This window comes from Lacinutrix sp. MEBiC02404 (genome assembly GCF_053601575.1).
The window spans coordinates 115343-173013 of sequence record NZ_JBSHNV010000220.1 but is presented as its reverse complement, the minus strand read 5'-3'; the positions used below and the strand labels follow the sequence as shown (position 1 = coordinate 173013).

Here is a 57671-nt window from a genome sequence, read left to right as displayed (position 1 = left end):
AAATGCTAAAGTTAGAAGGAAAACTATAGCAAGAAACTTCTTGATGTGCATAATAATTAATTTTTAATGTGAATGACTATTAAAAGGGTGTAATACAATTCCTGTTAATATAGATACTCTTTAAATAAACACTTTGGATTTTGGTTGTTGTTAAATTGTTCATAAAGTTAAGCAAAGAAGCAATTTTTGATACTTTTTAAAACGAATATTTTTAAGATTTATTTCTGAATAGCAACGGTTAAATAATTAGTATCTTTGCAGGAAATTAAATAATTCATAAAAAACAAACATATATGGGAGCTATTTCTACAGATTTCGGAATGGATAAAGCATTAAAAGCATTAGGTGTTGAAGCTGTTAATAATGGAACTTCAACCGGTTCTAATAATTTTTCTAATGGCGATGTTATTGAATCCTATTCTCCAGTAGATGGAAAACTAATAGGTAAAGTAAAAACGACAACAAAAGAAGATTATGAAAAAGTGATGGATGCTGCTACAAAAGCATTTTTATCTTTTAGAAATATACCTGCTCCGCAACGTGGAGAAATTGTTCGTCAGTTTGGAAATAAATTAAGAGAATTAAAAGAACCTTTAGGAAAGTTAGTTTCTTACGAAATGGGAAAATCTTTGCAAGAAGGTTATGGAGAGGTTCAAGAAATGATTGATATCTGTGATTTTGCAGTTGGTTTATCTAGACAATTAAACGGGCAAACGATTCCTTCAGAAAGACCAGGACACGTAATGAGAGAACAATGGCATCCAATAGGTGTTGTTGGTATTATCTCTGCATTTAATTTCCCTGTTGCAGTTTGGGCTTGGAATACAGCTTTAGCTTGGATTTGTGGGGATGTTTGTGTTTGGAAAGGTTCTGAAAAAGCACCTTTATGTACCGTTGCGTGTCAAAATATTATAGCAGGAATTTTAAAAGAAAATAATTTACCAGAAGGTATTTCTAGTATTATAAATGGAGATTACAAAGTAGGTGAAATGATGACAAAGGATTCAAGAATTCCATTGGTGTCTGCTACAGGATCTACAAGAATGGGAAGAATAGTTGGTGCAACTGTTGCAGAACGTTTTGGGAAATCTTTATTAGAATTAGGAGGAAACAACGCGATTATTATTACACCAACTGCAGATTTAAAAGTGGTAGTTCCTGGTGCTGTATTTGGTGCTGTTGGAACTTGCGGACAACGTTGTACTTCTACAAGAAGATTAATTATTCACGAATCGGTTTACGATAAAGTAAGAGATGCTATTGTTGGTGCTTATGGGCAATTAACTATTGGAAATCCTTTAGATGAAAAGAATCATATTGGACCATTAATCGATCACGATTCTGTAAATACGTATTTGGCTGCTATTGAAAAAGCAAAAGCGGAAGGCGGAAATGTATTAGTTGACGGTGGTGTTTTAGAAGGCGAAGGATATGAATCTGGTTGCTATGTAAAACCAGCAATTATTGAAGCGGAAAACCATTTTGAAATTGTACAACACGAAACATTTGCTCCAATTTTATATTTAATGAAATATTCTGGAGAAGTAGAAAATGCTATTGCAAAACAGAATGGTGTTGTTCAAGGATTATCTTCAGCAATCATGACCAATGAATTGAAAGAAGCAGAGAAATTTTTATCTTATGCGGGTTCAGATTGTGGTATCGCAAATGTAAACATCGGAACTTCTGGTGCGGAGATTGGTGGTGCTTTTGGTGGTGAAAAGGAAACAGGTGGTGGACGTGAGTCTGGATCTGATGCTTGGAAAGTATACATGAGAAGACAAACAAATACCGTAAACTATTCCGACGAATTACCTTTAGCACAAGGAATTAAATTTGATTTATAGTAGCTATTAAATCTAAATACATATATATAAAGGCCACATCATTCGATGTGGCTTTTTTTTGTTTAAGACTAAAATGACAACTACCAAAGGTATTTAATATGGTAACATTAATTTAGAAAGAGATAGTATTCTTTATCTAGTGAATACGAATTCGCCCGCTTCTGCACCATCGGCATCAAGGGATCCTAATAGTAAATCTGTAGTTGAAATTTCTTTTATTTTGAATACTACTAAAGCAGAGCTAGATATGGTTAGATGAATGGTTTCATTATCTGCTAACAAAATATAGGTTCCTTCTAATAATCCCCCAGAAAGACAGTCGCCACTACCACTATGTACATAAAAGGTTTCTGAAGCAAAGTTGGCATCTGTTTTAAAATCAAAATAAGAAGTTGCCTTACATGGCGTAGCTCCTTCTATCACCATAAGCCATTTCTGCGCTAATAGATCTTGTGTTGTAGCTGCTGGTTCGTTTCCGTTATCATCATTGCTTTCACAGCTAAAAAAGGTTATAGAAAGTAATATACTTAATGTAATGTGTTTTAAAGTTTTTATAGTATTGGGTTTCTAAGTTTCCTTTTAATAATTGAAGTTTTCGAAGGTTAACATTATTTAATCCTTAATTAAATAAGATGCGATTCCCTAAAAAGGAATGTATTCTGAAAATAGAAATTTAAAAATCAGCCAAAAAAAAACCTTGAATCCATTTTTAAATAAATAAAAAAGGAACAAGGTTTAAAGTACTCTGTTGATTAATAGCGGAGTAAATATATGGCAGTCAGTTTGATAATTATAAGCTAAATATATGTTTGGTAGTGAAAACTATATAATTGGTATTGTTTTTTGTATAGTTGGTATTTAGCTATATTTCACTTTTCGTAAAATGCGTAGCGATTCTTTAAAAAAGAGGTAAGCCTCTTCGCTATATGTTTTTAAAAAAGGTTTGGCTTCTGTAAGTTTATCTATAGCTTCTTGAAAATCATTTAAATAACAGATTAAATAGGTTTCTGGAAGATTCATTAAATCGGCCTCTTCGTTTTTATTGAGTTTTTGTCCTTTTTTTAGTTTTTCTAATAAAGTATTGTTAGCATTATAGATATGATGCAATACTTTTTTATCTAATTGAGGCGCTTCAAAAAGCAGGTTAGTTTCAATAGTATAGCTTGCGTTGTTTTCAAAATGGATTAAAGTTTCTTCTAGAGGATAGTGTTTAGAGGTGTTTTGTAGGCTAAGGTTTACATATTCAATAATTTTAAAACTATCTTCGTTATAGCTTATTGCTACTTCATCTAAAGTGGAAAAAAACAAACGTACTTGCTCGTTTACCATTTCAATATCTACTCTAGAATAAAATGTTTCTTTGTTTACCATTTTCTTTTGTCCGGACCAGCAAAGCACAAAATATTCTTTAAACACTTTGTATTTCGGGTTATAATCTTTCCGCTTATTTAAAAAAGTGAAAACACCATCAAGCGTGTGTTGTATATTGTTTTGAGAATGATTTTCAATAGCGGCAACAATTTTAGAATTTACATCTATAATATCACTTTTAAAAACCTTTGGCATGCTTATGCTTCCATCTCTAAAAAAGACCGTTCCTCCATAATATTTCCAAATGTTTTTGCGAAGTGATGTTAAGCCATCAATCGCTCGAATGGTAACCAAGCCTACTACTTTATTACCTGACAAATGCGGAAAAGGAATATTCTCATACTGTACTATTGGCGGATTGGTTAAGTATGCATTTATTAAATTCTGAATTTTAGAATCATCAAAAAAGTCGACTCCAACAATAGTATTGTCTTCATCTTCTACGCCAATTACTATATACGAGTTGTTTTTCGGATTGCTATTAGAAAGTGCACAAACGTGTTTTAAAAATTTCGCTTTTCCTTCTTTTTGATCAATATTTATTTTTCGCTTTTTATCATAAAAACTGTTCTCATCGTTGTGAGCAAGTAGGTTTTTAATAAGCAAGCGTTTGTTGATCATGGTAACTTTCCACAAAAGTGGGAATCTCTTATTAATTAAATATTTTTCTTTACAATAGTGCTACTAGCCTGAGCGGTACAAAACACCAACACATCTGCAATATTTACATGTGCAGGACGTGTGATTGCAAAATAAATAATATCTGCAATATCTTCTGGTTGCAATGCTTTGTAGCCTTTGTATACGTTATCTGCAATAGCATCTCCTTTAAAACGGACTTGCGAAAATTCGGTTTCTACTAATCCGGGATTAATAGCACCAACTTTTATTCCGTATTGGTTGAGATCCATTCGCATACCTTCCGTAATGGCTAGAACAGCGTGTTTACTACCGCAATACACGTTTCCTTTTGGATACACTTCTTTTCCAGCAGAAGAACCAATATTTATAATATGACCAGAATTTCTTTCTGTCATTATAGGAATTACCGCTTTACTCACATACAGTAATCCTTTTACATTAATATCTAGCATCGCATCCCAATCGTCTAGATTTCCAGTTTCAATGGGATCTAAACCATGTGCATTTCCTGCATTATTTATTAAAATATCTATTTGTTTAAAATCTTCAGGAAGCGAATCAATAGCGCTAAAAACAGCATCTTTATCGCGTACATCAAAATTTAAAGTATACACGTTGGTTTGTGTATTTAGCTTTTCTTGTATCGTGTCTAAACGATCTTGTCTTCTTCCGCAAAGGATAAGGTTAATACCGTGTTTTGCTAACTCATGCGCTGTTGCTCTACCAATGCCACTGGTTGCTCCTGTTATTAATGCTGTTTTTTTCATTTAAAAATTTATTTTTCATTTCCACGAAAGTGGTACTGTTTTACTTTTTTATATTAAAACCGAGTAAGCAACTGCCTACTGCGACCAAACACTACTAACCTTTTTAAGGTGGTTATTAATCTTTTGCAAAGCAAGAATATAGTTTCAATTTATGAGATTCCTGCCTTCGCAGGAATGTATTATGGTACCTTATGTCCTTGGCAAGCCTCTAAAATTTTAAACCAATCTTCTAATTCTAATTTTATGTTAGTTGCTTTTACTGCATTTTCTATTCGCTTAGCGTTGGTGGTTCCTATTACAGGACGAATACCGGCTGGATGTTTTAAAGTCCAAGCGAGTAAAAGCTGATCTTCGGTAGCATTATACTTTTCTAATAAGTCACCAAGTTGTTTGTGTATGCGTCTGGTTTGTTCGGTATCTTCTCTAAAAACGACACCTAAAGGAGACCAAGCCATTGGTACGATATTGTTTAGCATCATTTGATCTAAAATACCATCATGCATCGCTTCGTGTTCTGTTAAGGAAAACGCTATTTGATTTACCGAAACTTCTGTGTATTTCGAAATTAAATCTACTTGTGATGTGGTAAAGTTAGAAACACCAAAATCTTTTATTTTTCCTTGCGCTTTTAAAATAGAAACCGCTTCTGCAATTTCATCTGGTTGCATTAAAGGACTAGGTCTGTGTAATAAAAAGAGATCTAAATAGTCTGTTTTTAGGTTTTTTAGCGATTCTTCCGCTGACCAAATGATATAGTTTTTACTAAAATTGTAGTGTTTTACTTCATTTTTACGATTTTCACTGACTAATTGAATACCACATTTGCTAATTAATTGCATTTTTTCTCGTGCGATGCCGCTTTCCGAGAAAGCGTTACCAAAAGCAGTTTCTGTAGTATAACTCCCATAAATATCGGCATGGTCAAAACTACTGATGCCTTGTGAGACACAATGATTTAGGGTTGTAATCATCTCTTTTTTAGAGAGTTGCTTGCCCCAATCTCCCCAAGTCATGGTTCCTGCAATAATTTTTGAAAATGATTTCATTGTAAATTTTTTGTTTTGAACATTAAAAATAGAAAAGTAAAACTCTTAAACATATATTAAACACTACAACTTTTAACCAATTATTAACAGCAACGCATTAAAAATTTTAACAAATTTACAGCTCCAAATTATGAATGATAAATTCAAGCCTTTAAAAATTAAAAAATGATGGAAGATACAAGTACAGTTGATATTAAGTCTATTAACGAGAAAATAGAGAAGGAGAGTGCTTTTGTGGATTTACTAACATTAGAAATGAATAAAGTAATTGTTGGTCAAAAAGATATGATCGAGCGTTTACTTATAGGATTATTAGGTCAAGGACATATCTTATTAGAAGGTGTTCCTGGTCTTGCAAAAACGTTAGCGATTAATACGCTATCTCAAGCGGTTTCTGGAAGTTTTAGTAGAATACAGTTTACACCAGATTTATTACCTGCGGATGTTACTGGAACTCTGATTTATAACATGAAGGAAAATGAATTCAAAATTAAGAAAGGTCCAATATTTGCAAATTTTGTATTAGCAGATGAGATTAACAGAGCTCCTGCAAAAGTGCAATCTGCTTTATTAGAGGCAATGCAAGAAAAACAAGTTACTATTGGTGATGAAACTTTTAAGTTAGACAAACCATTTTTAGTAATGGCAACGATGAATCCTGTGGAGCAAGAAGGGACGTATCCTTTACCAGAAGCGCAAGTGGATCGATTTATGCTAAAAACCGTTATTGATTATCCAAAGCAAGCAGAAGAACAATTAATTATGCGAGCGAATTTAAAAGGCGCATGGGAAAAAGTAAATCCTGTAGTTTCTGTAGCGCAAATACTTAGAGCGCAAGAAGCGGTTCGTGAAGTATATATGGATGAGAAAATTGAAAAATATATTCTAGATATTATCTTTGCAACACGTTATCCAGAAAAATATAAATTAGAAGATTTAAAACCATTAATCTCTTTTGGAGCTTCTCCTCGTGGGAGTATTAACCTGGCAACCGCTGCAAAATGTTATGCGTTTATTAAGCGAAGAGGTTATGTAATACCAGAAGATGTTCGTGCTGTTGTTTATGATGTATTGCGTCATAGAATTGGAATTACATACGAAGCGGAAGCAGAAAATATAACTTCAGAAGATATTATTAGCAAGATTGTTAATGAGATTGAAGTACCATAAAACAGCCTTTTGCTTTAAGCTTTTAGCGCATAGCTAATTGTGAACAGCCAAAAGCCAACAGCTTTAAAAAATGGACACAAAAGAACTTCTTAAAAAAGTACGAAAAATTGAGATTAAGACACGTCGTTTGTCTGATCATATTTTTGGAGGAGAATATCATTCTACCTTTAAGGGACGTGGTATGACTTTTTCTGAAGTAAGACAGTATCAATATGGAGATGATGTACGTAATATCGATTGGAATGTAACGGCAAGAACCAATTTGCCACATATTAAAGTTTTTGAAGAAGAACGTGAGCTTATTATGATGCTTATGGTCGATATTTCTGGATCTGAATTATTTGGAACCGAAGAGCAATTTAAAAATGAAGTAGTAACAGAAATTGCAGCAACTTTAGCATTTTCTGCAACACAGAATAATGATAAAATAGGATTGATTTTGTTTACCGACGAAGTGGAGCTTTATATTCCGCCTAAAAAAGGAAGATCCCATGTATTACGTATTATTCGTGAGTTAATTGAGTTTAAGCCAAAAAGCAAAGGTACCAATGTTGCCGAAGCTTTAAAGTTTATGCGAAACGTTATGAAAAAGAAAGCGATCGTTTTTGTGCTTTCCGATTTTATTGCTGACGATTATAAACAAACTTTAAAAATAGCAGCTGGAAAGCATGATGTAACCGGAATTAGAGTTTTTGATAAACGCGAAGCAGAAATGCCAAACATTGGTATGGTGCAAATGCAAGATGAAGAAACTGGTGAGTTGCTTTTAGTAAATACACAATCTAAAATGGTACGTAATAACTATGCTAAATTCTATAATGAAAAAGTAGCATATTATAAAGATAGTTTTGCAAAGTCTGGAGCAGGAACCATAGATTGTAGAGTAGATGAAAGCTATGTGAAAAAGCTTTTAGGTTATTTTAAAAGAAGATAATAATAAGAAAATTTCAGGTGGCGCATAGTCGAAACCTATTTTTAATATGAAAAGTAACGATTTAAGATTTAAGAATACCATTTCAAAAGCAGAAAAAAGTTTCCAACGAAACGTCCTTCTGTCTGCTGTCTTCGTGCTTCTATCCTTTTTTTCTTTTTCACAAGTAACTTCAGCTATAGATTCTACTTCTATAAAAATAGGAGAACAAATAACTTTTAGAGTGGAGGTGGAAACAGATACCACAAACCTAGTTGTTTTCCCTGAAGGACAAACATTTCTTCCTTTAGAAATGATACAGTCTTATGCCATAGATACTACAAAAGAAGACGCTAAATACAAGCTAATTAAAAAGTATGGATTAACACAATTTGATTCTGGGGCATATACAATTCCGAGACAGAAAATTGTAATTGGTACCAAAGTATTTCAGACAGATTCTTTACGTGTAGAAGTGAAAAACATTGTGGTAGATACTACCAAACAAGGTTTATATGATATTAAACCATTTATAGAAGTAGAGAAAAGCCCTAGTCAATGGTGGAAATATCTAGTATTAACTTTACTAATTTTATCTTTAGTTGGCTTCTTATTATATTGGTTTATTTGGAGAACAAAGCCACTAACAAAAGAAGAGAAAATTGCATTGCTTCCGCCTTATGATAGAGCGAAACTAGCCCTTCAAAATCTAGATGAAACAAACTATTTGCAAAATGCAGAATTAAAAGATTACTATTCTGAGTTAACGTTTATTATTAGAAAATATCTAGACGAAAAAGTATATGATCGTGCTTTAGAAAGTACTACAGACGAATTAATAACGCGATTAAATATACTTAAAGATGGTAATCAAATAGATATTACTAAAGACGATATTAGAAATATTGAAACTATTTTAAAGCGTGCAGATTTAGTGAAATTTGCAAAGTCTGCTCCAGATGTGGAGTTAGCAAAATTAGATAGAAATACTATTGATTTAGAAATAGATCAAGTAAAAGAAGCATTACCAGAACCAACCGAAGAAGAAAAATTACAAGACCAAAAATATCAAGAAATACAAGAACAAAAACAAAAACGTAGAAAAACGATAATAACAATAGCTATCGTTATTGGTTTGTGTATTGCGACCTTTGTAGGCTTTGGTTTAAAATACGGTTTTGGATATGTAAAAGATACTATTGTTGGTAATGAAAGTAAAGAATTGCTAGAAGGAAATTGGGTAACAAGTGATTATGGTTTTCCAGCAATTACTATTGCAACACCAGAGGTTTTAAAAAGAGAAAATCCGCCGATTCCTGAAGAGATAAAAGCAAAACTGCAGAGGACCGTTTTTGGTTTCGGTAATGTTTCAGAAGCCTTAAGTATTAAGCTTTCTACGTTAAAAATTAGTCAGCAAGAAGATCCAGCGAATCCAGAAGCTAAAACGGAAATTGATTTAAATGAAGTTTCCGAAAAGGCAATTCAGCAATTAGAAAAACAAGGCGTTACAAATATGCTTGTTAAAAAAGAAAAATTTGTAACCCCTAACAATGCAGAAGGATTAAAAACCTACGGAACAGCGAGTCTTCCTGTGGAAAATACAAGTAATTTTTATGATGGTGAATATATGCTTTTACATTTCACTGCAGAAAATGTAATACAAGAAATAGCTATTACCTATAGAAAAGGCGATGTCTATGCCAAAGAGATTGCAGAAAGAATTATTAATTCTGTAGAGCTTGTAAAAGAAGAAGTAGCAAAAAAAGAACAAGAAGAAAAGTAAACCATGTTGGAAGGAATAGAATTTTTAAATAAAGAATTTTTCTGGTTGTTTTTATTACTTCCATTAGCATTGCTATGGTATGTTTTTAAACACAAAAAGCAAACAGCAGAATTAAAAATATCCAGTTTAAAAGGTTTTAAAGTAACCAGTTCCTGGTTGCCAAAATTAAGACACTTACTTTTCGGATTACGTTTAGTAGCAATAGCAGCAATTATAACAGCGTTGGCTAGACCAAGAACCGTAGATGTTTCTACTAAAACCAAAACAACTCGAGGAATCGATATTGTGATGGCTATAGATGTTTCGGCAAGTATGTTGGCAAAAGATTTAAGACCTAATCGTTTAGAAGCTTTAAAAGAAGTGGCTTCCCAGTTTATTGCGGGAAGACCAAATGATAGAATCGGTTTGGTAGAATATGCAGGAGAAAGCTATACAAAAACGCCAATTACAAGTGATAAAGCTATTGTGTTGCGTTCATTAAACGAAATAAAATACAATACTATTATTGAAGGAGGAACCGCAATTGGAATGGGTTTAGCAACTTCTGTAAATCGTTTAAAAGATAGTAAAGCCAAGAGTAAAGTCATTATTTTACTAACCGATGGTGTAAATAATTCTGGTTTTATAGATCCTAAAATTGCAAGTGAATTAGCTGTAGAATATGGTATTAAAGTATATACTATTGGTTTAGGTACCAACGGAATGGCATTATCTCCATACCAAATAAACCCGAACGGCACTTTTCAATATGCAAGAGTACAAGTCGAAATTGACGAAGATTTATTGAAAGAAATTGCAGATGCAACTGGCGGAAAATATTTTAGAGCAACTAATAATAAGAAGCTTGCTGAGATTTATGACGAAATTAACAAGCTAGAAAAAACAGAAATAGAAGAATTTAAATTTTATAATTACGAAGAAAAATATCGATCCTTAGTATTATTAGCAGGATTATTTTTAGCAATAGAATTATTATTACGCTTCACTATTTTTAGAAGTTTTGTGTAATTACAATGAGATAATAAATGTCATGCTGAACTTGTTGAAGTATGGACATAAATAATAGGGTATTCGTGGTTAAGAAGTAAATAGCGCACGGAAATTTAATAAACAATTAAAAAGATTCCTGTTTTCAGAGGAAATAAATATGTATCAATTAGAAGAAAAAATATGGTTTTGGGTTTTAGTGATTATTCCAATAATAATCCTACTCTTTTTGATGCTTCAACTTTGGAAACATAAAGCACAAAAAAACTTTGCCAATAAAGCAATCTTAAAAAAATTAAGTCCGAACCAATCCCTTTTTAAAAGCATATTAAAAGTGATTATTTTGTGTTTAGTCTTTGCCAGTTTAGCAATAGCGTTGGTAAATCCAAAAGTGGGAACAAAACTAGAAACGGTAAAACGTCAAGGTGTAGATATTGTCTTTGCGGTAGATGTTTCTAAAAGTATGTTAGCAGAAGATATTGCGCCAAACAGACTAGATAAAACCAAACAATTAGTAACGCAAATTATAAATAACCTTGCAAGTGACCGCGTTGGTATTATTGCGTATGCAGCAAAAGCATTTCCGCAATTACCAATAACTACAGATTATGCAGCAGCTAAAATGTTTTTGCAAAATATGAATACAGATATGCTGTCTTCGCAAGGAACCGCAATAAATGGCGCGATAGAACTAGCAGAAACCTTTTTTGATAATGAAGAGCAAACCAATCGCGTACTAATTATTCTTTCGGATGGAGAAGATCATTTTGGGGAATCGGCAATTCGTGCAGCAGAAGAAGCAAACAAACACGGAATTAGAATTTTTACCATTGGCGTTGGCGATATTAAAGGAGGGCCAATACCAATAAAACGAAACGGAGTTGTTTTGAATTATAAAAAAGATAGACAAGGAGAAACCGTAATAACACGTTTAAACGAAGAGAATTTAAAAAGCATTGCGGCGGAAGCAAATGGCGTTTATATTAATGGTAAAAACACAAATGATGTAGTAACAACCATTCGAGACATTTTAAATAAAATGGATAAAACAGAATTTGAAGCCAAAGAGATTGCCGATTTTAAAGACCAATTTCAATGGTTTTTAGGATTAGCCTTATTATTGCTGTTTGTAGATATATTTTTATTAGAACGAAAAACAGCATGGTTGAAAAAACTAAACCTGTTTAACGAGAATTTTTAAACCGAGTAAACCTGCGAGGTTTTTAAAACCTTGTAGGTTTCTAATATAACTTTATAAAACCTTTAACTATAACCAAACCAAGAGTTTTATAATTTAGTAGAATTAAAATGAAACACATAGTAATAGTCATATTAGCCCTTTTTAGCCTTTCCTCTTTTGCACAAGACAAAGAAGAACAGGAATTACTTGCGCAAAAAAAAGCGAATGATTTGGTGTATGATGCCAATATTTTAGCCGATAATGAAGATTATGTTTCCGCAGAAATGGAATACAGAAAAGCTATTTCAGAACAGCCAAACTATCCAGTTGGTGCGTATAACTTAGGGAGTTCCTATTACAAAAAAGGAATCTTTGACGAAGCGTTATATCGTTTAAAGCAAACGGCAAAATACGCAACTACTAAAGATGAAAAGTACAGAGCATTCCATAATATTGGTAATGTTTTAATGGAAGACAAACAATGCAAAGAAGCAGCAGAAGCCTTTAAAAATGCATTACGAAACAATCCTACAGATAACGAAACTCGTTATAATTATGCTTTAGCAAAAGAATGTGCAGCCCAACAACAAGAACAGCAAGATCAGGAAGATAAACAGGACGAGAATAAAGAAGATCAAAAAGATCAGGAGCAGGATAAGGAAGACAAGAAAGATCAAGAAGATAAAAAGGATCAGGAAGACGAAAATAAAGACGAAGAGCCAAAAGACGACGGAGAAAAAGATAAAAAGGAAGGCGACGATAAAAAAGACGAAGAAGGCAATCCTAAAGATGAAAAAGAAGATCCAGGAAAAGAAGGAGAAGATCAGAAAAAAGAACAACCAAAACCACAGCCCGGACAATTATCGCCACAACAAGTGAAAAACTTGTTAGAAGCAATGAATGATCAAGAGCAAAAAGTACAAGATAAAATGAATGCTCAAAAAACAAAAGGAGCAAAAGTACAAACAGAAAAAGACTGGTAATAAGGTTAGAAGTCTAAACACTGAAACTTTAAAATTAGCATAAATTATATTAAGACAAATCCAAATCAGATGTCATGCTGAGCCTGTCGAAGCATTTTACAAAATGAAAACAATAAAACACATAACAATACTATTTATACTACTTGCAACAAGTATTGCTTCTGCTCAAGTTAAATTTGAAGCAAAAGTAAGTAAGAAGAAACTTGGTGTTAATGAGCGTTTGCGTATTGATTTTGAAATGAACGAAGATGGCGATAATTTCAATCCGCCAAGCTTTCAAGATTTTACTGTAGTAGCTGGTCCAAACCAATCGGTTAGTCATTCTTGGATGAATGGTAAAAAATCATTCAATAAAACCTATAGTTATTTTTTAGCACCAAAAAAACAAGGGAAGTTCACCATTAATCAGGCAACTATAGAAATTAAAGGAGAAATATTTAAAACTACTCCGATAACAGTTGTAATTTCTAATGCAGTAAGTAAGCCAAACGATCCTAACAATCCAGCAATAGATATCGAAGATAACATTCATCTAGTTGCAGAAGTATCTAAGACAAGTCCGTATTTAAACGAAGGAATAACGGTAGTCTACAAATTGTACGTTTCCCCAAATACCGGAGTTAGCAATTGGAGAGAAACCGATAGTCCAAGATACAATGACTTCTGGTCACAAAACATAGATATCAAAGGTCTTAAAATTTTAAAAGGAACCTACAAAGGTGAAGAGTATAGATATGTTGTTTTACGTAAAACTGTGCTTTACCCTCAAAAAACAGGAAAACTAGAAATAGAACCATTAAGCCTAGATATTACTGTAGATGTTCCTACTAATAGACGCAATATTTTTGGAGAGCGTTTAATGACGCAAGCGCATAAAACCATTTCGGCAGGAAGTAGAAACATTAACGTTAAACCGTTACCAGAAAATAATAAACCAGCAAATTTTACAGGAGCAGTTGGTGATTTTGATTTTAAGGTTGCAACGTCTAAAACCGCATTAAATGCGTCCGAATCTTTGCAAGCAACTGTAGCGGTTTCTGGTAATGGAAATTTAAAATTATTCGAATTACCGAAGCTAACCCTTCCTAGTTCTTTAGAAGTTTATGAGCCAGAGAATCAAGATAATGTAAGAACAAACATAAACGGCATGCAAGGGACACGCGGACAAAGTTATACTATTGTGCCGCAGTTTAAAGGTAAATATCCTTTGCCAAGTATTTCGTTTTCTTATTTTGATTTGAAAACAGAAAGCTATAAAACGCTTTCTTCAGGGGAATTAATTATAGATGTTTTAGAAGGTCCAACAAATAATGAAGCAACAAGTAATGGTGCAATAGCAAACGGAAACGATAAACAACCTATTTTGAGTAACGATCAATTTGCATTTATTAAAACCAATGCTAATTTAGTTAGCACAACAAAAAAGAATTTCTTTAAATCTACAGGATTTTGGACCGCCTTATTAGGACCGCTTTTAGCAATACCATTGGCAATTGTTTTTAGAAACAAACGTGAGGAACGTATGGCTGATGTTACAGGAAACAAAATTAGAAAAGCAGATAAACTAGCGAAAAAGTATTTAAGTGTAGCAAAACGTGCTTTAGGACAAAAAGAAGCCTTTTATGTAGCTCTTGAAAAGGCATTACATAATTATTTAAAAGCCAAGTTACAAATAGAAACTAGCGATTTTAGTAAAGATAAGATTACCGAAATATTAAACGAAAGAGAAGTAGAAAACACCACTGTTTTAGAATTTGTTAGCATCTTAAAAAATTGTGAATTGGCACGTTATACGCCAATTACGCAAGTCGAAATGCAACAAGATTATGAAAAAGCAGCTAGAACAATTTCTGAAATAGATAAGCAAATTAGATAAATATTGAAACTCCTTTCTTAGAATAATAAGGAGGTGGATTTAATCCGATGCATCGGAATACAGACGGAAGCGTTTAACAAAAACATAAATGAAACAATTAATTTACATATTATTCCTTTTACTATCCACATTAAGTGTAGCACAAAGTAACACGCTTTTTGAAGAAGGAAATACGTTGTATAATGAAGGGAAGTTTTCGGAAGCAATTACCAAATACGAAAGTATTTTAGATGCTAAAAAACATTCTGCTTCGTTGTATTTTAATCTAGGTAATGCCCATTATAAACTGAATAATATTGCACCAAGCATTTTCTATTTTGAAAAAGCTTTAGCCCTTTCGCCTAACGATAAAGAAATACAAAATAATATCGCTTTTGCAAGAAACATGACTGTAGATGCTATCGATGTTGTACCAGAAATTGGTGTATCTAAACTAATAAAAAACCTAACAAACGCTATGAGTTTTAATGCTTGGGCGTATGCTTCCGTTGCTGCTATGTTATTGTTTGTGTTGCTGTCTTTGTTGTATTACTTCAGCTATTCTACAAACAGAAAAAGACTAGCGTTTATTGGTAGTTCTAGCTTTTTAATTCTATCTTTTATCCTGTTGTTTTTTGCGTTTCATAAATTTGGTATCGATAAAAATAACAAACCTGCAATCGTATTTTCACAAGAAGCTTTAGTTAAAAGTGAACCTAATTTAAGAAGTGAAGAATCTTTTAGATTACATGAAGGGACAAAGGTTTTAATATTAGATACGGTAAATAATTGGAAGAAAATTAAACTTACAGATGGTAAAGTGGGTTGGATTTCTAATGATGATATCAAGGCATTAAATGAAATTTAATCTTTCCTTAACAAGTTAAAATTTTAAAAGATTATATTTGCAATTAATTTAATTAAAACGAATGTCTAAAAAAGGAGTGTCTATAATTTTTTCAGTGATCTTTTTACTGTTTATAGCTGCGCCAACTATTATTACAATAGTGGATGATACCTTAGACGTTTCTATTGTTTTCTCTATTTCAGAAGAAGAAAATCAAAACCATTTAAATGTAGAGGCTTTATTTTTAAATGAAAATACTAACGAGTTAGATTTCGCTTTGACTTCTGTTGATAATAACTTGTGTTATTTCTTTAAAAATTACGCAAAACCGCATTTAAACCTCATTTCTCCACCACCAGATTTTATTTAATTTTTTTTTCGTCCGACATTTACTGTCCTTGAAAAAATAGTAAAACTACTATGGATAAAACATTCCATAGTCTTAAAATTAATTTTAGAATGTTTAAAACATTAAAAAATGACTTGTGAGCAAGTATTGTTTTATTTTTTGTTTACATTCTATTAAGTACTAGCAAATCGAGTACTATTTTTTCAGAAATAATTTAATAGAGTCCATATATTTTATACCATTTTTTAAACGAAGAATAAAATTAGTTTAAAAAAATAATAAAAATTTTAAAAGTAATAATCATGAAAGCACATACAAAAGAGACACAAGCAACAATGACACCAGAAAAGTCATTACAATACTTAAAGGAAGGAAACCAAAGGTTTCAAAATAATTTGAAGGCTAACCGAAACCTTTTAGAACAAGTAAATGATACAAGTGATGGGCAATTTCCATTTGCTACTATTTTAAGCTGTATTGATTCTAGAGTTTCTGCGGAGTTGGTTTTTGACCAAGGATTAGGAGATATTTTTAGCGTTCGTGTAGCAGGTAATATTGTGAACGAAGACATTTTAGGGAGTATGGAATTTGCATGTAAATTGGCAGGTACAGAACTTATTGTAGTTTTAGGTCATACTAGTTGTGGTGCAGTAAAAGGAGCTTGTGATCATGCCGAAATGGGTAACCTGACCAAGTTAATTGAAAAAATTACACCAGCAGTTAATGCGGTTGCAGAGCCTAAAGACGAAAGCTTAAGGAGCTCTAAAAATTTAGATTTTGTAGATGAAGTATCCCACATGAATGTGCAATTAATGATCGATAGAATTCATGCAGAAAGCCCAATACTTACCGAAATGGAAAAAAACGGAGAGATTAAAATTATTGGAGCTATGTATAATGTGAATACAGGTGAAGTAGCATTTTACGAATAAAAATGGTTTGAAAAAGAAATACGTTTTCGTAATTTTTAGGAATTATTTTCCGTTAACCAAAAAATAAAGTAATACATATTATCTTTAAATATATAATTACATTTCTTAATTTTAAGGAATAGAAATACAAACAGTACAAGAAATAAACATAATAATGAAAAACTTTTTTTCAAATTTTAAAGGAGATGCCTTTGGAGGTATCACAGCAGGAATTGTAGCATTACCATTAGCATTAGCATTTGGAGTCTCATCAGGATTAGGACCTAGCGCAGGACTTTATGGTGCGATTTTTTTAAGTTTCTTTGCAGCCCTTTTTGGAGGTACTAATACTCAAATTTCTGGGCCAACTGCACCAATGACAGCAGTGAGTATGGTTGTTATTGCTGGGATAATAGCATTAAATGATGGCGATGTTTCTAAAGCTTTACCCGCAATTTTAACCGTATTTTTATTAGCTGGATTATTTCAGGTAGGATTGGGTGTTCTAGGTTTTGGGAAATACATAAAATACATTCCGTACCCTGTGGTTTCTGGATTTATGACAGCTATTGGTGTCATTATTTTAATTACTCAAGTTCTTCCAGCGCTAGGATACTATCCAAAAGAAGACATGGTTTTTGTAGAGCAATTTAAACCACAAGCAGAAGAGCTTATTCTTGAAAATATATTAAAAGAAGAAGCGGGAGAAGGTATTCTAGTTTTAGAAAATTTTAAAGAAACCATTGATAGAGGAAGTGAAATTACTGCAGAAGATATTTTAAAAGAATCAAAAACACTTGCTTCTAATGAAGCTTCAGGTGTTTTAGGTGCATTAAAATCATTACCAAAAGCGATTCAGCAAATTAATTGGTTAGAGCTTATTCTTGCGCTAGGAACTATATTTATTATTTACGGATTTAAACGTATTACCACCGCTATTCCAAGTACACTTGTAGCATTAGTGGTCATGTCAGGAATTGCTATTGGGTTTGGTATAGATTATAGACCTATTGAAGAAATTCCTACAGGATTACCAATTCCTAATTTAAGTATTTTCACCAATTTTAGTATAACTAGTGTAACGCCTTATATTTTTACGGCATTAACTTTAGCTTTATTAGGTGCCATAGATTCTTTGTTAACAAGTGTGGTTGCAGATAATATGACCAAAACAAAACACAAACCAAATAAAGAACTTATAGGACAAGGAATAGGAAATAGTATTGCCGCATTATTTGGTGGTTTACCTGGAGCTGGTGCAACGATTAGAACGGTTGTAAATATTAACTCTGGTGGTAAAACAAGACTTTCAGGAATGATTGCTGGTATTATGTTATTGTTTATCTTATTGGTTTTAGCGCCAATTGCATCGCAAATTCCTGCAGCTGTTTTAGCAGGTATTTTAGTAACGGTAGGTATTGGTGTTATGGATTATAAAGGCTTAAAAGCTATTCCTGCATTACCAAGAGATATGAAAATAGGACCTTTTAAAATGAGTTCTGAAGTTTTAATTATGGTTGTGGTATTATTACTTTCTACCTTTTGGAACTTAGTATATGCTGTTGGTGTTGGTTTAGTAATTGCATCTTTAATGTTTATGAAAAAAATAGGAGATCTTACTGCAGAGCGAAGTGATGTTAAAACACTAGCAAAAGAAAAAGCTTGGGCAGACGAAGCTAGTTTTCCAACAAAATTAAAAGAAGAAGTTTTTATTAAACATCTTAAAGGACCTTTATTTTTTGGTTCTACTAGTGAATTTCAAAGTTTGGCAGCACAAATTCCTACTACAGCTAAAACGGTTGTTATTCGTTTAGGCCGTATGCAGTATATGGATCAATCTGGTTTATATGCTATGGAAGACGTATTGCAAGAACTAAACAAAAATAATATAAATGTTCTCTTTGTTGGTTTGTTAAAACAGCCAAGATATATGATGGAGCGTATTGGTATTATCCCAGAATTAATAGCGAAAGAACACATTTTTACGACTTTTAATGATTGTGTACAATGGATTAAAACAAACGTGAAAGATCAAAATTAAATCGTAAAAGGATGAATCTAGATAATGTATTTGAAAATAATAAAGCATGGATAAAGTCTAAGTTAAATGAAGACGATGCGTATTTTGATAAATTAGGCGAAGGACAAAATCCGGAATTGTTATTTATTGGTTGTTCCGATAGTAGAGTTACCGCAGAAGAATTAATGGGATTAGGTCCTGGCGATGTTTTTGTACACCGTAACATTGCTAATATGGTTATTGGTACCGATTTAAACGCGATGTCTGTTGTAGAGTATGCTGTAGAACATTTAAAAGTGAATCATGTTGTGGTTTGCGGACATTATGGTTGTGGTGGTGTAAAAGCGGCTATGCAATCCGCAGATTTAGGTTTATTGAATCCGTGGTTACGTAACATTCGTGATGTATATCGTATTCACAACGAAGAGCTGAATGCCATTAACGAAGAAGAAAAAAAATACGAACGTTTAATTGAGTTAAATGTACAAGAACAATGTGTTAACCTTATTAAAACAGCTGCTATTCAAAAAGCAGTTCGTGGTAGAGGTTTAGTAGTACATGGTTGGGTTTTTGATATTCACACAGGAAAACTAATAGATTTAAAAATAGATTTTGAAAAAATTCTTAATGATATTCGAGAGATATATCATTTAGATTAGTTTTAAAACGAAAGCATAAGTAAATGCAAAAGCCACTTCAATCGAAGTGGCTTTTTTTATTTTTAATGTAACTAATTCTAAAAATAAAAGGATGCTTATTGTAGTAAACTGTAAACAAATTCTGGATGTCCACGTTCTCCAGCTGCATTAGTTAAAGCTAAAAACTGAAGTTTATACAAGTTACCATCGGTATCATTAACAATATAAAAAACATTGTCTTTTAAGGTTGGTAACGATCCTGGTCCGCCACCATATCTCCAACTGCTTCCAATAGCTCTTTGCTCATTATTATCAAAGTTGAAATCTACAACATCCGCTAGTGTGAAATCTTCATAGGTATAAGCATCAACCTCTGTATCTATACTATAGGCAGTTGCATTTGCTTTCGTGTTATTCGTTATAAAATCTGCATATCCATAAGCACCATATCCAGCAATTTCATTTGTGAAAACAGTGAAATTTAAATCCCAATCTGTTTTTATAGGTTCTACATTAACTTCCGATTCTGTGTCAAAACTAAAAAAGGTAAAGTTATAATCCGTATTTTTAGAAATGGTTACTTCCTGGTGCGTAGTAGCATCTAAATCGGCATATTGTAGAACGTAATCGCTACCATTTTGTAATACACTAATTTTTTTCCAGCCTCTAGCATCTCCTTTTACGGCTTCACTTCCTGTTGCAGGAGTTTCTGTTCCTACCGCATAACCTAAGTTTATTAAGTATACTTTATTGTCTGCATCTGTAGCCGAAATTGCAGCAATGGCGGTTCCGTTAATATTGCCTTCTGGAGAATCAATAAACCCAGCAGTTTCCTCTTGAAAAGTACCAACAGCGACTCTTGTTTGTAAATCTTGTACTTCTGCATCTGAAGAACGTACAGCATCAATATTCGCTTCGGTCAATTCGGCCACAGCCATATAAATAGAACCATTAATTGCAACTCTAAATTCAGAACCAGAATAAAATCCTAAATCCCAAGAATCACGTTGTATTAGAGTAGACGTATTTGTACTTAGGTCTATATAAACTTGGTTTTGCTCGTTTGGTCCTCCAACTTCTGGAGTAACTGCTGCTCCTTCTATTATAATTTGAATCGGTTCTGAAGAGCCATTGTCATCACTACTGCAGCTAGTAAAAGCCAAAACAGCAATGCTTAAAATAAGGGTAAAAAATTTGTTAGTCATAATGTCTAGTGTTTAAAAATTTAAATTATATAATAGTTTTAAGTAAAAAGATCTTCCATAACCTAATAAGAGATTATTGTTTCCTGCAGAATGCGTGCCTTCTGTATTCGAATTATTTACAGCAACATCTGTAACATCTAATAGGTTTCTTGTTCCTAAAGTGGTTTGGAATTTAGAATTGAAAAAGGATTTTTTTATGGATGCATCTAACAAACCATATCCTTCTGTTGTTGCTTTTGTATACATAGAATTACCATCTGCATCTGTAGAAGTGGCAAAGTAATTTTGTTGTTCGCCGTTATATTTTAACAGAACGGTTAGAGCAGTATTCCATTTTGGAATAGCGTAAGTAGCACTGGTGTTTAATTGTAATGCGTATAGAAAATCATTTTTCGCATTTGCTTCCGTATTAATAACCCTCGAAACACCTTGTAATGTGGCTCCTAAATTAAAGGTCCAATTGTCTGTTTTAATGGTGTTTTCTGAAGTGATTCCCCAAAGTTTATACGCATCAATATTGATATACTTGTATTGTAAAGGCGCTGTATTTACTACAGCTAATTCAATTTTATCGGCTAAATGTATATAGCTAACTTTTATTGCATTTAATAGGGAAACATCATGAAACCAGCTTCTTTTTTTCAGATTTAAAAAAGCGGAGTAGCCATTTTCTGGAGCTAATTTTTCGTTTCCTTGTACATCGTGATTAGAATCTACAAAATAGTAATACAGCTCTTCAAAACTTGGTGTTCTGTAAGAGCTTCCAATATTTCCTCTAAGCTCAAAACCATGCGACATTAGATAGCGAGCACTAAACGAACCTAGTACTTTTGCATTAAATTTAGAATTGTATTCATAACGCAATCCAGGTCTTACGGAAAAGGCATCTGAAAATTTGTATTCTGCAGAACCATACGCGGCAAGACTATATATAGATTGCGTTTTATCACGTTCAAATTGAAAACCACTGGCTTGCGTATCAAAACCTTCAATATATCTGGTGTCATAACCAAGTTGAAAGTTGAAATTATCGCGTTTAATTAAATTATTAACAGAACCATTAGAGAAAAACACCTTGTTAGATTGGTACGTTTCATCGGTTTCGTCGGTTTTATCTTCGCTTAAAATATAATAGTTGAAAGTGTTTAAATCTCTTTTTTGTTGCTGATAAGAAATGGATGCTTTATAGTTTATTCCACTATTAAATTTCCCGGAAAGATTTACGTTATTGACAAAGCGATTGGTTGTATACACTTTATCTGTTGCAGAAGGATTACTGGTTTGTGAATCCACATCTATATTTGCTCTCACGGAAGCATCGTAGAAATTTAAGCCTTCATTAAAATATTCAAAACGATAATTAATTTGAAGTTTTTCAGACTTGTAGTTTAATAAAGCATTCGTGCTTATTTGTGTTTTTGGAAGCCATTCATAACCACGTAAACCATCATTTTGGTAATAATCCAGGCCTTGTTTATCGTTAAAAAAACCAGCAAATTGATTGCGATTAAAACCAATTCTAGTAAATAATTTTTCGTTTATATTATGTCCAACACTTATAGATTGAATATGTCGACCTTCATCAAACCAAGCATATTCATCACTAACCGTTTCTTCTTGTATAGAAGCTCGAATTTGCCAATCGGTTTCTATCGATTTTTTAGTAATTATATTAATAACACCAGATACTGCATTGGCACCATATTCTACTCCCATTGCGCCTTCCACAATTTCTATGCGCTCTACATCATCTAGGTTTATTTGGGTTAAATCGGTGTTGTTTCCTAGGCCATTTTCACTAACTAAAGGAATGTTATCTATTAAAATATTAAAGTATTGCTCGTCTAAACCAAAGAAGGAAATATTAGACTTTCCAGTTTGTGAGTTTGCTGTAATAGTAAGATTTAAATTAAAATTAAGTAGATCTGCTAAGTTATTTGCAGCTTGGTTTTCTATCTGCTCTCTTTTAATCACAATCACATTGTGAACCGATTTTTTTATAGACTGCGGATTATATTGTCCTGTAACCACAACCTCTTCAAGTTGTTCCGCTTTTGTAGAATCTATTGCTACTTGTGCGAAAGAGGAACCACTTAAAAAAAGTAAAAAATAAAGTGTAATATAATTTTTATTTAGACTCATTCTATTTTATATTTGCTGCAAATATAGAATCTTATTTTAATTCAATCTAAATAAGGATAAGTAATTTTAATTTTTTTTAAATACCAAAACCAAACGCTTTAAAAATGAAACAATTAGTTGTATTAGTAGTCTTAATTTTTGCAATTCCGTTCTCAGCAAATGCACAAAACAAGAAAAAACAAGATCAAAAATCCATAAAAGATATGTGTGGTTGCTATGAAGTGAGTTTTAATTTTGCAGAAACTTTTCAGTATTCAGAAGACGCTACATATGTACCTTCTAAAACAAAACATGATAAAGGTTTAGAATGGGTGCAATTGGTAGAAGAGGATAAAGACAAAATAGCGATGCAACATTTATTAATTGTTGGTTCTAAAGAGCAACCATATATAGTAAAGCATTGGAGACAAGATTGGGAATTTGAAAACACCAGTTTATACGAGTTTGATCACGATAATAAATGGACGTTTGTCAGTCTTCCAAAAGACGAAGTAAAAGGACAATGGACACAAAAAGTATTTCAAGTAGATGATAGTCCGCGTTACGAAGGTACTGCAACTTGGGTACATGTAGATGGAAAAAGTTATTGGGAAAGCACAACAGCAGCGCCTTTGCCAAGACGTGAGTATACCAAGCGTAGCGATTACAATGTAACGGTTAGAACCAATAGACATGAAATTGTAAAAAATGGCTGGATTCACGATCAAGATAACAACAAAGTTATTCGGGAAGACGCTAAAGAAGATGTGGTTTTAGCCCAAGAAAAAGGACACAATACGTATGTAAAAGTAGCAGATAGTAAATGTATAGCAGCACAAGAATACTGGGCAAAAGAAAAAGATAAATGGGCCTTAGTTCGAGCAAAATGGGACGCTGTTTTTGCAAGAAATAAAGATTTAGTATTAAAAGAAAAAGTAGATAATAAAGTATTGTTTAAGTATTTATTTGATGAAGAAAAATACCAAACAGCAGAAGAAATTAATCCATTAATTGAATCCTTTGTAAAAGAATAATATGAAATATTTAAAAAACATAATAACCGTTGTCACACTATTTCTAAGCACGCTAGGTTTTGCGCAGGAAAATATATTTTTAAATCGTGATTTTTGGAAATCAAACCCAACTATTGAAACTGTAGAAGCTAAAATTAAAGATGGAAATAATATAGCCGAAGCAAATAAAAGCAATTTTGATGCTGTTGTTTACGCTATTTTGCAAGATGCACCAACCGAAACGATTAAACACATTCAGGCGAAAAAAGGAAATGATGCTAATAAATTAACACACGATGGAAGAACTTATATTTTCTGGGCTGCCTATAAAGGTAATATCGAAATAATGGAATATCTGCTTAGCAAAGGTGCTAAAACAGATATCACAGACGATAAAGGGAATACCATCTTAAATTTTGCAGCTGGATCCGGACAACCAAATACAAAGGTGTATGATCTTTGTATCGCTAATGGCGCAAGCGTAGAAAAGGATCTAACGCCAAAAGGTGCCAATGCTTTATTACTAGCTGCACCTTATGATAAAGACTTTACATTAATCAACTATTTCACTTCTAAAGGAGCTGCTTTAAATAGCGTGGATGCCGAAGGGAATGGTATATTTAATTATGTTGCAAAAACAGGAAATGTGGACCTATTAAATCAATTACTTGAAAAAGGTGTTAAAGGAAACGATAACGCTTTTGTGTTCGCAGCTGCTGGTACTAGAGGAAATACAAATACCTTCGATTTTTACAAATACTTAGAAAGTGTTGGTTTAAATCCGGAAAAAGCTTCCATTAAAAACGAAACACCTTTACATATTTTAGCCGCAAGAAGTAAAGATCTAGAATTGATTACCTATTTCATGGAAAAAGGCAATGTAAATGCAATCGATGCAAACGGAAACACAGCTTTTTTAAACGCAGCAAATAGAAATAATCTAGAAGCAATTACTCTATTGTTTAAACAGGTTAAAGACATAAACCAAGTAAATAAAAAAGGAGAATCGGCTTTAGCTTTGGCTGTTGCAAATAATTCACCAGAAGTGGTAAGCTTTCTTATTCACAACAAAGCAAATGTTGGGATTTTAGATGCGAATAAAAACAATCTAACGCCGTATGTAATAGAATCCTTTTCGACTGAAAAATTAGATGTTTTTGAGCAAAAGTTGGCTGTTTTAACTAAAAACGGACTAGATTTTACGAAAACACAAGAAAATGGAAATACTTTATATCATTTAGCATTAGCAAAAAATGATATCTATGTTTTAAAGTTTATTGAACAATTTAAAATAGATGTGAATGCGAAGAATAACGAAGGGAATACAGCCTTACATCTTGCAGCTTTACAAGCAAAAGATACAGAGATCTTAAAGTATTTATTATCTATTGGAGCAAAAAAAGATGCAACTACAGATTTTGAGGAAACTCCTTTTGATTTAGCATCCGAAAACGAAATTTTAAAAGCACAGAAAATCAACTTAGATTTTTTAAAACTATAGATAATTTAAGAGTTTGTCATCAGGAATTGTCACACTGAGCGCAGTCGAAGTGTCTTTTCAGGATCTCATAAAAATATAATCTCATAAAATATAATTACAGATGAAACTTAAATCCATATTAACGATTTGTTTTTTAGCGATAACGATGCTATCCTTTACAACAAAAACAGCAGCTACTTCTTATAAATGTATGATTCAAATGATTAATTACACTGGGGAAAATGCATATGTAGTTATTTCCCTTATCAACCCAGAAGGTGCATACGAAAAAACCTTATACGTGCAAGGAGATGATGATGAGTGGTATCACGATATCTCCGAATGGTGGAATTTCTACGGAAAGAAACGATCCAATATTGATGCCGTTACTGGAGCAACCATTGCTGGAGGCGCAAGAACGATTAGCGTTTTAGAAATTGAAGATTCTAAAATAGATACAGGTTATAGTATTCGTTTTGAAACTGCTGTGGAAGATCAAGAATATTACACGAAAGATGTAGAATTTGAATTAACATCTGAAACAGTGAAAAGTAAAAAAGAAGGCACAGGATTTATTCGTTATGTGCGCATGATACCAAACTAAAATAGAAGATATTAAAACAGCATTTAATGGCACTTCGAGCGCAGTCGAGAAGTCTTAACAAGAAAATAGTATGACCATTTCCATTTGGAGATACAGCCACCTTACACTAGCTGTATCTTCTTTTGTTTTTATTTTTTTAGCATCTGTAACTGGAATTATTTTGGCATTCCAACCAATTTCAGAACAGCTAGAACCGTATAAAGTTTCTAATTTTGAAAGCATAACGGTTGCCGAAACGATTACTAATTTAAAGGAGAAATATCCAGAAGTTATCGATGTGCAAGTAGATGCAAACCATTTTGTTTTAGCTTCTGTGATTACTAGCGATGGCGAAAGTTTAAATGGGTATATAAACCCCAAAATAGGCGCTTTTATTGGAGATAAAATAGAAGTATCCAAATTTTTTAAATGGGTTACTAATTTTCATAGATCTCTATTTTTAAAAGGTATCGGACGCTTTTTTGTGGGATTGTGCTCCTTTTTATTATTGTTAATTGCAGTTTCAGGAACCGTTTTAATACTCAAAAGACAAGGTGGTTTTAAAAAGTTTTTCTCCAAAATAGTGAACGAAAACTTTAGCCAATATTGGCATGTAGTTTTAGGAAGACTATCGTTAATTCCTATTATCATTATAACCATTACAGGTGTTTATTTATCAGCGGAAAAGTTCGATTTACTTCCTAAGAGTAGCATTAATCATCAAATAGATTTTGAATCTCTTTCGGAAATACCAAAACAAAGTCTTTCAGATTTTCCTGTTTTCAAGAACACAAAGCTTTCCGAGGTAAAAACTATTGAATTCCCTTTTTCGGAAGATGTAGAAGATTATTTTACGCTTTCCCTTAAAGATAAAGAAGTTGTTGTAAACCAATTCACAGGCGAAATTTTAAGCGAAATTAAAACACCTTTAGTTAGCGTGTTTTCTAATTTAAGTCTGAATCTACACACCGGAAAAGGCAGTATTTTATGGTCTCTTATTTTAGCCATTGCTACCTTAAATATTCTATTCTTTATCTATTCGGGCTTCGCAATGACTTTAAAACGAAGAAAATCGAAACTAAAAAATAAGTACAAAAAAGACGCAAGTAAATATGTGATTTTAGTAGGTTCAGAAAACGGGAATACCTTGCCATTTGCCAACCAATTACAACAACAATTAATAAAAGCCGGCGAAAGCATTTACATTACAGAGCTTAATAATTACGATACATACAGTAAAGCAGCACATATTATTGTTATGACTTCTACTTATGGCGAAGGCGAAGCACCAACCAATGCCAATGTGTTTTTAGAACGATTAAAAACGGTAAAGCAAAAACAAGATATTAGTTATTCGGTGGTAGGTTTTGGGTCTTTAGCGTATCCTGATTTTTGCCAATTTGCTTACGATGTAGATGCAGCGATGCAGCTTCCGTTTCAACAAGAATTCCCTGTTTTTACCATCAACGATAAATCCATAGCTTCCTTTGAGGAATGGATAAACTTATGGAACAAAAACAGAAAGCTTTCAATGCATATTTCCAAAGAAAAACTCGCGGCAAAACCAAAACCAAACAACACACTTACGGTCGTAACAAAAGCAGAAGCAGAAGACCATAACGATACTACTTTTCTAATCACATTAAAGTCGAATTCTACAAAATTTAAGTCCGGCGATTTGTTGGCTATTTATCCTAAAAATGATTACAGAGAACGTTTGTATTCTATTGGAAAAGTCAACGGAAACATACAGTTAAGTGTGAAATTGCATGAAAACGGATTAGGCTCAGGGTTTTTAAATAGCCTAAACCAAGGGGATATTTTTAAAGCACGAGTCGTAAAAAATGCAGCATTTCATTTTCCTAAAAAGGCATCCAGAGTAATTTTAATTGCAAACGGAACAGGAATCGCTCCTTTTCTAGGGATGCTTGACGAAAACACCAAAAATTTAGAAACCCATTTGTATTATGGTGTGCGACGAAAGGAGTCGTTACAAATTTACAATCAAGCATTAAAAGAAAATAGAAATAAGAAACAATTAGCCAAACTAAACGTTGCGTTTTCAAAAGATGGACCTAAAACCTATGTGCAAGATCTATTAAAATTAGATGCTTTTTCGATAGCAGAAGCTTTAAAAAATAAAGGTGTGCTTATGATTTGCGGTTCCTTGGCGATGCAAAACGATGTATTAAAAGTTTTAAATACAATTACGCTAGAAAACTTAAACCTTCCGTTAAGCACATTTATAGAAAAAAATCAGATAAAAACAGATTGTTACTAATCCCTAAAAGATAAGTCTATGTGTACGAATATTAAAACAATTTCTAAAGTTAGTAGTGGCGAATTATCTATTTGTACACATTGTAATATATATCATTTAGAATTTAATAATATCTATTTTGAGTTTACCGAAGTACAATACAAACAGTTTAAAAGGTATCTTTTAGCATTAGAACCAGAATATTGGGAGAACAAATATGTAGACGCCAAAGTAAAGCGGAAAATTCCAATACCTTCTTTACAATCTAATCTTGTTTTAATGTTTAATAGACAAGAAGTCGCAGAATTAAAAGCCCTTTTCTGTAATAAAAAACACGTCTTTGATAAGTATCTAAATGTAGATGATATTGACTACACGCTAATTTTAAATTAGAATAAAATATATTTAAACTTCTTCCGTATCAGGTGTTTCGTCTTCCGTTTCTTCGGCTTTAATAATACTAGGGAATAATATTGGTGCAATGGATTTTACAGGTTCGTATAAAACAGAATCCTTTAAATCTTCTTCACCTACAAAAGGTATCGTGTTATTCATTGTGCTAAAAACGACAAGAATGATACTAAGTATTAAACCAATTTTTAAAGCACCAAAAACACCACCTAATAACTTATTTATAATACCTAAAGCTGCAAAATCTGCCAGTTTAGTTAGTGCTTTTCCTGCCAGAGATATCACCAAAATGATAACTATAAAAGTGATAGCAAAAGCGACAATATTAATATATTTTTCTTCCCAACTAAATTTACCTTCTAAAAATGTTGCAGCAAAATGACTAAAATGTATAGCGCCATAAACACCGGCAACCAAGGCAGCAAGTGAGGCAACTTCTACAAAAAGCCCTTTCATAAATCCTCTTACCAAACCAAAAAGAAGTAATGCTCCTAAAATAATATCTAAAACGCTCATAAAATTAGAATTTTGTCAAATATAGAAAAAACAAATCTTCTCTCCTTTTTTTAATTAGAGATGTCTCGAAGTCACAGCGAGGTTTAGTAACTTTGTAACTTATTATAGTAACTAAAATAAGATTTCCACTTTCGTGGATTATATATATGGCAAGAGATAAAGAACTAAAAGAACGCTGGGATTTGGTAGTCGTAAAACTATCTGATCAATTCGCAGATGGAGATAAACTAGATTTAGATGCCATCATCTATTTAATCGGTTTGCAAGAACTTGGACAATTAAATAGAACCTTTAAAAAGGACCAAAAACTAGACCTTATGCACATTGCAATTTGCAAAGTACTTACGCCTTATGGCTATTATGAGTTAGATTTTGTAGATGATGAAGGTTGGCCACATTACACGACAAAAGCAGAATTACCGCACTTAAAAGCAGGAGAACAAAGCGTTTTAATGAAAGAAGCGATTGTAAACTACTTTATGGAAACGCAATATATAGACTAAAAACGCGTACTTTCGAGGGACTGCTTTTTTGCGGGATAGTATGAAGAAGTTGGGCGTTACCGCAAGGGTCGCGCTTTCCGCAGTCGCTATCCAAGATGAGCTCCAACAATGCTCCAATCACTAACGCATTAAAGCACAATTCATTTTGGAGTCTTGTACTAAATTTAGTAATTTTACTTTTCTAAAAAAATAAACCAAAAAATATGAAAAAATTAATTTTACTTTTTAGTGTAGTTGCATTTACGTTCTCTTCTTGTGGCAGTGATGATGATGGTGGAAGTACACCTGTTGGAGATCCTTTTGTTGCAAATTGGCAATACTATAAATACTTTGAAGATGGTGTAGAAGTAGCATTAGAACCTTGTGAAGGTGAAGAAACATTTCAAGTTTTAGCAAATGGTACTGTTGTTTTTACTTCTTATGAAGAAGATCTTAATGGAAATTGTCAGTTAGATGAAGTTGTTTCTGGAACTTGGAGTAACGGCGCTAGTGGTTTTTATTATATTACATTAGATGGCGATACAGAAACTTGGGAAGTACAATTTGATGGGAATACGTTCTATTACGAAGAAACTATTTTTAATGGTTCAACTACCATTGTAACTCGTGAGGTATTTATAAAAATTTAGTAAGAATACAATTCTTTAATATAATTAATCCCTTTCTTTTGAAGAAGGGATTTTTTTGTACATAAAATTCACTAAATTTGCCACCTATTTATACACACCATGATAGACAAGATAAAAGAACTCATAGCAGAAGCCGAAGTATTTAAAGCACAATCCATAGAAGAGGTTGAAACTTTTAGAATAAAATACTTAGGTAAAAAAGGATTGTTAAACGACTTTTTTGCGGAGTTTAAAAATGTAGCAAACGACCAGAAAAAAGAATTTGGTCAAACCATAAACAAGCTTAAAAAAACTGCGGAAGAAAAGGTAAACGCCTTAAAAGAGGAGTTAGAAGGAAAAGAAGAAGATAAAAGTGCTTACGGTGATTTATCTCGTCCGGGAGAACCAATAGAAATTGGAGCAAGACATCCAATCTCTATTGTTAAAAATGAAATTATCGATATCTTTTCTCGTATCGGTTTTAATGTAAGTGAAGGTCCAGAAATAGAAGATGATTGGCACAACTTTACCGCATTGAACTTGCCAGAATATCACCCAGCAAGAGATATGCAAGATACCTTCTTCATACAAACAGATCCAGATATTTTATTACGCACACATACCAGTTCTGTACAAGTGCGTTATATGGAAAATAATAAACCACCAATTAGAACCATCTCACCAGGAAGAGTATTTAGAAACGAAGCTATTTCAGCACGTTCCCATTGTTTTTTCCATCAAGTAGAAGGTTTATATATTGATAAAGATGTAAGCTTTGCCGATTTAAAACAAACACTTCAGTATTTCACAACAGAGATGTTTGGGAAATCGAAGATACGTTTACGTCCTTCTTACTTTCCTTTTACTGAGCCAAGTGCTGAGGTCGATGTATATTGGGGATTAGAAACAGAAACGGACTATAAAATCACCAAAGGAACAGGTTGGTTAGAAATTATGGGTTGTGGTATGGTAGATCCAAACGTTTTAGAAAACTGTGGTATCGATTCTAAAGAATACTCCGGTTTTGCATTCGGAATGGGAATAGATAGAATTGCCATGTTACTCAATCAAATTAGTGATATTCGATTACTAAGTGAAAACGATGTACGATTCTTAGAGCAGTTTAAATCTGCATTATAAAAATAAAAAAAAGGCGTCATTTAAATGACGCCTTTTTTTTGTTAGTTCAGTGTCTCCTGAAACAACTTATAAATTCTTCGGTATTCATCAGACCAACTGGAAGATTCCTTAAATCCATGCGATTCTAAAGGAAAAACAGCAAGTTCCCAATTTTCTTTTTTGAGTTCAATTAAACGTTGTGATAAACGTACTACATCTTGAAAGTGTACATTAGTATCTATCATACCATGAAGCATTAATAGATTGCCTTTTAAACCTTCGGCAAAATAAATGGGAGAACTTTGTTTGTAAGCTATTGGGTCTTCAATCGGTGTATTTAAAATATTCGCAGTATAGCCATGATTGTAATGTGCCCAATCGGTTACAGAGCGCAAAGCAGCCCCACTTTTAAAGGTGTCTGGTGCATTAAACATTGCCATTAAAGTAATAAATCCACCATAAGAACCACCATAAATACCAAGTCTGTCTTTATCAATACCTTGATTTTCGATCAAGTATTTTGCACCATCCACTTGGTCATCTAAATCTTTTCCGCCCATATGTCTGTAAATCGCTGTACGCCAATCGCGACCATAACCAGCACTTGCTCTATAATCTATAGCTAAAACCGTATATCCATTATCGACTAAAAAATTATGAAACATATATTCTCGGTAATAAGATGACCACCAATGATGTACATTTTGTAAATACCCAGCACCATGAACAAAAACTACTGCAGCACCATTCTTTTTAGCTTCTGTAGGTTTGTATAAGGTTGCAGGAACTCGTGCACCATCTCTTGCTGTAAAGTTTATGATCTCAGAATCCATCCATTCATAAGAATTAAAAACAGCGGTTGTAGATTCTGTTAATTGCGTCATTTGAGCTCCAGCTTTGTTCCGCATTACATACAATTCCCAAGGTTTGTTGGTATAAGAATATCTAATGGCTAGTTGTTTTTCGTCTGGTGAAACGGTAACTTCATGAGCCCCTTGACGCGAAGTAATTTGGGTCATTTTACCGCCTTTTACTGGTAGATGATAAAAATGATTTTCGTGCGGACTTACCTTATTACTATTTAAAAAGAAAGTGGATTGGTCTTTAGATAAGGTTATATTTAAAATTTCGAAATCACCTTCTGTTAATGCTTTAATCTTTCCGGAGTTCACATTAGCGCTATATAAGTGTGCATAACCCGTTTTTTCAGATTTAAACCAAATGTTGTTTTTGTCTATCCAGCCCATTACACCTGGCGAAAACCAACCTACTCCAGGACCGCCAATCCAGGCATCATCATGCTGTCTGTCTATAGTTTTTAAGCTTCCGTCTTCTAGGTTTATTAACATAATCCAACGGTCTTTATAATCTTGAGAGGTAATATTCACAACCGCTTTACTATCGTTTGAAAATATCGGATTGCCTATTTCTACATTTCTTGGGTTTTCATAAGTTGCTAGATAATCGGAAGGGTTTTCAGTATACTCTTTTAAGTATTTAGGCTTGTCTTTAATGCCTTCAATAGCGTCGGTTTTTATAGGATATGTTTCCTCTGTTTCTAGGTTTAAAATCCAAGATTCATAGGTATATGAATCACGACCAACTTTGGTTCTTGCGTTTAAATCTTTGGTATAGCCACTTTCCGTAACATAGTCTGGCACATTAGTGTTTTTGTTCTTTGGAGCAGTGTACAATCGGTAAATAACATAATTTAAATCCGGAGAAATATCCATGTCAAACATTTTTTTGTCGCCTAAATAAATGGTTTTTTGACGATTAGCGATCGTTTGTTCGTTTCTGTAGTGTTGCGCGTCCCTTTCGTTTTTACGTTTTTCAAGAATATTAAAATGTTGTAATTGATCGTCTTCTAGCCATTGGTCTTGTGCATTAAGTTTGCGTTCTTTTTTCTTCTTTCCGTTTTTAAAATTGGTAAGCTGCGTGGTGGTTCCTTTGCTAATATGCCACTGGAATAAATTGTTGTTTAGTTTATATATAATTGACTTTTGATCTCCTGAAAATATAGGATTCGATTCTCTAGAATTGGTATTTGTGATTTGTTTTTTGGTGAAGCTTGTAGTGTTCATTAAAAATAAATCGCCATTTTTTTGGTATACTTTCCATAAGCCATCTATAGAATATTCGCCAGTATTTGTTTTTTGTTTAAGTTCTTCAAAAGATAGTTTATGTTTCTTTTTTGAAGAAATATTTATTTCATATGTGGAACGAATGGTATCGTTATCTGGATTCCAGCTAAAATAGATGTCTTTACTATTGTCAGACCACCTTAGATTAGTAGGTAAGTAACCTACAAAGTCTTCGCCTTGCATAATTTGATCTATAGTAAGTATGGATTGATTTTGAGTTTGCCCAATACTTGGAGCTGTTATTAAAAGGGAAATAAAGAAAACAAGCTGTTTCATGTTGGTTTTTTAAACAATTAGTAAGCGACAAATTTAAGCGTTTTGAATCTAAGAATAAAACGATATTAAAAACGCTTTTTTTTAACAATAAATTAACTTCGTTTAGTTCGGTTAGTTCCGAACTAAGATGTAAATTTGCGCTTCGTTTACTAAAAAAAGATGATTCATTTTCAGTAAACAGTATTAAAACAATTAAAAATGAAAGAAAATATCTGTCAAATAAAAATGGGCTTGGTTGAAAAACTAGGCGTGCATTTAGAAAAAAGAGAGCAGTTAGCACCTGTGGCAGCACGTATATTATCTTATATCATCCTAACTGGTAAAAAAGGAACCACTTTTGAAGATATGGTAACGATACTTTGTGCAAGTAAAAGCACTATTTCTACACACCTTAATCATTTACAAGATTTAAATAAGATTGTGTATTTCACAAAAACTGGAGATCGCAAAAAATATTTTATAATTAATAAAACTATTATTGTTCAACATATAGACAACTTAGTAAATGAATGGAGAGAAGAACGTGAGATGCATTTAGAATTAAAAAATTATAAAGAAACTATAAACACCCAAAAAATTGAAAATGAAGAAGAAAAATTCGATTTAAATTTTCATGATGATTACATCAAATTTATAGATGGAGCAACATCCTCTGTAGAAGAACTAAGAACAAAATTAGCCAATAATAAATTCAATATTTAACCAAGATAAAAATGAAAAATAATAAATTATATACAATACTAGCACTAGGTTTATTCTTAGTAATTGTCAGTTGTGGGAAAGCAGAAGAAAAGAAGCCTGCTGCACAAGCACCACCTGCTTCTTTCCCAGTAACACAAATACAAACAAAAACGGTAACAGGATACACCGATTACCCTGCAACTATTGAAGGAATGGTAAACAGTGATGTAAGAGCAAAAACATCAGGTTATGTGGAAAAAGTATATGTAGACGAAGGTCAAAAAGTAAGAAAAGGACAAGTGTTATTTAAATTAGAAACACAGTCTTTAAGCCAGGATGCTGGAGCTGCTAAAGCACGTGTTAATGTAGCACAAGTGGAAGTAAATAAATTAATTCCGCTTGTAGAAAAAAACATTATTAGTGCTGTACAACTAGAAACGGCAAAAGCTAATTTGGTTCAAGCGCAAGCAAACTATAGTGGTGTTTCTGCTAATATTGGTTATGCAACTATAAAAAGTCCAATAGATGGTTATGTTGGTTCTATTAATTTTAGAGAAGGTGCTTTAATTAGTCCAAGCGATACAACTCCATTAACAACGGTAAGTGAGATTAGTGAAGTATATGCTTTTTTTAGTTTCAATGAAGCGCAATATATAGACCATTTACAAAATTCGGAAGGGAAAACGAAAGCGGAGCGTATTAAGAATTCTCCAGACTTAAGTTTGATTTTGGCTAATGGTAAAATGTATTCTGAAAAAGGACGCATTCAAACCAGTACAGGTCAGATAAATCAAAGTACAGGAACTATAAAAATTAGAGCTGCTTTTGATAATCCAAATGAAATTTTAACGAACGGGAATAGTGGTAAAATAAGATTACCTATAGAATATAAAGATGCTATAGTGGTACCTCAGTCTGCTACTTTTGAGCAACAAGGAAACATTATGATATTTAAACTTAGTGAAGACAACAAGGTAGAAACTTCCATAATACAGGTAAAAGGAACAGTAGACAATCTATATGTTGTAGCGTCTGGTATAGAAGTAAAAGATAAAATTGTAACAACTGGGGTTGGTAAATTAAGAAACGGTATGGTGATTTCACCGCAAGAAACTTCTTTTGAGGAAGCTATTAAACCGGTTGCAACTTTATTCAGAAATTAGATAAATAAATACATATTAGTCATGTTAAAAACATTTATTGAAAGACCCGTTCTTTCGACCGTAATCTCTATTATCATAGTTTTGCTTGGAGTTATTAGTATAACTAGCTTGCCTATAGAGGAGTATCCAGATATTGCACCACCAACCATTAAGGTGACGGCAAATTATACAGGAGCAAATGCAGAAACCGTTTTAGAAAGTGTAATTATTCCTATCGAAGAACAAATTAATGGTGTAGAAGGGATGACGTATATTACTTCTACAGCATCTAACACAGGAGGAGCCGAAATTACAGTGTATTTTGATCAAGAAATTGATGCAGATATTGCTGCTGTAAACGTTCAAAATCGTGTTGCTAGAGCAACACCTTTATTACCATCAGAGGTTACGCAAACAGGTATTATAACGCAAAAACAAGAAACCAGTGCGTTAATGTTTATTTCCATGTATTCGGAAAGCGACGATTACGATGCTACTTTTATTCAGAATTACTTGAAAATTAATGTTATTCCAGCAATACAGCGTATTAGTGGTGTTGGTGATGTTAGTGTATTTTCACAACAAGATTATGCTATGCGTATCTGGTTAAATCCAGAAAAATTAGCATCCTACGGTTTAATTCCTTCTGATATTTCTGCTGCTTTAGCAGAACAAAATTTAGAAGCAGCTGCAGGATCTTTAGGACAGAATAATGGGGAATCTTTCTCCTATACGTTAACTTATAGCGGACGTTTTAAAGACGAAGCGCAATACAGCGATATTGTTATTAAAGCATTAGGAAATGGAGAGTTCTTACGATTAAAAGATGTCGCAACTATTGAGTTAGATGCACAATCGTACTCGGCGAATGCAATGAGTAAGGGATATCCTGCGGTATTTATGGGTATTTTCCAAACTAAAGGTTCTAATGCACAAGAGATTATTGAAAATATTAAAGTTACTTTAGAATCGGTAAAGGCCGACCTTCCTGATGGCTTAGATATTTTTGTGCCTTATGATACTAGTTTATTCTTAAACGCATCTATTGAAAAGGTGATTAGTACCTTATTAGAAGCCTTTTTATTAGTTTTCTTAGTGGTATTTATCTTCTTACAAGATTTCCGTTCGACGTTAATTCCAGCAATTGCAGTGCCCGTTTCTATTATAGGTACTTTCTTTTTCTTGAATGTTTTTGGATATTCTATTAACTTATTAACGCTATTCGCGTTAGTCCTCGCTATTGGTATTGTGGTAGATGATGCCATTGTAGTTGTAGAGGCTGTGCACGCCAAATTAGATGCAGGGGAAAAGGATCCTAAAAAAGCGACGCTAACAGCCATGAATGAAATTTCTGGTGCTATTATTTCTATTACTTTGGTAATGGCAGCAGTATTTATTCCTGTAACTTTTATAACGGGTCCAACAGGTGTGTTTTATGAGCAATTTGGTGTGACGTTAATTATTGCCATTTTAATTTCGGCAGTAAACGCTTTAACCTTAAGTCCAGCATTATGTGCTTTGTTATTAAAAGGGCATAAAGACGATGAAGATTTAAAAGGAAAAAGTCCGTTAAAACGTTTTTATACTTTATTTAATCGCGGATTTAACGCTACAGTAGAACGTTACGGTAGATCGCTTCAGTTTTTATACAAAAGAAAATTTATTTCTGTTTTATTATTAATCATTGCTGGAGTCGGAATTTATTGGGCATCAACAACTACACCAACAGGATTTGTACCTAATGAAGATAGAGGAATTATTTTCGCTAATATCGAATTGCCTCCAGGAGCTTCACTAGATAGAACAGATGCAGTAGCAAGAAAACTTTACGAAAAGGCGGAAAGCATAGAAGGTATTGTCGCTCTTAACTTTATTAAAGGTAGAAGTTTAATTAGTGGTTCTGGTAGTAACTTTGGTTTTGGTATTATAAAATTGGAAGATTGGGCAGATCGTACAGATCCTTCTCTTTCCGTGCAAGCGATTACAGGAAAATTGTTTGGTGTAGCAGCTACCATTCCAGATGCTAATATTATTTTCTTTTCACCACCTAGTATTCGTGGTTTTGGTAACTCGTCTGGTTTTGAAATTAATTTATTAGATAAATATGGAGGAGAGTTCGCCGATTTAGATAAAGCAAATAAAGATTTTTCTATGGCTTTAATGAGTCATCCAGAAATTAAATATGCACAGTCCTCATTTAGTACAAACTATCCGCAATACGAAATGGAAGTTAATGTTCCTTTAGCAAAAGAAAAAGGAGTATCTGTAACTAGTATTTTTTCTACATTGCAAGGATATATTGGAGGAATTTATGCTTCCGATTTCTCTAGATTTGGAAAACAATTTAGAGTGTATATTCAGGCTTTACCAGAAGATAGAGCAGATAAAAATGCTTTAAATAGTATGTATGTGCGAACAGATTCGGGTGAAATGACACCAATTACACAGTTTGTAACTCTAAAACGTGTGTATGGACCACAATCGGTAACGCGTTTCAATTTATTTAATTCAACTAAGATTTCTGGAGCAACAAACGACGGATTTAGTACAGGAGATGCTATTAGAGTGATTGAAGAAGAAGTCGCAAAACTACCAAGTAATTATACGGTTGCTTATTCTGGTTTAACTCGTGAAGAAGTGAGTGCAGGAAATCAAACCACATTCATATTTATCTTAAGTATTCTATTTGTGTATTTCTTATTAAGTGCACAGTATGAAAGTTACTTATTACCATTTGCAGTAGTGTTATCTTTACCATTTGGAGTATTTGGTGCATATATTAGTACGAAGCTTTTCGGATTAGAAAACAACATCTATTTCCAGATTGCCTTAATCATGCTAATTGGTCTGCTCGCCAAAAATGCCATACTTATTGTCGAATTTGCTTTAGCTAGACGAAAAAATGGGGAGAGTATTGTAGATGCTGCAATCCATGGAGCAAAATCACGTCTACGTCCAATTTTAATGACCTCTTTTGCCTTTATATTAGGTTTAATGCCATTAGTATTAGCAAAAGGTGTTGGTTCTGAAGGAAACAACTCTATTGGTACAGGAGCCGTTGGAGGAATGCTTATTGGTACTATTTTAGGAGTCTTTGTAATTCCTATCTTATTTATATTATTCCAGTGGTTACAAGAAAAAGTTTCAGGTAAACCAACAGTACAAACTATTGAAGAATAAAAAGATGAAAACCATTATAAAACATAGAAATTTTAGTAAACCGATTCTTTTACTGGTAGTTGCATTAACATTACAAGGTTGTTTTGTAGCGCAAGAATATACACGACCAGAATTAAATACAGAAACGGAAGCACTTTACAGAACCGATAATTTGCCAACAGATAGCATTTCTATTGCAGATGTATCTTGGAAAACATTATTTACAGACACTTACTTACAACAGTATGTAGAAGAAGGGCTGCAAAATAATATGGATGTGCGTATTGCATTACAACAAATAGTAGCTGCCGAAGCATATGCAAAACAAGGGAAAGCAGGATATTTGCCAACCTTAAATGTAGGTGCTAATTATACCCGTCAAGAATTTTCTGAAAACAGTCAATTTGGATCCATATTTAGTGGCGGAACAGATACTTATGATATCACAGCAAATCTATCTTGGGAAGCAGATCTTTGGGGAAAAATAAGAAGTGGTAAAAGAGCGACACAGGCAGCATATTTGCAAAGTGTTGCCGGACATCAATTGGTGAAAACACAGTTGATTTCTAGTATCGCAAATACCTATTACAACTTGTTGGCTTTAGATGCACAGTTAGAAGTAACCAAGCAAACCATTACAACAAGAGAAAGTGGTGTAGAAACTATTAAAGCACTTAAAGATGCTGGTCAAGTGACTCAAGTTGCTGTAGATCAAAATATAGCGCAGTACAATAATGCAAAAGCATTGCAGGTAGATATTGAAACCGCTATTTTTAAAACAGAAAATACGTTAAGTATTTTATTAGGTAAAGGACCACGAAATTTTGAAAGAAGTAGTTTAGATCTTCAGAAAATAGAAGAAGATATCACACTTGGTGTACCAGCAACATTACTTAGTAATAGACCCGATGTTATGGCTGCAGAGTATGGCTTAATACAGTCTTTTGAATTAACGAATGTCGCAAATAGTAACTTATATCCATCGTTAACATTAACTGCTTCTGGAGGATTGCAAAGTTTAGAATTGGATAAGTTGTTAAACTTGAATTCCTTATTTGCAACAGTAGTTGGAGGTTTAACCCAACCACTTTTAAATCAACGCGCTTTAAAAACACAAAAGGAAGTTGCTATTGCACAACAAGAGCAAGCGTTACTGCAGTTTAAAAAGACATTATTAGTTGCAGGAAGTGAAGTGTCTAATGCGTTATTTTCTTATGAATCGGAAACCAGAAAATTTGAATTTAGAAAAAGTGAAGTGGAAGCTTTACGTCAAGCGGAAAGCAATTCGGAAATCTTACTTAAAAACGGTTATGCGAATTACTTAGATTTGTTAACAGCAAGACAAAGTGCTTTAAGTGCAGAACTTAATATTATAGATAGTAAACTACAACAATTAGTGTCTATTGTAGATCTTTACGAAGCACTTGGTGGTGGTTGGAAATAATCTAAATGAAGTCCAATTAATATGATTACTAAAGCGGAATTGTTAAAGTGTTCTATTGAAAAATTTACACAATGCGGAAGCAAACATGTAACGTTAGACGAGATAGCAAATACGCTAGGTATTTCAAAAAAAACAATTTATACGTTTTTTGATAACAAAGAAGATTTAGTTACTTCTAGTCTTGAAAGTTTATTAAACGTGTATAAAGAAGATATAAATGGGATTGTTAGCAGCAATGTTAAGGATCCTATTTTGTGTGTAGTGTTAATTTACAGAAGAGGGTTTGAGTATTTAAAGTACTTTAAGCCCTCTTTTCTTTTTGGATTAGAGAAATATTATCCAAAATCCAGTGCGCTTTTTAATGGTTTTATTGAAAACCTATCCAACAACATTGTATATAACTTATTGAAGCAAGCCCAAGACTCTGGTGAAATTAAGCCAGAAGTGAATCTAGCATTAATAGTAAAGATTTATTTTTTCAGAATAGATAATCTTGTATTTAAAGAGAATAATCTATTTGAAATGTTTCCAAAGGAAGAATTATTTAGACATTTAGTGCTCTATAATTTAAAAGGAATAATTACACCTAACTATTCTAATTCTTATTTGACATAGTTTACTATTTTTGCAGTATGAAAAAAGATATTGACATCCCAAAAGTCGAAGGTGTTTACTTAGCAGTTGTAAATGAATATAACGACATTTATAAAACGCAAGATTGGAACGCATATATCATTAATGATAAAGAGGTAGATTTAGAAATGGTGCTTATTGTTACTAGTGGCTATTCTAAAGATAAAATGACTTCTATTTTTAGAAAGAAACTAGACAAGTTACCTAAAAAAAGCTACGCGAAAATAGAACTATTACAAGAAGATTTATTTGCTATAAATAATCAATTTAAAGTCACTTTTTTTGAAGGAAATAAGATGTTTGATAAAACATATACTTTTAGAAAAAACACCATTAATTTAAAAGCTTTGCAACCGGTTCCGTTAATGGAAGCGAAAGGTGTTTTGGTAAAGTGAATTATTTGAATACTTTTACATAAGGTTTGAAAAGAAATCCATTAAAAGTATGCAGAGCAACCAGTTAATACAATATTTAGAAACTTTTGGCGCTTTAACCGCTGACGATAAGTTGCGTTTAGCGGAAAATGTTAGCGTTAAAACATATAAAGCTGGAGAAGTATTTTTACATGCTGGAAAAATAGCAAATCAGGTTGGCTTTATCACCGAAGGGATTTTTCGATACTTTTTTTATGATGGTCAAGGCAGTGAAATTACTTCTTATTTCATGTCCGAAAATCAATTTGTAACAAATATAACTAGCTTTAACGAATACTCGTTTAGTTCTGGAAGTATTGCTGCAGAAACCGATTGTGTTGTTTTAATGATGGATCGACAAACCTGGGAGTTGTTTACTACAGAAATACCAAGTTGGAATGCTATTATTGCAAAAATCACTTCTAAAGTACTGCTTGAGAAAACAAATTTTCAAAGGCAATTAATAAACCAAGATGCAAAATCTTCTTATTTAAGTTTATTAAATACAAACCCATCTATTATAAATAGAGTGCCTCAAAGTCATATTGCTTCCTTTTTAGGAATCACAAAATTCTCGTTAAGCAGAATTCGGAAACAAATAGTTAACGAATAGTATTTGTTGTCAAATGGCAACGTACAGTCCTTGTATCCTTCCGATATTTGTATCCTAATAATTAATAAAACTATTATGAAAAGGATATTAAAAATAGTTGGAGCCCTTTTTTCGCTGCTTGTAATTGGAGTCGGAATTATTTATTTTTTCTTTCCTGAAAAAATAGTGGATTTCACGTATTCACAAAATGCAAGTGCAGCACATTTAACAGCAAAAACAATAACTGTAAATGGATATAACACGCACTATTATACAAACAATAATAAGACAGCAAAAGACACCTTAGTATTGCTTCATGGCCTTGGCGATGATAAAAACAGCTTTGTGCAGTCTGCTGCGTATCTAACAAACGATTACTATTTAATTATTCCAGATCTTTTGGCTTCTGGAGAGAATGCAAAAGAAGCTTCTTTAGATTTAAGTATTAAAGGGCAAGTAGATTTTTTACACCGTTTTTTAACCAATTTGGAAGTTGAAAATTTTAACCTAGTAGGGAATTCCATGGGAGGACACATTGCTGCAGCTTATAGCATTGCTTATCCAAATGCGGTAACATCACTAGTGCTTTTAAATGCGCCAGGTTTAACATTAGACGATCACGTGGTGTATTCTGGATTTGGTAGTGTTTTAAAAAATGAAGCCGATTTAAATATGGTTTTATCTCGTGTGTTTTATAAAGTTCCGGAGTTGCCGGGACCAATAAAAAAAATGTATATCTCGCAAATAAATGACAGTCGCGATTTTTTAAATAATACCATCATTCCGCAAATAAAAAACGGTTCCTATTTTGACTTAAAAAATCAAATAAACCAGATTAAAGCGCCAACTTTAGTTCTTTGGGGAAAGCATGATGCCGTTGTGCATTTCAATGTAGCGACCCGTTATAATAGAGATATTCCGTTATCTGAAATTGAAATTATAGAAAATGCTTCCCATTCACCACAACTAGAAGTTCCAGAAGTTGTGGCAACAAGTATTAATGAATTTATCCAAAAAAAAAGTAAAGAAATGAAAGCAACAGTACCAACAACTAGAGAACAACATATAGCAAAAGTGCAATTACACAGATGGTATCAATTGTACGAAAGAGAGATGAATAAACAGCGTGTAGATAACCAATTGGATATTTTAGAGGATACTCTTTATATGAAAACGTCTGCTGGCGAAATGCGAGGAAAAGCGAATTACCCAGAAAGACTTGCGGTGTATAAAGGATGGAAAAATGCACACCATGTAGAAAATGTAAACATTACGACTACGGAAAAAGGATTGCATTTAGAAGCAGATTTACGTTATCAGAATATACGCCCCGATGGCGTGAAGGCTAGCTACACCATACATTATAATACAGAAATGGTTAAAACTAAAGATGGTTTGCCAAAATTTTCGTCTATAGAAATAATACCTACTGGAGAAACAAACGAGGTTTTTGAAGATGCCTATCCTACTAATAGAGTGAAATCTTTAATGTATTATTGGATTGCATCTATGGAAAATTTAGATGGTGATGTAACTCCTTTTAAAGAAGTGCTAGCAGATGATTTTGTATTAAATTTTTCTACGTCGAGTAAAATTACTTCTATTTCAGATTTAGAGAAATGGCTAAACGGAACACCCAAGCAGTTATCGAATAGCGAACATTATCCTAAGAATTTTGAAGTCAAACAAATTATGGAAAACGAGTATGAAATGAATGTGGAGTTCGACTGGAAAGGAAAAACTAAAGATGGTAAAAACTTGGAAGGAACAACAAAACACACTTGGTATGTTATTGATAATCCAAACGATAGATTTGCAAAGATTTTAAAGATGGATGTGGTACAAACAAACCCTTTAAAGGAAGTGAATTAAACTTCTGTTAAAACCCTTCCGTTTTGTGTTTTCTAAGGAACATAAAATCCACCTTCTTTTGATAATGGAAGGTGGATTTTGGCTTTCTGAAAAAATCGGAAAGCGAGGTGGTTGTTTTTATTTAAATACACACTATTTATGTACAGAAAATGCAATTAGCAAATAAGTGCGTTAGCGATTGCAGTGGCATCCTTTTGCTTTTTTGCAAAAGATATAACGAAAAGCGCGACCATTTTGAAGCTTTTCAGCGAAAGATGGTAACGCCCAAATAATCTAGATAAAATAGAATAAGTTCCTAGTTTTAATCCAACTTATCTGTCAGTTTTTGAAACACCTTTTTAGCGTCTTTACCTTCATATAAAATCTCGTAGACTGCATTTATAATTGGTAGTTGCGTTTTTTTCTTGTTGTTTTTGTTTAATAAATGTGCCGATTTTGTGGCGTAGTAACCTTCTGCAATCATGCTCATTTCTAACTGTGCAGATTTTACAGTGTAGCCTTTACCAATCATGTTTCCAAATAGTCTGTTTCTTGAAAAAACAGAGTAGCCAGTTACTAATAAATCGCCTAGGTACGCCGAGTTGTTAATATTACGTTTCATTTTGTGCATTTTTTTAATAAAACGCTTCATTTCACGAATGGCATTACTCATTAATACACTTTGAAAATTATCACCATAACCTAAACCATGCGCAATTCCGGCAGCAATGGCGTAAATGTTTTTAAGCATTGCAGCGTATTCTGTACCAATGACATCATCACTAATTTTGGTTTTAATGTAATCACTAGATAGCGCATCTGCTATATTTTGCGCTTTTTCGGCGTCTATACATGAAATAGTTAAATAGGATAAACGCTCTAAAGCTACTTCTTCTGCATGGCAAGGTCCAGAAATTACGGCAATATTATCTAGTGGAATTTTATACACATCGTGTAAATGCTCGCCAACTAATTTTCCGGTTTCTGGAATGATGCCTTTTACTGCAGATACTACAATTTTATCTTGAATATTATAGGTAAGCTTTTCTAATTCCGAATGCATAAAAGCAGAAGGTATCACAAAGATTAGCACATCTGCATAAGCAGCCATTTCATTGATGTCATTCGAGAGTTTTAACTGTTCTAAATGAAACTCAACAGAACTTAAATAACTTGGATTGTGCTGTTCTTTTAATAGATGTTCTTTAATATAAATGCTTCGCATATACCAACCAACTTCTTTTTGGTTTTCACATAGCATTTTTACAATTGCAGTAGCCCAACTTCCGCTACCAAAAACAGCATATTTTAAAGGTTTGCTCATTAAAAATATTTTCTTTTTAATTTCCGTGACAACGGAAAACGTAATTATTAGAGTTTCAAAAATAAGCAAAATATCAATCATATTATTCTATTGATAATCAATACTTTAATTTTTTTGGCACAGGTTTTGAATATCTAAAAGTATTAACTTTAAAACGAACGATTATGAAAACGACAAAACTACTTTCGATATTTGCTAGTATAGCATTCTTATTTACGTCCTGTTATCATGAAGATGTTTATGTAGACGATTACAATAACAACAACAATAACCCGGTACCAACAGTTTCATTAAACCAATTATTAGGGACTTATGAATTGTGGTATTTGGATATTAATCAAACGGTAGGATATGGAGAAACACGTTTTTTACAAACGGCTTTTACCATATCGTTTAGAAACGGAGTGCTTTACGCAAACAATAACTTGGTAGGAATTGGTAGTCAAGGAAATGGTTTTGGAATTTCGGTTGGTTATTATGATACCTATAATATGATTTTAGATGTAGATCATGCTATAGATGGTTTTGAAACCTTTGATGTGTACCAAATAGATTATAACACGATAGAATTGTATAATCCTAATAATGATACTTCGTATTTTTTACATGGTTACCAACGTGCATCTTTTGATTATGACTTTGTTTTTTATGATAACATTCATTATTTCATGCAAGAATATGAAGCTTGGGAAAAAACATTCACTAGTAACTACGGTGCTTTAAACGAATTTGATAACGAAAACTACCTGCAGTTTTTAACTGGAGGAAATGGATCTACTTTTAGAAGTTCACAAGATGCCACAGGAACAAATGCTAATAATCTATATTGGGATTATTCAGGAATTTATGGCATTGGAGATGTAAGCGGAAATATATACCAAAAAACATTAACATTAGATTATGATTACTTCGACAATGAATTTTTCGAATTGAGCGTTATTAATGATAGTACAATAGAATTGTTTCACAATGCTTCTGGAACCTTATACGAGTTTAAAGGAAGAGGTTATATACCGTATTTAAAAACAGGAACCACAACAGATAAAACAAAAGCAAGTACCGAAAAGAAACGTGTACAACGTGCTGCGAAAAAGGAAAATACAAGAGAGAACACACGTACAAAATAGTGTTACCTCATTAAAATTTTGGTTGGTTAGTTAATAGGAAACCGTTTAAAGAGAAATCTTATAGCGGTTTCCGTTTTTATACATATTAACAAACTTATGAAACCCATAGAAAAACAGCTAAAATGTTATCTTTTATCGGTGAAATACCATTATAGTGCATTTGGCACATTAGTTGTAATCTTAAATTAGATTTAAAAAAAGATTTTTTATCTTTACATTAATTAATATTTAACACTTAAAAAAACATTATGGGATTATTTTCATTTATTAAAAATGCAGGAGCAAAAGTTTTCGGAATAGGTAAAACTACAGAAGAAGAAGCGGCAGAAAAATTAGCAACAGCAACAGCAGAAGAGCTAAAAGAAGAAACACTAGTTGCTAAAAGATTAGAAGCAACAGTAAGAGATTTAGACTTACAAGTAGAAGGTTTAAATATATTTATTGATGATGATGCAGCAACTATTTCTGGTCTTGCTTTTGATCAAGCAACCAGAGAGAAAGTAATATTAGTAGTAGGAAACTCTAATGGTATTGCAACTGTAGATGATAAAATGGTAGTTAAAAATGTAGAACCAGTAGCACAGTTTCATACGGTAGTAAGCGGAGATACTTTAGGTAAAATTGCTAAGAAGTATTACGAGAATGCAATGAAATATCCTGTGATTTTTGAAGCTAACAAACCAATGTTAGAGCATCCTGATAAAATTTATCCAGGTCAAGTATTACGTATCCCGGCTTTAGATTAAGTTTAGAATATTTATAGAATTTGAAACGCCAGCTTTATATAGTTGGCGTTTTTTTGTGCTTTTAATTTGGGTAAATTTTTTAAAGAAAAAAAACCAGGCTGTCACTACTCAATCTTTTTTGAAATTAAAAAAGGATTTCAAACAAACCGTTCCATCCTTTTTACAAAAATCGAGTACCATTTACAATTTGGTGGTAAAGTAACGTGCTTTTTATGTATAATAAAACGGAATTTCAATTTCCTAGAAATCACTTTCTTCCCGCATTTTTACTACTCCTACAATTAAGATCAAATTAGCAAAACGACGCTGTTCGCCTGTTTGAATAATTAATGTGGTATTAGGATCTCTAATTTTGTCGTAGAAAGACCAACGTTCCATCTCGTCCCAAGTTACGTCTCCTAGCATTTTTTTATATGCATGGTGTATTTCTGCATTTGCTTCAGCAGGCTTTTCCATGACGATTGCACCTTGAACAGGACAGACTTCTAATATGCCTTCCAATACAGTGAGTGCGTCTAATAATCCTGGACGAAAATTGAGATGTACAGTGGTAGAGTTAGGACCTGTCATGGCACCAACTGGTAAGTTGCCGTCTGCAATGACAACTTGAGCAAAATGGCCGGAACGAGCAAGCGCTTCCATGATTGTTGGATGTATTACTGGTGTCTTGAGCATATTTTTTTATTTATTGCCTATAAAAATTCATTTCATCCAAATACGCCCAAACATGTTCAGGTAACATGGGTTTAATGTTTTTACCAGCTTTTATAGATTTGCGTATAAAGGTAGAAGAAAGTTGTATTATTGGTGCATCTATGCGATGAATACATTCGTGATTATCAAACTGGGTTGCTACTTTTCCTTCCGAAATTCTAGGATACACATAAATGTTATTGTTTTCTAGAATCAGTTCGTAGTTTTTCCATTTATGAAAACTTTTTAAGTTGTCTTCTCCCATAATCAAACTAAAGGCGTAATCTGGGTGTTTTTCTTGAAGATGCGTTAACGTGTTAATGGTGTAATTTGGTTGCGGTAAACCAAACTCAATATCGCTAGGTTTCAGTTTTGTGTAGTCTTTTGTTGCTTGATATACCATTTCTAAACGTTGGTGGTTGTCTAGCAACGTACTTTTCTTTTTAAAAGGATTGTGTGGTGTTACAACAAACCATATTTGGTCTAAGTCACTATGTTCTGCCAGATGGTTCGCAAGGATGAGATGGCCAACATGAATAGGATTAAAAGACCCAAAGTATAAACCAACTTTCATTTTATGCCTCTTTTTTAGAATGTACAAAATTACCAACCAAAGTTTCTGCTTCTAGTAATGCTTTTTCTAGGTTATCATTTTCAATGATTACGTCAAAAAGAGGAGCAGTTGCTAATTCTGCACTCGCTTTTGCTACACGCATATTAATTTTATCGTCGGTTTCTGTTTTTCTTTTCTTAAGCCTAATTTTTAGCTCATCAATACTTGGTGGTTTTACAAAAATAGCTAAAGTCTCTTCTGGAAATTTTCTTTTAATACGTAGACCTCCAGAAACATCAATATCAAAAATCACGTTTTTACCTAAGGCCCAAAGACGCTCTACTTCAGATTTTAAAGTACCATAGAAATTATCTCTATATACTTCTTCCCATTCCAGAAAATCATCGTCTTTAATATGTTGTTTAAATGCACTTGCCGATAAAAAGTAGTAGTCTTCAGCGTGTGCTTCGGTGCCTCTTTTTTCTCTGGAAGTTGCAGAAATAGAAAATGCTAGATTTAATGCTTCTTGTTTTAGTAGGTGCCTAACAATGGTTGTTTTTCCAGATCCCGAAGGAGCAGAGAATACTATTAGTTTACCTTTTTCTGTATTATTTTTCGTCAAATCCTATTTTTTTAAATCGCTGAGAGAACCTCAGTGTAATATTTAGTTTGGAATGCGCTTTGTTTTATTAAAGGACATTTAATAATTGTTCTTTAATTTTTTCTAGCTCATCTTTCATCTGCACTACCAGTTTTTGCATTGGTGCATAATTACTTTTAGAACCAATAGTATTTATTTCTCTACCAATTTCTTGTCCGATAAACCCTAATTTTTTCCCGTTAGAATCGTCAGAATTTAAAGCAGAAACAAAATACTCTAAGTGGTTTTGTAAACGCACTTTTTCTTCCGTGATATCAAATTTTTCTATGTAATAAACCAGTTCTTGTTCAAAACGGTTTTCGTCTACTTTTTCTTTTAAATCGTCCACACCTTTACGTAAACGTTCGCGAACACCTTCAATACGTTCTGGGTCCATTTCAATAACCTGTTCTAATAAGTTTGCAATGGTTGCAATTCTATCTCTAAAATCTGCTTCGAGAACTTTTCCTTCGTCTAATCGGTAGGTATCTATTCTGCTTAAAGCTACTTTTATTTCGGCTAAAATAGTGCTCCACTCGTTTTCATCAATTTCTGCTTTTTCGGTATTTAAAGCATCAGGAAAACGAACCGCCATTTTTAATAGCTCGGTTTCATCTCCATCCACAACTTCGCGTAACTGATTCATGTATTGTTTTACAACAGGCTTATTAAGTTGTGTGGTAGTTTCTTCTCCTGTCATTTCTACATAAATAGAAAAATCTATTTTACCACGTTCTAGTTGTTTACCAATAAGTTTACGTAAGCTCAATTCCTTTTCTCTGTAAATAGAAGGCATTCTAGCGTTTAAGTCTAGGTTTTTACTGTTTAGAGATTTTACTTCTAAAGTGATTTTCTTTGTTGGTAATTGCAAAACAGATTTACCATAACCTGTCATAGAATGAATCATAAGATTTTATTTAAGTTTTACAAAGGTAACGAAAACAATAGGTTTAGAAAACACAATTTATAGTATGCGTGCATAATATATTTATGTAGATTTGTTCTTCAAAATTTAAACTATGTACACAAAACAATTTGAAATACGTTGGAGTGATGTAGATGCTAATAGACACTTAGCAAATTCTGCATATACTAATTTTATGAGTCACACTAGAATGGCTTTTTTAATGGAGCACGGCTTTACTATGAAAGAGTTAGCAATTCATAATATTGGACCAGTCGTTTTTTATGAGCACATGCATTATTTTAAAGAGGCATTTATGGGGCAACCAATTACAGTTAGTCTTGAAGTTTCTGGTTTAAGTGAGGATGGGAAATTTTTTAAGTTTGATCATAATTTTTATAACCATAAAGGCGAAAATATTGCGTTTTGTGAAATGATGGGAGCTTGGATTGACCTAAAAGCACGTAAAATGACAGATTTACCAGAAGTGCTATTAGATTTAGCGAATGCTTTTCCAAAATCGGAAGACTACAAAGTACTAACCAAAGAAGATACTAGAGCAACAGGAAGAGCTCCAAAAAATCTAGTACTCTAATTTTTAGTCTTTTAATTTAGGCGTTTTACTTACTAGATATACTCCAGAAAAAATAAGAAGCATCGCAACTATTTTTACCATGTTTATGGTGTCCACTCCCATGGCAATAGCGAAGGTTCCTGCTATTACCGGTTGCAAATAAACAAAAGTACCAACAGTAGATGCTTTTAGTTTTCTTAAAGCTAAAGGGTTTAACATGTAGGTAAAAAAAGTGGCACCTATAATTACAAAGCCTAGAGAAAAGTAAGCGTAAGGTGTGAGATTTTCCCATTTAATTTCTTGTACATCGTGGTACCCAAAAGGCAATACCATGACGAAACCTATCAAAAACAACCATTTTATAAAGGTAAAAGGGTGATATTTTTCCGTTAGTTTTTTTATGATAATGATATATATACTATAAGAAATAGCATTGGCAAAAACCATGATATTTCCTAAAAGCACATTATCTCCAAGACGAGTAGATTTCCCGTAGACCGAAAGTACTATTGCTCCTGCAAAGCCTAATAGTATTCCTGTTATTTTGAGACCTGTAATTCTTTCTTTTAAAAACAGCGCAGAAAATATCAATATAATTATTGGCGTAGTAATCATGATTACCGAAGCATGAATAGGTGTAGTAAGTTCTAAGCCTCCTAAAAACAGTAGCATGTTTGTTGCAATGCCAAATAACGCAGCTAGAAAAAAGGTTTTATAGTCTTTCTTATCTATCTTTTCTTTTGGCATAAATGCATCTAAAATCCAAAATAAAATAGTAGCACCAATAATTCGTAATAAAACGAGTCCAAAAGGTTTTATAAAGCCTTCATTCATGATAAACTTTGCAAAAGTGAAGGTTAAACCATAAAGTACTTGTACTATAAAAACAGCAACTAAGGCAAAAGTTCTATTATGCATTCAAAACCTGTTTTACCGCTTCTACATTTGCTTTAGAGTTTCCTATAAAAATGGCGTTATCTATTATAAAAACCGGACGACTTAAAAAGGTATAATGCTCTAAGATATATTGCTTGTAATCTTTTTCCGTTAAAGTCTGATTTTTTAAATCCATTTTCTTGTACAAGGTAGCACGTTTACTAAAAAGTGCTTCGTAGCTTCCTGCTAATGCTTTCATTTCTTCTAGCTCTTTTTCTGTAATTTCTTCTTTTTTAATGTCTTGTAAAATAAATTCGGAAGAAAGGTTCAATTCCTTTAAAATTCGAATACAAGTACTACAGGTTTTTAGATAGTATACTTTTTTCATACTGTACAGGTTTAAGTAACAAAGAACGTCATTTAAACTAAAAAAATAATTACTTTTAAACAAAAAATAGAAACATGAATTGGGCTTTTGATATTACCTTAAGAAATAGAAAATTATTAGAATCCATTATGGAAAATCATACTTTGGAGCAGCTAAATAAAGTTCCTGAAGGTTTTAATAATAATATGATTTGGAATATTGCACATACTATTGTTACCCAACAATTATTAGTGTATAAATTATCGACATTGCCTTCTGTTTTATCTGAAGAAATGATAGAAACTTATAGAAAAGGAACAAAGACAGAGCGCGACGTAACCCAAGCTGAGGTGAATGAAATTAAAGGTTTGTTATTTTCTACTATCGAAAAAACAAAGGAAGATTATGATAACAAACGCTTTAAAAACTATAACGAGTATATGGTTTCTACAAAAGGCGTTTTAACCAATGTGGAAGAGGCCATCGATTTTAATAGCTTTCATGAAGGGATTCATTTAGGGTATATTCTAGCGCTTAAAAGATCTTTGTAATTATATTTTTAAATAGGTGTTTGCTACTTCATACGGAATAGTAAATTCTACAATTTCTTTTTCAAAGGCGCCAACACTAAAATTATCATATAAAATAATAATGCCTTCCTCACTAAATCCTAGTGTTTCAGGTAGTTTAAATTCGTTGTTATTTAAAAGGTTATCCGCATCTGTAAATGTAGAATTTACTTCTTTGTTGTAATAATTTTCAACCAAAGCGGTGAATGCTTCTATGTTGTTTATTAAATCCTTTGTGGTTAAAAGATTTCCAGTATTGGCATCAAAATTAAAAAAACGTAATAACAAATTACTGTTAGCAGCTCCAGTGTTTATACTCGAATTCATGGCTATACACGCAAAATCGGTTGTGTTATAAATAACCTCACCATCAATTAAAGCTTCCCATTGCGGTAATTCTTCCTTTAGTTCTGAAGAAATTAAAGTATTAAAATTATCATAGGCAGTATTGAAACCTTGCATACTTTCTTCCAAAGTCTCTTTTTTTTCTGCAGCAGCATCAATATGTAGGGCATTACAAACAAAAGCATGAAGCGTATTATTGATTTTTTCTATCGCAGGACCTTTGCCTTGTGCTTTGGGCATGTTGATTTCAATGATAGTTGTAGTTTTCTTTAAAATATTAGTTTCAGAAAAAGTAAGCGTTGCACTTTCTTTTTTACAGGAAGAAAAAAGAAGAAGAAGTATAAGTAGACGAAAAAATTTCAATGTAATAATGTGTTAAAAGTTAAAGATAGATAAAGACCTATTCAACCATAAAATGTCGCATAACGCTTTGTTCTTTTTAAATTTAAATGCCTTGTTCCTAAAATTCCGAAACCATGTTATGCAATTTAATCCCAGCGTTTTTATATTCAAAAATAACTTCAGCTTTGAAACGATATTTTATAATTAATTAAATATAAAGGTATTCTTTCGGTTTGAATACAACGAATTAAAACTTATTTTTATTGTAAATTAATGTACAAATGAAATTTAATACAAAAGCAATACATGGCGGACAAAAACCAGACCCAGCTTATGGTGCGGTTATGCCTCCAATATATCAAACTACAACCTATGTGCAAACCAGTCCAGGAGAACACAAAGGCTATGCATATTCTAGAAGTCATAATCCTACCAGAAACGCTTTAGAAAATGCTTTTGCTAGTATTGAAAATGGAAACTTCGGATTAGCATTTGGTTCTGGTCTTGCAGCAATAGATGCTATTCTAAAACTTTTAAAATCTGGTGATGAGGTAATTTCTACAAATGATTTATATGGAGGAACCTATCGTTTGTTTACCAAAATTTTTGAAAATTTTGGTATTAAGTTTCATTTTGTGGGTATGGAAAACGCGAGTAATATAGAAAAGTATATAAATAAAAACACTAAACTTATCTGGGTAGAAACGCCAACAAATCCAATGCTAAATATTATAGATATTAAAGCTACTTCGGCAATTGCTAAAAAGCATACTATTTTATTAGCTGTAGATAATACCTTTGCTACGCCATATTTACAACAACCTTTGGATTTGGGAGCGGATATAGTAATGCATTCTGCAACCAAATATCTTGGCGGGCATAGTGATGTGGTGATGGGAGGTTTAGTTGTCAAGGATAAAGAACTAGCAGATAAATTATACTTTATTCAAAATGCAAGCGGCGCAATTTGTGGTCCGCAAGACAGTTTTTTAGTTTTAAGAGGAATAAAAACGCTACATGTAAGAATGCAACGGCATTGCGAAAATGGTAAAGCAATTGCAAGCTATTTAGCGGCGCATGCAAAGGTGGATAAAGTGTATTGGCCCGGATTTATAAACCACCCAAATCATGATATTGCAAAAGCACAAATGCGTGATTTTGGAGGTATGGTTTCTTTTACAACAAAAGGAAACAACTTTGACGAAGCTATTAAACTAATAGAAAAATTAAAAGTATTTACGCTAGCAGAATCTCTTGGAGGTGTGGAGTCTTTAGCGGGTCATCCTGCAAGTATGACCCATGCAAGCATACCAAAAGAAGCACGCGAAAAAATAGGTGTAGTAGATTCGCTTATTCGTTTGAGTGTTGGTATAGAAGATGAAACAGATTTAATAGCAGATTTAGAGCAGGCTATAGGATAAAACTATATTTTAGTACAAACAAAAAAACTCTAGCATTAGCTAGAGTTTTTTTGTTTTATATGTTTTTAAGTTATTTTAGTCTAAATAATAAATGTAACCAAAGTTTAGCCATAATAACCAATCATTAGCTTTATTAGATTCTAAGGTGTGGTTTAATCCATCGACCCAATTGCTATAGAAATATTGTGTTCTTAAATCGAGCATTAAATCGGAAACCACAGTAAGTTTATAACGTACACCAACACTGGCTACTGTAGACCAAGTGCTGCCAGAAGCATCGCTAATCACGTCAGAAACGGAAGATTGCCCATTTACCCAAGGTCCGAAAAAATTATTTGGATCTAGAATATTGCCGCCAGGTTCATCGGTGTATACTTTGGGGTTGTACGAGGTGTAATGTGCTCCAAAGCTAATAAAAGGAGCAAATTTGTAAGCAAAACCTTGAAAAGATCGAATACTTAAAGGAAAGTACTCTATTTGCATACCAATATCAAAATTATTAGATTCACCATGATGCGTTCTAAGTTGATCATATCCTGAACCAGGGTTATCTACCCATTCTCCAAAATGGTCTAATTTCGTTTTATTCCAAGAAAGCTCACTTCGTAATTTAAAGTGATCATTAAAATAAGTATCGGTAGAATAGCAATTACAATCTGCATTGTATGCAAAGTTTATATAGTGAACAATACCAATTCCTATCCCGGTATTTCCTGCGTCGGTTTCAAAATTATTTCGAACTCCAAAATCCGATTGCATGGCTACAGGGCCAGCAATGACACCTATTTCATGCGAAAACCCTAATTGGGCAACTGCAGCGTGCGTTCCTATTATAAAGAACAAAATGAAGGCTAATTGTTTCAAATTAAACATGGTATGATTTCAAGATTAGAGCAAAATACATCCAACAAATATATAAATTCCCTCCAAACTTGCAAATATAACAGGTAAAAGGATGAATTATTGTTGTTGTTCTTTTAGGATAACAACCAAATCTAATAAATTATTATTCAATAGGCATTGCTAAAAACAAAAAAAAAGTATGTAATTTTTAAAGATAATGTATATTTGCATATACAATATTAGATATATAATATTTCTCAAAATTTCATAAAATGGAAAATAAGATTGAAGCTTTTTTAAATATAGTAAAAGAAAAAAATAGTCATGAACCTGAATTTATGCAGGCTGTTCATGAAGTAGCAGAAACGGTAATTCCGTTTATAGAAAACAATCCTCAGTATCAAAATAAAATGTTATTAGAACGCATGGTAGAACCAGAACGTACTATAATATTTAGAGTTCCTTGGATTGATGATCAAGGTAATACGCAGGTTAATAGAGCTTTTAGAGTGGAATTTAATTCTGCAATAGGGCCTTATAAAGGAGGATTACGTTTTCATCCTTCGGTAAACTTAAGTATCTTAAAGTTTTTAGGATTTGAACAAGTGTTTAAAAACTCGTTAACCACCTTGCCAATGGGAGGAGGAAAAGGAGGAAGTGACTTTAACCCAAAAGGGAAAAGTGATAACGAAGTAATGCGTTTTTGCCAATCTTTTATGAGTGAGTTGTTTAGACATATTGGAGCAAATACAGATGTACCAGCAGGAGATATTGGTGTTGGTGGACGTGAGATTGGGTATATGTTTGGTCAGTACAAAAGATTACGTAATGAATTTACAGGAGTTTTAACCGGAAAAGGGATTTCTTATGGAGGTTCTTTAATTCGTCCAGAAGCAACAGGTTACGGAACGGTGTATTTTGCTAAAAATATGCTAGCAACTAAAGGAGATTCGTTTGAAGGAAAAACAGTGGTTATTTCTGGGTCTGGGAACGTTGCGCAATATGCTTGTGAAAAAGCTACAGAATTTGGTGGTAAAGTAGTTACTATGTCTGATTCTTCAGGTTACATTCATGATGCCGATGGTATAGATGCAGAGAAATTAGCTTTTATTATGGAGGTTAAAAATGTGAAACGTGGAAGAATAAGTGAATACACCGAAAAATATACTTCTGCAACTTTTCATGCAGGCGAAAGACCTTGGGGTGTAAATTGTGATATCGCATTACCATGTGCAACTCAAAATGAATTAAATGCAGACGAAGCAAAAGCATTAATAAATAACAATGTTATAGCAGTTGCCGAAGGTGCAAATATGCCTACAACGCCAGAAGCAATCGAAGCTTTACAAAAAGCAAAGGTGTTATTTTCACCAGGAAAAGCATCTAATGCTGGAGGTGTTGCAACTTCTGGATTAGAAATGAGTCAGAACTCTTTACGTTTCAATTGGACACGCGAAGAAGTAGATGCTAAATTAAACCAGATAATGAATGATATTCATCAGTCTTGTGTTACTTATGGTACGCAAGAAGATGGTTATATTGACTATGTAAAAGGAGCAAACATTGCAGGATTTGTAAAAGTAGCAGATGCTATGTTAGCACAAGGTGTAGTATAATATTTTATAAATATTTAAAAAAAGCTTCCTAAGACAGGGAGCTTTTTTTGTTTTTAATATATTATTTTAACACAATACTCGTTAGATATAAATATATTTGAAGTTGAAGAATTAAGTTATGATTAAAAAAATTGCATTGTTTCTAATTTTAGTATTCCCCATGTTTTCATTTGCACAAGATTATTCTGCGCAATGGCAAGGGTATTTTTCTTTTTATGATATTAAAGATGTTTCGCAGGGGAACAATAAGATATATGCTGCAGCAGAAAATGCTATTTTTAGTTATGACTTACAAACTAACGAAATAAAAACAGTTACCACTATTAATGGTTTGTCTGGCGAAACCATCTCTGCAATTCATTATAGTGAAGCCTATGAATTATTAATTATTGGTTATGAAAATGGCTTAATAGAAATCGCTTTTGACGATCCAGAAGAGAATGTTTTAACCATTTTAGATATACTCGATAAACCAACCATACCGCCTAATGATAAAAATATTAATCATTTTAATGAACACGATGGCTTAGTTTATATTTCTTCCGATTATGGGATATCGGTATATGATCTAGATCGTTTAGAGTTTGGAGATACATATTATATTGGTAACCAAGGAGAGCAAATTATTGTAGAGCAAACGGTTGTTTATAATGATTTTATTTATGCTTCGTGTAATAGCGCATGGGTTAATGGTGTTAGAAGTGCGCCTTTAAGTAGTACTAACTTAATAGATTATAGTGAATGGGGAAGAGCCACTCCAGGAAATTATTTATTAATAGAAGTAAATAATGATAATTTGTATGTTTGTAGAAGTAATAAGGTTTTTTATGAATTAGAAGGGACTACTTTAACAGAATTAACTAGATATGAGGATATACCATTAGATCTTAGAAGTACTAATGGTTATTTAATTGTTACTACAAAAAAGGATGTTTTTATTTACGATGGTGATTTTAACTTGGTAGCACAGGTGTCTACTGGTGAAGACTTAGATACCGAATTTACATCTGCAACAATAGATACGGATTTTATTTATATAGGTACAACAGACGGTCTTATAAAAACACCAATATTAAATCCTGTGGTATTTGAGGTAATTGTGCCAAATGGACCACTTTTAAATAATGCATTTTCTATAAAAGCATCTGCGAACAACCTTTGGGCAACCTTTGGTGAATATGATTTTTATTATGTTCCTACTCCATATAGAGAACGAGGTTTTAGTCACTTAAAAGGCGAAGAATGGAAAAACATTCCTTTCGATAGTGTAT

The 57671-nt window shown here is 32.8% G+C and carries 54 protein-coding genes (2 of these 54 running past the window's edge); 36 read left to right on the top strand and 18 right to left on the bottom strand.

The genetic code is table 11. From position 1 onward, the window contains the following. Positions 1-51, bottom strand: the 5' end (the start) of a protein-coding gene (locus tag ACVCXO_RS15185; RefSeq protein WP_452230442.1) for an alpha-2-macroglobulin family protein. 5517 nt of this gene lie to the left of the window's left edge; 51 of the gene's 5568 nt are visible here — the first part of the coding sequence; the start codon lies at positions 49-51; its stop codon lies beyond the left edge, outside the window. Positions 52-293: 242 nt separating this feature from the next. On the opposite strand from ACVCXO_RS15185, the gene amaB reads away from it, so the two are divergent. After that, positions 294-1847: an L-piperidine-6-carboxylate dehydrogenase gene (gene amaB / locus ACVCXO_RS15180; protein ID WP_452230441.1), complete on the top strand. Its 1554-nt coding sequence runs from the start codon at positions 294-296 to the stop codon at positions 1845-1847. A 132-nt stretch (positions 1848-1979) separates the two neighbouring features. Here the strand turns inward: amaB and ACVCXO_RS15175 are convergent, their stop codons facing one another. From ACVCXO_RS15175 to ACVCXO_RS15160, 4 genes are all read right to left on the bottom strand, one after another. After that, positions 1980-2273 (bottom strand): hypothetical protein, encoded by a 294-nt coding sequence (locus ACVCXO_RS15175; protein ID WP_452230440.1) that lies wholly within the window; start codon positions 2271-2273, stop codon positions 1980-1982. 432 nt (positions 2274-2705) lie between these two features. Then, complete coding sequence (locus ACVCXO_RS15170; RefSeq protein ID WP_452230439.1) at positions 2706-3839, bottom strand: DUF5929 domain-containing protein; 1134 nt, start codon at positions 3837-3839, stop codon at positions 2706-2708. A gap of 35 nt (positions 3840-3874) precedes the next feature. Then, a complete protein-coding gene (locus ACVCXO_RS15165; RefSeq protein ID WP_452230438.1) occupies positions 3875-4627 on the bottom strand; it encodes an SDR family NAD(P)-dependent oxidoreductase in 753 nt (250 codons plus the stop codon). 179 nt (positions 4628-4806) lie between these two features. Next, on the bottom strand, positions 4807-5673 hold the full coding sequence (locus ACVCXO_RS15160; protein WP_452230437.1) for an aldo/keto reductase: 867 nt from the start codon (positions 5671-5673) through the stop codon (positions 4807-4809). A gap of 165 nt (positions 5674-5838) precedes the next feature. Between ACVCXO_RS15160 and ACVCXO_RS15155 the strand changes: the two genes are divergently transcribed. The 12 genes from ACVCXO_RS15155 (at position 5839) to ACVCXO_RS15100 (ending at position 19327) form a co-directional block, all read left to right on the top strand. Further along, complete coding sequence (locus ACVCXO_RS15155) at positions 5839-6843, top strand: AAA family ATPase (protein WP_452230436.1); 1005 nt, start codon at positions 5839-5841, stop codon at positions 6841-6843. 70 nt (positions 6844-6913) lie between these two features. Next, positions 6914-7777, top strand: coding sequence for a DUF58 domain-containing protein (locus tag ACVCXO_RS15150; RefSeq protein WP_452230435.1), 864 nt, complete (start codon positions 6914-6916; stop codon positions 7775-7777). A 46-nt stretch (positions 7778-7823) separates the two neighbouring features. After that, entirely contained in the window at positions 7824-9536 is a 1713-nt protein-coding gene (locus tag ACVCXO_RS15145) for a hypothetical protein (protein WP_452230434.1), read from the top strand. Between the two features lie 3 nt (positions 9537-9539). Next, entirely contained in the window at positions 9540-10544 is a 1005-nt protein-coding gene (locus ACVCXO_RS15140) for a vWA domain-containing protein (protein ID WP_452230433.1), read from the top strand. Between the two features lie 139 nt (positions 10545-10683). Further along, entirely contained in the window at positions 10684-11724 is a 1041-nt protein-coding gene (locus ACVCXO_RS15135) for a VWA domain-containing protein (RefSeq protein ID WP_452230432.1), read from the top strand. 107 nt (positions 11725-11831) lie between these two features. Next, positions 11832-12686: a tetratricopeptide repeat protein gene (locus tag ACVCXO_RS15130; protein WP_452230431.1), complete on the top strand. Its 855-nt coding sequence runs from the start codon at positions 11832-11834 to the stop codon at positions 12684-12686. A 103-nt stretch (positions 12687-12789) separates the two neighbouring features. Further along, positions 12790-14562, top strand: coding sequence for a BatD family protein (locus ACVCXO_RS15125; protein ID WP_452230430.1), 1773 nt, complete (start codon positions 12790-12792; stop codon positions 14560-14562). Between the two features lie 88 nt (positions 14563-14650). After that, a complete protein-coding gene (locus tag ACVCXO_RS15120; RefSeq protein WP_452230429.1) occupies positions 14651-15409 on the top strand; it encodes a tetratricopeptide repeat protein in 759 nt (252 codons plus the stop codon). Positions 15410-15470: 61 nt separating this feature from the next. Next, positions 15471-15758, top strand: coding sequence for a hypothetical protein (locus tag ACVCXO_RS15115; RefSeq protein WP_452230428.1), 288 nt, complete (start codon positions 15471-15473; stop codon positions 15756-15758). Between the two features lie 281 nt (positions 15759-16039). After that, the gene (locus tag ACVCXO_RS15110; protein ID WP_452230427.1) at positions 16040-16669 is read left to right on the top strand and encodes a carbonic anhydrase family protein; all 630 of its coding nucleotides are present in this window, start codon (positions 16040-16042) and stop codon (positions 16667-16669) included. A gap of 154 nt (positions 16670-16823) precedes the next feature. Further along, a complete protein-coding gene (locus tag ACVCXO_RS15105) occupies positions 16824-18689 on the top strand; it encodes a SulP family inorganic anion transporter (RefSeq protein ID WP_452230426.1) in 1866 nt (621 codons plus the stop codon). Between the two features lie 11 nt (positions 18690-18700). Then, complete coding sequence (locus ACVCXO_RS15100; RefSeq protein ID WP_452230425.1) at positions 18701-19327, top strand: carbonic anhydrase; 627 nt, start codon at positions 18701-18703, stop codon at positions 19325-19327. Between the two features lie 95 nt (positions 19328-19422). Here ACVCXO_RS15100 and ACVCXO_RS15095 read toward each other — a convergent pair whose 3' ends face one another. Beyond that, on the bottom strand, positions 19423-20511 hold the full coding sequence (locus ACVCXO_RS15095) for an HmuY family protein (protein ID WP_452230424.1): 1089 nt from the start codon (positions 20509-20511) through the stop codon (positions 19423-19425). Positions 20512-20523: 12 nt separating this feature from the next. Continuing rightward, entirely contained in the window at positions 20524-22653 is a 2130-nt protein-coding gene (locus tag ACVCXO_RS15090) for a TonB-dependent receptor plug domain-containing protein (protein ID WP_452230423.1), read from the bottom strand. Positions 22654-22757: 104 nt separating this feature from the next. On the opposite strand from ACVCXO_RS15090, the gene ACVCXO_RS15085 reads away from it, so the two are divergent. From ACVCXO_RS15085 to ACVCXO_RS15065, 5 genes are all read left to right on the top strand, one after another. After that, positions 22758-23666 carry a DUF6607 family protein gene (locus tag ACVCXO_RS15085; RefSeq protein ID WP_452230422.1) on the top strand — a complete coding sequence of 303 codons (909 nt, stop codon included), beginning with the start codon at positions 22758-22760 and terminating at the stop codon, positions 23664-23666. Between the two features lies 1 nt (position 23667). Beyond that, positions 23668-25146, top strand: a complete 1479-nt coding sequence (locus ACVCXO_RS15080; RefSeq protein ID WP_452230421.1) for an ankyrin repeat domain-containing protein — start codon at positions 23668-23670, stop codon at positions 25144-25146. A 100-nt stretch (positions 25147-25246) separates the two neighbouring features. Continuing rightward, positions 25247-25729, top strand: a complete 483-nt coding sequence (locus ACVCXO_RS15075) for a DUF2271 domain-containing protein (RefSeq protein ID WP_452230420.1) — start codon at positions 25247-25249, stop codon at positions 25727-25729. A gap of 70 nt (positions 25730-25799) precedes the next feature. Next, positions 25800-27989: a PepSY domain-containing protein gene (locus ACVCXO_RS15070; RefSeq protein ID WP_452230419.1), complete on the top strand. Its 2190-nt coding sequence runs from the start codon at positions 25800-25802 to the stop codon at positions 27987-27989. An 18-nt stretch (positions 27990-28007) separates the two neighbouring features. Next, positions 28008-28361, top strand: a complete 354-nt coding sequence (locus ACVCXO_RS15065; protein WP_452230418.1) for a DUF6686 family protein — start codon at positions 28008-28010, stop codon at positions 28359-28361. Between the two features lie 12 nt (positions 28362-28373). Here ACVCXO_RS15065 and ACVCXO_RS15060 read toward each other — a convergent pair whose 3' ends face one another. Beyond that, positions 28374-28895 carry a CvpA family protein gene (locus ACVCXO_RS15060; RefSeq protein ID WP_452230417.1) on the bottom strand — a complete coding sequence of 174 codons (522 nt, stop codon included), beginning with the start codon at positions 28893-28895 and terminating at the stop codon, positions 28374-28376. A gap of 146 nt (positions 28896-29041) precedes the next feature. On the opposite strand from ACVCXO_RS15060, the gene ACVCXO_RS15055 reads away from it, so the two are divergent. The 3 genes from ACVCXO_RS15055 (at position 29042) to pheS (ending at position 31146) form a co-directional block, all read left to right on the top strand. Continuing rightward, the gene (locus ACVCXO_RS15055) at positions 29042-29398 is read left to right on the top strand and encodes a hypothetical protein (RefSeq protein ID WP_452230416.1); all 357 of its coding nucleotides are present in this window, start codon (positions 29042-29044) and stop codon (positions 29396-29398) included. Positions 29399-29601: 203 nt separating this feature from the next. Then, positions 29602-30027, top strand: coding sequence for a hypothetical protein (locus ACVCXO_RS15050; RefSeq protein WP_452230415.1), 426 nt, complete (start codon positions 29602-29604; stop codon positions 30025-30027). Positions 30028-30126: 99 nt separating this feature from the next. Continuing rightward, positions 30127-31146, top strand: a complete 1020-nt coding sequence (gene pheS, locus ACVCXO_RS15045) for a phenylalanine--tRNA ligase subunit alpha (RefSeq protein WP_452230414.1) — start codon at positions 30127-30129, stop codon at positions 31144-31146. Between the two features lie 41 nt (positions 31147-31187). Here the strand turns inward: pheS and ACVCXO_RS15040 are convergent, their stop codons facing one another. Continuing rightward, entirely contained in the window at positions 31188-33545 is a 2358-nt protein-coding gene (locus ACVCXO_RS15040) for an alpha/beta fold hydrolase (protein ID WP_452230413.1), read from the bottom strand. A 198-nt stretch (positions 33546-33743) separates the two neighbouring features. On the opposite strand from ACVCXO_RS15040, the gene ACVCXO_RS15035 reads away from it, so the two are divergent. From ACVCXO_RS15035 to ACVCXO_RS15000, 8 genes are all read left to right on the top strand, one after another. Next, positions 33744-34247 carry a GbsR/MarR family transcriptional regulator gene (locus tag ACVCXO_RS15035; RefSeq protein WP_452230412.1) on the top strand — a complete coding sequence of 168 codons (504 nt, stop codon included), beginning with the start codon at positions 33744-33746 and terminating at the stop codon, positions 34245-34247. Positions 34248-34258: 11 nt separating this feature from the next. Continuing rightward, the gene (locus ACVCXO_RS15030; RefSeq protein ID WP_452230411.1) at positions 34259-35389 is read left to right on the top strand and encodes an efflux RND transporter periplasmic adaptor subunit; all 1131 of its coding nucleotides are present in this window, start codon (positions 34259-34261) and stop codon (positions 35387-35389) included. A 21-nt stretch (positions 35390-35410) separates the two neighbouring features. Next, positions 35411-38548, top strand: a complete 3138-nt coding sequence (locus ACVCXO_RS15025) for an efflux RND transporter permease subunit (RefSeq protein WP_452230410.1) — start codon at positions 35411-35413, stop codon at positions 38546-38548. Positions 38549-38552: 4 nt separating this feature from the next. After that, entirely contained in the window at positions 38553-39971 is a 1419-nt protein-coding gene (locus tag ACVCXO_RS15020) for an efflux transporter outer membrane subunit (RefSeq protein WP_452230409.1), read from the top strand. Positions 39972-39992: 21 nt separating this feature from the next. Next, positions 39993-40586, top strand: coding sequence for a TetR/AcrR family transcriptional regulator (locus tag ACVCXO_RS15015; RefSeq protein ID WP_452230408.1), 594 nt, complete (start codon positions 39993-39995; stop codon positions 40584-40586). A 17-nt stretch (positions 40587-40603) separates the two neighbouring features. Further along, a complete protein-coding gene (locus ACVCXO_RS15010) occupies positions 40604-40999 on the top strand; it encodes a hypothetical protein (RefSeq protein ID WP_452230407.1) in 396 nt (131 codons plus the stop codon). Positions 41000-41048: 49 nt separating this feature from the next. Next, a complete protein-coding gene (locus ACVCXO_RS15005; RefSeq protein WP_452230406.1) occupies positions 41049-41630 on the top strand; it encodes a Crp/Fnr family transcriptional regulator in 582 nt (193 codons plus the stop codon). A 75-nt stretch (positions 41631-41705) separates the two neighbouring features. Continuing rightward, the gene (locus ACVCXO_RS15000) at positions 41706-43481 is read left to right on the top strand and encodes an alpha/beta fold hydrolase (protein WP_452230405.1); all 1776 of its coding nucleotides are present in this window, start codon (positions 41706-41708) and stop codon (positions 43479-43481) included. Positions 43482-43782: 301 nt separating this feature from the next. Here the strand turns inward: ACVCXO_RS15000 and ACVCXO_RS14995 are convergent, their stop codons facing one another. Continuing rightward, entirely contained in the window at positions 43783-44784 is a 1002-nt protein-coding gene (locus ACVCXO_RS14995) for an NAD(P)H-dependent glycerol-3-phosphate dehydrogenase (RefSeq protein ID WP_452230404.1), read from the bottom strand. Positions 44785-44948: 164 nt separating this feature from the next. Between ACVCXO_RS14995 and ACVCXO_RS14990 the strand changes: the two genes are divergently transcribed. Together ACVCXO_RS14990 and lysM are read left to right on the top strand one after the other, a co-directional pair. Then, on the top strand, positions 44949-45911 hold the full coding sequence (locus tag ACVCXO_RS14990) for a nicotinic acid mononucleotide adenyltransferase (RefSeq protein ID WP_452230403.1): 963 nt from the start codon (positions 44949-44951) through the stop codon (positions 45909-45911). 248 nt (positions 45912-46159) lie between these two features. After that, positions 46160-46657, top strand: coding sequence for a peptidoglycan-binding protein LysM (lysM, locus tag ACVCXO_RS14985; protein ID WP_452230402.1), 498 nt, complete (start codon positions 46160-46162; stop codon positions 46655-46657). Between the two features lie 240 nt (positions 46658-46897). Here lysM and ACVCXO_RS14980 read toward each other — a convergent pair whose 3' ends face one another. The 4 genes from ACVCXO_RS14980 to ACVCXO_RS14965 all read right to left on the bottom strand — a co-directional run bounded on the left by ACVCXO_RS14980 (position 46898) and on the right by ACVCXO_RS14965 (position 49450). Then, a complete protein-coding gene (locus ACVCXO_RS14980) occupies positions 46898-47332 on the bottom strand; it encodes an RbsD/FucU domain-containing protein (RefSeq protein ID WP_452230401.1) in 435 nt (144 codons plus the stop codon). Between the two features lie 10 nt (positions 47333-47342). Then, on the bottom strand, positions 47343-47924 hold the full coding sequence (gene nadD, locus ACVCXO_RS14975; protein WP_452230400.1) for a nicotinate (nicotinamide) nucleotide adenylyltransferase: 582 nt from the start codon (positions 47922-47924) through the stop codon (positions 47343-47345). A gap of 1 nt (position 47925) precedes the next feature. Beyond that, positions 47926-48525: a guanylate kinase gene (gmk, locus tag ACVCXO_RS14970; RefSeq protein ID WP_452230399.1), complete on the bottom strand. Its 600-nt coding sequence runs from the start codon at positions 48523-48525 to the stop codon at positions 47926-47928. A 67-nt stretch (positions 48526-48592) separates the two neighbouring features. Beyond that, positions 48593-49450, bottom strand: coding sequence for a YicC/YloC family endoribonuclease (locus tag ACVCXO_RS14965; protein ID WP_452230398.1), 858 nt, complete (start codon positions 49448-49450; stop codon positions 48593-48595). 112 nt (positions 49451-49562) lie between these two features. Here ACVCXO_RS14965 and ACVCXO_RS14960 point away from each other — a divergent pair, with 112 nt between their 5' ends. Further along, on the top strand, positions 49563-50042 hold the full coding sequence (locus ACVCXO_RS14960) for an acyl-CoA thioesterase (protein ID WP_452230397.1): 480 nt from the start codon (positions 49563-49565) through the stop codon (positions 50040-50042). A 3-nt stretch (positions 50043-50045) separates the two neighbouring features. On the opposite strand, the gene ACVCXO_RS14955 is transcribed toward ACVCXO_RS14960, so the two are convergent. Then, positions 50046-50939 (bottom strand): DMT family transporter, encoded by an 894-nt coding sequence (locus tag ACVCXO_RS14955; protein ID WP_452230396.1) that lies wholly within the window; start codon positions 50937-50939, stop codon positions 50046-50048. Beyond that, positions 50932-51285 carry an arsenate reductase family protein gene (locus ACVCXO_RS14950; RefSeq protein ID WP_452230395.1) on the bottom strand — a complete coding sequence of 118 codons (354 nt, stop codon included), beginning with the start codon at positions 51283-51285 and terminating at the stop codon, positions 50932-50934. The genes ACVCXO_RS14955 and ACVCXO_RS14950 overlap by 8 nt, the downstream gene beginning before the upstream one ends. 74 nt (positions 51286-51359) lie before the next feature. Between ACVCXO_RS14950 and ACVCXO_RS14945 the strand changes: the two genes are divergently transcribed. Continuing rightward, positions 51360-51815 (top strand): DinB family protein, encoded by a 456-nt coding sequence (locus ACVCXO_RS14945; RefSeq protein ID WP_452230394.1) that lies wholly within the window; start codon positions 51360-51362, stop codon positions 51813-51815. Here ACVCXO_RS14945 and ACVCXO_RS14940 read toward each other — a convergent pair whose 3' ends face one another. Then, complete coding sequence (locus tag ACVCXO_RS14940) at positions 51816-52541, bottom strand: RsiV family protein (protein WP_452230393.1); 726 nt, start codon at positions 52539-52541, stop codon at positions 51816-51818. Between the two features lie 260 nt (positions 52542-52801). Here ACVCXO_RS14940 and ACVCXO_RS14935 point away from each other — a divergent pair, with 260 nt between their 5' ends. Continuing rightward, a complete protein-coding gene (locus ACVCXO_RS14935) occupies positions 52802-53941 on the top strand; it encodes a cystathionine gamma-synthase (protein WP_452230392.1) in 1140 nt (379 codons plus the stop codon). A gap of 75 nt (positions 53942-54016) precedes the next feature. Here the strand turns inward: ACVCXO_RS14935 and ACVCXO_RS14930 are convergent, their stop codons facing one another. Next, the gene (locus ACVCXO_RS14930; RefSeq protein ID WP_452230391.1) at positions 54017-54814 is read right to left on the bottom strand and encodes a THC0290_0291 family protein; all 798 of its coding nucleotides are present in this window, start codon (positions 54812-54814) and stop codon (positions 54017-54019) included. 242 nt (positions 54815-55056) lie between these two features. On the opposite strand from ACVCXO_RS14930, the gene gdhA reads away from it, so the two are divergent. Both gdhA and porZ read left to right on the top strand, forming a co-directional pair. After that, positions 55057-56400, top strand: a complete 1344-nt coding sequence (gene gdhA / locus ACVCXO_RS14925; RefSeq protein ID WP_452230390.1) for an NADP-specific glutamate dehydrogenase — start codon at positions 55057-55059, stop codon at positions 56398-56400. Between the two features lie 118 nt (positions 56401-56518). Further along, positions 56519-57671, top strand: the start of a protein-coding gene (gene porZ / locus ACVCXO_RS14920; RefSeq protein WP_452230389.1) for a type IX secretion system anionic LPS delivery protein PorZ. 1202 nt of this gene lie beyond the right edge of the window; only the first 1153 of its 2355 coding nucleotides appear in the window; the start codon lies at positions 56519-56521; its stop codon lies beyond the right edge, outside the window.

Excerpts from the sequence above, each read along its gene's own strand:
- nadD (WP_452230400.1), bottom strand. The coding sequence starts at position 47,924 with ATGAAAGTTGGTTTATACTTTGGGTCTTTTAATCCTATTCATGTTGGC.
- ACVCXO_RS15165 (WP_452230438.1), bottom strand. The coding sequence starts at position 4,627 with ATGAAAAAAACAGCATTAATAACAGGAGCAACCAGTGGCATTGGTAGA.
- ACVCXO_RS15075 (WP_452230420.1), top strand. The coding sequence starts at position 25,247 with ATGAAACTTAAATCCATATTAACGATTTGTTTTTTAGCGATAACGATG.
- ACVCXO_RS15080 (WP_452230421.1), top strand. The coding sequence starts at position 23,668 with ATGAAATATTTAAAAAACATAATAACCGTTGTCACACTATTTCTAAGC.
- ACVCXO_RS15070 (WP_452230419.1), top strand. The coding sequence starts at position 25,800 with ATGACCATTTCCATTTGGAGATACAGCCACCTTACACTAGCTGTATCT.
- ACVCXO_RS15110 (WP_452230427.1), top strand. The coding sequence starts at position 16,040 with ATGAAAGCACATACAAAAGAGACACAAGCAACAATGACACCAGAAAAG.
- ACVCXO_RS15010 (WP_452230407.1), top strand. The coding sequence starts at position 40,604 with ATGAAAAAAGATATTGACATCCCAAAAGTCGAAGGTGTTTACTTAGCA.
- pheS (WP_452230414.1), top strand. The coding sequence starts at position 30,127 with ATGATAGACAAGATAAAAGAACTCATAGCAGAAGCCGAAGTATTTAAA.
- ACVCXO_RS14965 (WP_452230398.1), bottom strand. The coding sequence starts at position 49,450 with ATGATTCATTCTATGACAGGTTATGGTAAATCTGTTTTGCAATTACCA.
- gdhA (WP_452230390.1), top strand. The coding sequence starts at position 55,057 with ATGGAAAATAAGATTGAAGCTTTTTTAAATATAGTAAAAGAAAAAAAT.
- amaB (WP_452230441.1), top strand. The coding sequence starts at position 294 with ATGGGAGCTATTTCTACAGATTTCGGAATGGATAAAGCATTAAAAGCA.
- ACVCXO_RS15120 (WP_452230429.1), top strand. The coding sequence starts at position 14,651 with ATGAAACAATTAATTTACATATTATTCCTTTTACTATCCACATTAAGT.
- ACVCXO_RS15025 (WP_452230410.1), top strand. The coding sequence starts at position 35,411 with ATGTTAAAAACATTTATTGAAAGACCCGTTCTTTCGACCGTAATCTCT.
- ACVCXO_RS15065 (WP_452230418.1), top strand. The coding sequence starts at position 28,008 with ATGTGTACGAATATTAAAACAATTTCTAAAGTTAGTAGTGGCGAATTA.
- ACVCXO_RS15175 (WP_452230440.1), bottom strand. The coding sequence starts at position 2,273 with ATGGTGATAGAAGGAGCTACGCCATGTAAGGCAACTTCTTATTTTGAT.
- ACVCXO_RS15000 (WP_452230405.1), top strand. The coding sequence starts at position 41,706 with ATGAAAAGGATATTAAAAATAGTTGGAGCCCTTTTTTCGCTGCTTGTA.
- ACVCXO_RS14955 (WP_452230396.1), bottom strand. The coding sequence starts at position 50,939 with ATGCATAATAGAACTTTTGCCTTAGTTGCTGTTTTTATAGTACAAGTA.
- ACVCXO_RS15125 (WP_452230430.1), top strand. The coding sequence starts at position 12,790 with ATGAAAACAATAAAACACATAACAATACTATTTATACTACTTGCAACA.
- ACVCXO_RS15100 (WP_452230425.1), top strand. The coding sequence starts at position 18,701 with ATGAATCTAGATAATGTATTTGAAAATAATAAAGCATGGATAAAGTCT.
- ACVCXO_RS15050 (WP_452230415.1), top strand. The coding sequence starts at position 29,602 with ATGAAAAAATTAATTTTACTTTTTAGTGTAGTTGCATTTACGTTCTCT.
- ACVCXO_RS15160 (WP_452230437.1), bottom strand. The coding sequence starts at position 5,673 with ATGAAATCATTTTCAAAAATTATTGCAGGAACCATGACTTGGGGAGAT.
- ACVCXO_RS14990 (WP_452230403.1), top strand. The coding sequence starts at position 44,949 with ATGAAAACGACAAAACTACTTTCGATATTTGCTAGTATAGCATTCTTA.
- ACVCXO_RS15020 (WP_452230409.1), top strand. The coding sequence starts at position 38,553 with ATGAAAACCATTATAAAACATAGAAATTTTAGTAAACCGATTCTTTTA.
- ACVCXO_RS15005 (WP_452230406.1), top strand. The coding sequence starts at position 41,049 with ATGCAGAGCAACCAGTTAATACAATATTTAGAAACTTTTGGCGCTTTA.
- ACVCXO_RS14945 (WP_452230394.1), top strand. The coding sequence starts at position 51,360 with ATGAATTGGGCTTTTGATATTACCTTAAGAAATAGAAAATTATTAGAA.
- ACVCXO_RS15095 (WP_452230424.1), bottom strand. The coding sequence starts at position 20,511 with ATGACTAACAAATTTTTTACCCTTATTTTAAGCATTGCTGTTTTGGCT.
- ACVCXO_RS15030 (WP_452230411.1), top strand. The coding sequence starts at position 34,259 with ATGAAAAATAATAAATTATATACAATACTAGCACTAGGTTTATTCTTA.
- ACVCXO_RS15150 (WP_452230435.1), top strand. The coding sequence starts at position 6,914 with ATGGACACAAAAGAACTTCTTAAAAAAGTACGAAAAATTGAGATTAAG.
- ACVCXO_RS14960 (WP_452230397.1), top strand. The coding sequence starts at position 49,563 with ATGTACACAAAACAATTTGAAATACGTTGGAGTGATGTAGATGCTAAT.
- ACVCXO_RS14930 (WP_452230391.1), bottom strand. The coding sequence starts at position 54,814 with ATGTTTAATTTGAAACAATTAGCCTTCATTTTGTTCTTTATAATAGGA.
- ACVCXO_RS14995 (WP_452230404.1), bottom strand. The coding sequence starts at position 44,784 with ATGAGCAAACCTTTAAAATATGCTGTTTTTGGTAGCGGAAGTTGGGCT.
- ACVCXO_RS15155 (WP_452230436.1), top strand. The coding sequence starts at position 5,839 with ATGATGGAAGATACAAGTACAGTTGATATTAAGTCTATTAACGAGAAA.
- ACVCXO_RS15105 (WP_452230426.1), top strand. The coding sequence starts at position 16,824 with ATGAAAAACTTTTTTTCAAATTTTAAAGGAGATGCCTTTGGAGGTATC.
- ACVCXO_RS15090 (WP_452230423.1), bottom strand. The coding sequence starts at position 22,653 with ATGAGTCTAAATAAAAATTATATTACACTTTATTTTTTACTTTTTTTA.
- ACVCXO_RS15145 (WP_452230434.1), top strand. The coding sequence starts at position 7,824 with ATGAAAAGTAACGATTTAAGATTTAAGAATACCATTTCAAAAGCAGAA.
- ACVCXO_RS15015 (WP_452230408.1), top strand. The coding sequence starts at position 39,993 with ATGATTACTAAAGCGGAATTGTTAAAGTGTTCTATTGAAAAATTTACA.
- ACVCXO_RS14950 (WP_452230395.1), bottom strand. The coding sequence starts at position 51,285 with ATGAAAAAAGTATACTATCTAAAAACCTGTAGTACTTGTATTCGAATT.
- ACVCXO_RS15060 (WP_452230417.1), bottom strand. The coding sequence starts at position 28,895 with ATGAGCGTTTTAGATATTATTTTAGGAGCATTACTTCTTTTTGGTTTG.
- ACVCXO_RS14980 (WP_452230401.1), bottom strand. The coding sequence starts at position 47,332 with ATGCTCAAGACACCAGTAATACATCCAACAATCATGGAAGCGCTTGCT.
- ACVCXO_RS15130 (WP_452230431.1), top strand. The coding sequence starts at position 11,832 with ATGAAACACATAGTAATAGTCATATTAGCCCTTTTTAGCCTTTCCTCT.
- ACVCXO_RS15055 (WP_452230416.1), top strand. The coding sequence starts at position 29,042 with ATGGCAAGAGATAAAGAACTAAAAGAACGCTGGGATTTGGTAGTCGTA.
- ACVCXO_RS14935 (WP_452230392.1), top strand. The coding sequence starts at position 52,802 with ATGAAATTTAATACAAAAGCAATACATGGCGGACAAAAACCAGACCCA.
- ACVCXO_RS15115 (WP_452230428.1), top strand. The coding sequence starts at position 15,471 with ATGTCTAAAAAAGGAGTGTCTATAATTTTTTCAGTGATCTTTTTACTG.
- ACVCXO_RS15170 (WP_452230439.1), bottom strand. The coding sequence starts at position 3,839 with ATGATCAACAAACGCTTGCTTATTAAAAACCTACTTGCTCACAACGAT.
- ACVCXO_RS15085 (WP_452230422.1), top strand. The coding sequence starts at position 22,758 with ATGAAACAATTAGTTGTATTAGTAGTCTTAATTTTTGCAATTCCGTTC.
- ACVCXO_RS15035 (WP_452230412.1), top strand. The coding sequence starts at position 33,744 with ATGAAAGAAAATATCTGTCAAATAAAAATGGGCTTGGTTGAAAAACTA.
- ACVCXO_RS15140 (WP_452230433.1), top strand. The coding sequence starts at position 9,540 with ATGTTGGAAGGAATAGAATTTTTAAATAAAGAATTTTTCTGGTTGTTT.
- ACVCXO_RS15040 (WP_452230413.1), bottom strand. The coding sequence starts at position 33,545 with ATGAAACAGCTTGTTTTCTTTATTTCCCTTTTAATAACAGCTCCAAGT.
- lysM (WP_452230402.1), top strand. The coding sequence starts at position 46,160 with ATGGGATTATTTTCATTTATTAAAAATGCAGGAGCAAAAGTTTTCGGA.
- ACVCXO_RS15135 (WP_452230432.1), top strand. The coding sequence starts at position 10,684 with ATGTATCAATTAGAAGAAAAAATATGGTTTTGGGTTTTAGTGATTATT.